Annotated in this window: 44 protein-coding genes (1 of these 44 cut by a window edge); 28 read left to right on the plus strand and 16 right to left on the minus strand. The window is 72.2% G+C overall.

Features of this window, described 5'->3' with window-relative positions; translation table 11 throughout:
- The 9 genes from def to B4E97_RS15275 form a co-directional block, all read left to right on the plus strand.
- Nucleotides 1–535 carry the 3' portion of a peptide deformylase gene (def, locus tag B4E97_RS15235; RefSeq protein WP_286960563.1) on the plus strand. It extends 134 nt beyond the left edge of the window, so only the last 535 of its 669 coding nucleotides appear in the window; its start codon lies beyond the left edge, outside the window; it ends in the stop codon at nt 533–535.
- Nucleotides 532–1731: a glycerate kinase gene (locus B4E97_RS15240; RefSeq protein WP_286960565.1), complete on the plus strand. Its 1200-nt coding sequence runs from the start codon at nt 532–534 to the stop codon at nt 1729–1731. The genes def and B4E97_RS15240 overlap by 4 nt, the downstream gene beginning before the upstream one ends.
- A 138-nt stretch (nt 1732–1869) precedes the next feature.
- Nucleotides 1870–2247, plus strand: a complete 378-nt coding sequence (locus tag B4E97_RS15245; protein WP_019287018.1) for a HesB/IscA family protein — start codon at nt 1870–1872, stop codon at nt 2245–2247.
- Nucleotides 2248–2363: 116 nt separating this feature from the next.
- On the plus strand, nt 2364–3344 hold the full coding sequence (locus tag B4E97_RS15250; protein ID WP_286960566.1) for a carbohydrate kinase family protein: 981 nt from the start codon (nt 2364–2366) through the stop codon (nt 3342–3344).
- A complete protein-coding gene (gene aat, locus B4E97_RS15255; RefSeq protein ID WP_286956608.1) occupies nt 3341–4039 on the plus strand; it encodes a leucyl/phenylalanyl-tRNA--protein transferase in 699 nt (232 codons plus the stop codon). Before B4E97_RS15250 ends, aat begins: the two co-directional genes overlap by 4 nt.
- A gap of 135 nt (nt 4040–4174) precedes the next feature.
- Nucleotides 4175–5098 carry a cytochrome c oxidase subunit II gene (gene coxB / locus B4E97_RS15260; RefSeq protein ID WP_376783725.1) on the plus strand — a complete coding sequence of 308 codons (924 nt, stop codon included), beginning with the start codon at nt 4175–4177 and terminating at the stop codon, nt 5096–5098.
- The gene (gene ctaD / locus B4E97_RS15265; protein ID WP_239263258.1) at nt 5098–6864 is read left to right on the plus strand and encodes a cytochrome c oxidase subunit I; all 1767 of its coding nucleotides are present in this window, start codon (nt 5098–5100) and stop codon (nt 6862–6864) included. The genes coxB and ctaD overlap by 1 nt, the downstream gene beginning before the upstream one ends.
- Nucleotides 6864–7268 (plus strand): cytochrome c oxidase subunit 4, encoded by a 405-nt coding sequence (locus B4E97_RS15270; RefSeq protein WP_239263256.1) that lies wholly within the window; start codon nt 6864–6866, stop codon nt 7266–7268. Before ctaD ends, B4E97_RS15270 begins: the two co-directional genes overlap by 1 nt.
- Nucleotides 7269–7667: 399 nt before the next feature.
- The gene (locus B4E97_RS15275; protein WP_019287024.1) at nt 7668–8711 is read left to right on the plus strand and encodes a L,D-transpeptidase; all 1044 of its coding nucleotides are present in this window, start codon (nt 7668–7670) and stop codon (nt 8709–8711) included.
- Between the two features lie 60 nt (nt 8712–8771).
- Here the strand turns inward: B4E97_RS15275 and B4E97_RS15280 are convergent, their stop codons facing one another.
- The 5 genes from B4E97_RS15280 to B4E97_RS15300 all read right to left on the minus strand — a co-directional run bounded on the left by B4E97_RS15280 (nt 8772) and on the right by B4E97_RS15300 (nt 13689).
- Nucleotides 8772–9125: a metallopeptidase family protein gene (locus tag B4E97_RS15280; RefSeq protein WP_029209973.1), complete on the minus strand. Its 354-nt coding sequence runs from the start codon at nt 9123–9125 to the stop codon at nt 8772–8774.
- 214 nt (nt 9126–9339) lie between these two features.
- The gene (locus tag B4E97_RS15285; RefSeq protein WP_286958036.1) at nt 9340–11049 is read right to left on the minus strand and encodes a cytochrome b; all 1710 of its coding nucleotides are present in this window, start codon (nt 11047–11049) and stop codon (nt 9340–9342) included.
- Nucleotides 11049–12122: a ubiquinol-cytochrome c reductase iron-sulfur subunit gene (locus tag B4E97_RS15290; protein ID WP_029209975.1), complete on the minus strand. Its 1074-nt coding sequence runs from the start codon at nt 12120–12122 to the stop codon at nt 11049–11051. The genes B4E97_RS15285 and B4E97_RS15290 overlap by 1 nt, the downstream gene beginning before the upstream one ends.
- 57 nt (nt 12123–12179) lie before the next feature.
- A complete protein-coding gene (locus B4E97_RS15295) occupies nt 12180–12965 on the minus strand; it encodes a c-type cytochrome (RefSeq protein WP_286958034.1) in 786 nt (261 codons plus the stop codon).
- A gap of 73 nt (nt 12966–13038) precedes the next feature.
- Complete coding sequence (locus B4E97_RS15300; protein WP_286960572.1) at nt 13039–13689, minus strand: cytochrome c oxidase subunit 3; 651 nt, start codon at nt 13687–13689, stop codon at nt 13039–13041.
- 126 nt (nt 13690–13815) lie between these two features.
- On the opposite strand from B4E97_RS15300, the gene B4E97_RS15305 reads away from it, so the two are divergent.
- Together B4E97_RS15305 and trpD are read left to right on the plus strand one after the other, a co-directional pair.
- Nucleotides 13816–14253 carry a hypothetical protein gene (locus B4E97_RS15305; protein ID WP_286958031.1) on the plus strand — a complete coding sequence of 146 codons (438 nt, stop codon included), beginning with the start codon at nt 13816–13818 and terminating at the stop codon, nt 14251–14253.
- Between the two features lie 8 nt (nt 14254–14261).
- On the plus strand, nt 14262–15323 hold the full coding sequence (trpD, locus tag B4E97_RS15310; RefSeq protein WP_286958030.1) for an anthranilate phosphoribosyltransferase: 1062 nt from the start codon (nt 14262–14264) through the stop codon (nt 15321–15323).
- Nucleotides 15324–15387: 64 nt separating this feature from the next.
- Here trpD and B4E97_RS15315 read toward each other — a convergent pair whose 3' ends face one another.
- Nucleotides 15388–15669, minus strand: a complete 282-nt coding sequence (locus tag B4E97_RS15315) for an Lrp/AsnC family transcriptional regulator (RefSeq protein WP_019287032.1) — start codon at nt 15667–15669, stop codon at nt 15388–15390.
- Nucleotides 15666–17486 (minus strand): DEDD exonuclease domain-containing protein, encoded by a 1821-nt coding sequence (locus tag B4E97_RS15320; RefSeq protein WP_286958029.1) that lies wholly within the window; start codon nt 17484–17486, stop codon nt 15666–15668. Before B4E97_RS15320 ends, B4E97_RS15315 begins: the two co-directional genes overlap by 4 nt.
- Before the next feature lie 141 nt (nt 17487–17627).
- Between B4E97_RS15320 and B4E97_RS15325 the strand changes: the two genes are divergently transcribed.
- Both B4E97_RS15325 and B4E97_RS15330 read left to right on the plus strand, forming a co-directional pair.
- A complete protein-coding gene (locus B4E97_RS15325) occupies nt 17628–17861 on the plus strand; it encodes a hypothetical protein (protein ID WP_019287036.1) in 234 nt (77 codons plus the stop codon).
- Nucleotides 17862–17882: 21 nt separating this feature from the next.
- Nucleotides 17883–19274, plus strand: a complete 1392-nt coding sequence (locus B4E97_RS15330; protein ID WP_286960574.1) for a peptidase MA family metallohydrolase — start codon at nt 17883–17885, stop codon at nt 19272–19274.
- Between the two features lie 122 nt (nt 19275–19396).
- Here the strand turns inward: B4E97_RS15330 and B4E97_RS15335 are convergent, their stop codons facing one another.
- The gene (locus tag B4E97_RS15335; RefSeq protein ID WP_286960575.1) at nt 19397–21199 is read right to left on the minus strand and encodes an AMP-dependent synthetase/ligase; all 1803 of its coding nucleotides are present in this window, start codon (nt 21197–21199) and stop codon (nt 19397–19399) included.
- A 206-nt stretch (nt 21200–21405) separates the two neighbouring features.
- Between B4E97_RS15335 and B4E97_RS15340 the strand changes: the two genes are divergently transcribed.
- Genes B4E97_RS15340 through B4E97_RS15360 form a run of 5 tightly spaced genes read left to right on the plus strand, consistent with a single transcriptional unit; the run spans nt 21406 to nt 24905 of the window.
- Nucleotides 21406–21846 (plus strand): SRPBCC family protein, encoded by a 441-nt coding sequence (locus tag B4E97_RS15340; RefSeq protein ID WP_286960578.1) that lies wholly within the window; start codon nt 21406–21408, stop codon nt 21844–21846.
- A gap of 5 nt (nt 21847–21851) precedes the next feature.
- On the plus strand, nt 21852–22292 hold the full coding sequence (locus tag B4E97_RS15345) for a hypothetical protein (RefSeq protein WP_156911078.1): 441 nt from the start codon (nt 21852–21854) through the stop codon (nt 22290–22292).
- Nucleotides 22289–23254 (plus strand): ROK family glucokinase, encoded by a 966-nt coding sequence (locus B4E97_RS15350; protein ID WP_029209984.1) that lies wholly within the window; start codon nt 22289–22291, stop codon nt 23252–23254. Before B4E97_RS15345 ends, B4E97_RS15350 begins: the two co-directional genes overlap by 4 nt.
- Nucleotides 23251–24228: an ROK family glucokinase gene (locus tag B4E97_RS15355; RefSeq protein WP_239266498.1), complete on the plus strand. Its 978-nt coding sequence runs from the start codon at nt 23251–23253 to the stop codon at nt 24226–24228. The genes B4E97_RS15350 and B4E97_RS15355 overlap by 4 nt, the downstream gene beginning before the upstream one ends.
- A complete protein-coding gene (locus B4E97_RS15360; RefSeq protein WP_239266496.1) occupies nt 24225–24905 on the plus strand; it encodes an endonuclease/exonuclease/phosphatase family protein in 681 nt (226 codons plus the stop codon). Before B4E97_RS15355 ends, B4E97_RS15360 begins: the two co-directional genes overlap by 4 nt.
- A 60-nt stretch (nt 24906–24965) precedes the next feature.
- Here B4E97_RS15360 and B4E97_RS15365 read toward each other — a convergent pair whose 3' ends face one another.
- Nucleotides 24966–25640, minus strand: a complete 675-nt coding sequence (locus tag B4E97_RS15365; RefSeq protein WP_286960583.1) for a hypothetical protein — start codon at nt 25638–25640, stop codon at nt 24966–24968.
- 4 nt (nt 25641–25644) lie between these two features.
- Entirely contained in the window at nt 25645–26397 is a 753-nt protein-coding gene (locus B4E97_RS15370; protein ID WP_286960597.1) for an alpha/beta hydrolase, read from the minus strand.
- A 107-nt stretch (nt 26398–26504) separates the two neighbouring features.
- Between B4E97_RS15370 and B4E97_RS15375 the strand changes: the two genes are divergently transcribed.
- Genes B4E97_RS15375 through B4E97_RS15385 form a run of 3 tightly spaced genes read left to right on the plus strand, consistent with a single transcriptional unit; the run spans nt 26505 to nt 29217 of the window.
- Nucleotides 26505–27383: a lysophospholipid acyltransferase family protein gene (locus B4E97_RS15375; protein ID WP_156911079.1), complete on the plus strand. Its 879-nt coding sequence runs from the start codon at nt 26505–26507 to the stop codon at nt 27381–27383.
- A gap of 3 nt (nt 27384–27386) precedes the next feature.
- On the plus strand, nt 27387–28517 hold the full coding sequence (macS, locus tag B4E97_RS15380) for a MacS family sensor histidine kinase (protein WP_029209988.1): 1131 nt from the start codon (nt 27387–27389) through the stop codon (nt 28515–28517).
- A 1-nt stretch (nt 28518) separates the two neighbouring features.
- Nucleotides 28519–29217, plus strand: coding sequence for a response regulator (locus B4E97_RS15385; protein WP_019287049.1), 699 nt, complete (start codon nt 28519–28521; stop codon nt 29215–29217).
- Nucleotides 29218–29275: 58 nt separating this feature from the next.
- Here the strand turns inward: B4E97_RS15385 and B4E97_RS15390 are convergent, their stop codons facing one another.
- A complete protein-coding gene (locus B4E97_RS15390; RefSeq protein ID WP_029209989.1) occupies nt 29276–30133 on the minus strand; it encodes a DUF1028 domain-containing protein in 858 nt (285 codons plus the stop codon).
- A gap of 45 nt (nt 30134–30178) precedes the next feature.
- On the opposite strand from B4E97_RS15390, the gene B4E97_RS15395 reads away from it, so the two are divergent.
- On the plus strand, nt 30179–31582 hold the full coding sequence (locus tag B4E97_RS15395; RefSeq protein WP_084412315.1) for a class II 3-deoxy-7-phosphoheptulonate synthase: 1404 nt from the start codon (nt 30179–30181) through the stop codon (nt 31580–31582).
- Nucleotides 31583–31615: 33 nt separating this feature from the next.
- Nucleotides 31616–32197, plus strand: a complete 582-nt coding sequence (locus tag B4E97_RS15400; RefSeq protein WP_029209991.1) for a molybdopterin-dependent oxidoreductase — start codon at nt 31616–31618, stop codon at nt 32195–32197.
- A gap of 108 nt (nt 32198–32305) precedes the next feature.
- Here B4E97_RS15400 and B4E97_RS15405 read toward each other — a convergent pair whose 3' ends face one another.
- The 3 genes from B4E97_RS15405 to B4E97_RS15415 all read right to left on the minus strand — a co-directional run bounded on the left by B4E97_RS15405 (nt 32306) and on the right by B4E97_RS15415 (nt 36034).
- A complete protein-coding gene (locus B4E97_RS15405) occupies nt 32306–33175 on the minus strand; it encodes a DMT family transporter (protein ID WP_286958025.1) in 870 nt (289 codons plus the stop codon).
- A 63-nt stretch (nt 33176–33238) separates the two neighbouring features.
- Complete coding sequence (gene pknB, locus B4E97_RS15410; RefSeq protein ID WP_029209993.1) at nt 33239–35152, minus strand: Stk1 family PASTA domain-containing Ser/Thr kinase; 1914 nt, start codon at nt 35150–35152, stop codon at nt 33239–33241.
- 33 nt (nt 35153–35185) lie between these two features.
- On the minus strand, nt 35186–36034 hold the full coding sequence (locus B4E97_RS15415; protein WP_029209994.1) for a LysM peptidoglycan-binding domain-containing protein: 849 nt from the start codon (nt 36032–36034) through the stop codon (nt 35186–35188).
- Nucleotides 36035–36198: 164 nt separating this feature from the next.
- Between B4E97_RS15415 and B4E97_RS15420 the strand changes: the two genes are divergently transcribed.
- Nucleotides 36199–36588, plus strand: coding sequence for an Rv2175c family DNA-binding protein (locus B4E97_RS15420; protein WP_019287057.1), 390 nt, complete (start codon nt 36199–36201; stop codon nt 36586–36588).
- 79 nt (nt 36589–36667) lie between these two features.
- On the opposite strand, the gene B4E97_RS15425 is transcribed toward B4E97_RS15420, so the two are convergent.
- Nucleotides 36668–37765, minus strand: a complete 1098-nt coding sequence (locus B4E97_RS15425; protein ID WP_286958023.1) for a polyprenyl synthetase family protein — start codon at nt 37763–37765, stop codon at nt 36668–36670.
- Between the two features lie 113 nt (nt 37766–37878).
- On the opposite strand from B4E97_RS15425, the gene metF reads away from it, so the two are divergent.
- Nucleotides 37879–38790, plus strand: coding sequence for a methylenetetrahydrofolate reductase [NAD(P)H] (gene metF, locus B4E97_RS15430; protein ID WP_019287059.1), 912 nt, complete (start codon nt 37879–37881; stop codon nt 38788–38790).
- A gap of 3 nt (nt 38791–38793) precedes the next feature.
- On the opposite strand, the gene B4E97_RS15435 is transcribed toward metF, so the two are convergent.
- Nucleotides 38794–39387 (minus strand): DUF4126 domain-containing protein, encoded by a 594-nt coding sequence (locus tag B4E97_RS15435; protein ID WP_019287060.1) that lies wholly within the window; start codon nt 39385–39387, stop codon nt 38794–38796.
- 265 nt (nt 39388–39652) lie between these two features.
- On the opposite strand from B4E97_RS15435, the gene B4E97_RS15440 reads away from it, so the two are divergent.
- The 3 genes from B4E97_RS15440 (at nt 39653) to B4E97_RS15450 (ending at nt 44363) form a co-directional block, all read left to right on the plus strand.
- Nucleotides 39653–39931 carry a DUF6504 family protein gene (locus B4E97_RS15440; protein ID WP_019287061.1) on the plus strand — a complete coding sequence of 93 codons (279 nt, stop codon included), beginning with the start codon at nt 39653–39655 and terminating at the stop codon, nt 39929–39931.
- Nucleotides 39932–40084: 153 nt separating this feature from the next.
- Complete coding sequence (locus B4E97_RS15445; RefSeq protein WP_286958022.1) at nt 40085–40525, plus strand: SAV_6107 family HEPN domain-containing protein; 441 nt, start codon at nt 40085–40087, stop codon at nt 40523–40525.
- A complete protein-coding gene (locus B4E97_RS15450; RefSeq protein WP_286960587.1) occupies nt 40515–44363 on the plus strand; it encodes a DNA polymerase III subunit alpha in 3849 nt (1282 codons plus the stop codon). Before B4E97_RS15445 ends, B4E97_RS15450 begins: the two co-directional genes overlap by 11 nt.
- Nucleotides 44364–44591 lie beyond the last annotated feature (228 nt).

Genomic DNA, 44591 nt, shown 5'->3' on the forward strand with positions numbered 1-44591 from the left:
GGGCCTCGCGGCCCCCCAGATCGGTGTGGGGCTGCGGATCTTCACCTACGAGATGGCCAACGACGACGGCGTGCCGCACCGCGGGGTGGTGATCAACCCCGTGGTCACGACCTCCGGCAAGCCGTCCGAGGACCCGGACCCGCACGACGACGCCGAGGGCTGCCTCTCGGTCCCCGGCGAGTCCTTCCCCCTCGTCCGCCCGCTGCGCGCGCACGTCATCGGGCAGGACGTCGAGGGCAACCGGCTGGAGTGGGACGCGACCGGCTGGTTCGCTCGATGCATGCAGCACGAGTACGACCACCTCAACGGCACGTTGTACGTCGACCGGCTCGAGGGGCGCTGGGCCCGCAAGGGCAAGCGGATGCTCAAGGCGAACGGCTGGAACGTCCCCGGGCTGACCTGGATGCCGGGCGTCGACGCGGATCCCTTCGGTCATGACGACGTGGACGCCGACGGCGACGTCGAGATCGTGGAGGGGGCCCGGGGGTCGGACCAGGTCACGGTCCCGGAGGGCGGGGAGACCGAGCGCCGGTGAGGATCCTCGTCGCCCCGACCGCCTACCGCGGCACCCTGACGGCCGCCCTGGCCGCGGACGCGATCGCGCAGGGCTGGCGTCGTGCCGCGCCGCACGACCAGGTCCAGACCCTGCCGCTGTCGGACGGCGGCGAGGGCTTCGTCGACGTGCTCAGCAGCCTGCCCGGGGCCAGGACCTTGGCCACCACCGTGCGGGGCCCGCTGGGTGGGGAGGTGCCGGGCGTCGTGCTGCTGCTCGACGGCCCGAGAGGGACGGTCGCGTATGTCGAGGCCGCCCAGGCCTGCGGCCCCGCCCTCCTGCCGGCCGACAGCCGCGACCCCTGGCGCACCTCGTCCCACGGTGTGGGGCAGCTCGTGCGCGAAGCCATCGCGGCCGGCGCGTCCTCGGTGGTGATCGGTGTCCGGGACCTGCTGTGCAACGACGGTGGCTATGGCCTGTGGTGTGCCCTCGCCCGTCGACCGTCCCCCGACGATGGGCTGCCAGCTGGACCTCAGCACGAGGTCGAGGGTTTGGACTGGCTCGGCGACCTCCGTGGATCTCTGATCGAGGCCAAGGTCGAGCTCGTCGTGGCCACGCCGGACGAGCTGCCCCTGCTCGGGCTCCAGGGCACCTCGGCCCAGCAGGGACCGTCTCGAGGGGCGACCCCTGAGCAGGCCCAGGCCCTCGAGCGGAGGCTCGGAGCTCTCGTCGACGCCGTCGGACGTGTCGTCCCCGGCCCGACCGACCTGCTCACCGGCAGACGCCATCGTGTGGACAAGCTGGCGGGTGCAGGTGCGGGCGGGGGGATCGGCTATGCCGTGCTCGTCCTCGGCGGGACGGTGCAGCCGGTGGGCGAGGTCCTCGCCGCCGCGCTCGACCTCGACGATGCCGTGGCCGCCTGCGACCTGGTGGTGACGGGGGAGGGCCGGCTGGACTGGGCGAGCCTGCGCGGCCGGGTGCCCGCCGTGCTGGGCGAGACGGCGCTGCGCCACGCGCGGCCGGTGGTCGTCATACCCGGTCAGAGCCTGGTCGGGCGCCGGGAGTGCGCGGCGATCGGCGTGACGGGCATCTATCCCGTCGCCGACTCGATCACGGCCGTCCCCCGGGCGATGGCGGATCCCGCGGGCAGCCTCACCGCACGCGCCGAGCGGGTGGCCCGCACCTGGTCGCCCGCCCCGCCGAGCGCATCGGCCCCCGGCACCACGCCGCCCGGCTGACACCCGGCAGTCCTCCGCCGTCGCGCCCCCACATCTCGTCCGCGCGCCATTTCCGGGAACACGGAGCCGTGTGCGAAGGTTGTTGTTCGTATCCCGCCGACCTGTGCGGGGGATCCCGAACCATGGAGGAGACTGCTCATGAGTCTTCAGGACGACACCCAGACGCGCGCTGACTCGGTCGACGCTGCCACGCACGGGGTGCAGCTGACCGACGTCGCCGCCGTCAAGGTCAAGAGCCTGCTCGAGCAGGAGGGCCGCGACGACCTCCGGCTGCGCGTGGGCGTGCAGCCCGGCGGCTGCTCCGGTCTCATCTACCAGCTCTACTTCGACGAGCGCACCCTCGACGGCGACCTCGTCCGTGACTTCGACGGTGTCGGAGTCGTGGTGGACCGGATGAGCGCCCCCTACCTGGACGGCGCGTCGATCGACTTCGCCGACACGATCGAGAAGCAGGGGTTCACCATCGACAACCCCAACGCGGGCAGCAGCTGCGCCTGCGGCGACTCCTTCAGCTGAGCCGCACCCGCAGCACCACGAGCGGCACAGCACCACCAAGCACGTCGAGCGCCCGAGGGGCGGCACCGCGATCTCGCGGGGCCGCCCCTCTCGCGTCGCTCCGGTAGGGTCGGCGCGTGCAGATCCTCGTCACCGGGTCCATCGCGACCGACCACCTCATGACCTTCGAAGGCCGCTTCGCCGACTCCCTGCTCGTGGAGCAGCTGGACAAGATCTCGGTCTCCTTCCTGGCCGACCGCCTCGACATCCGGCGCGGGGGCGTGGGTGCCAACATCTCGTTCGGACTCGCCGCCCTGGGGCAGCGCCCGGTCCTCGTCGACGCGGTGGGCAAGGACTTCGCCGACTACCAGACCTGGCTGGTGGACCACGGGGTCGACTGCGACCACGTCCACCGCTCGCAGGACCAGCACACGGCACGCTTCGTGTGCACGACCGACCGCGATTTGGCCCAGATGGCGACGTTCTACGCCGGCGCGATGAACGAGGGCAACCGCATCGACCTGGCCCAGGTCGTCCGCGAGCTGGGTCAGGTCGACCTGGTGGTCATCGCCCCCAGCGACCCCGCGCGCATGACCCGGCACACGCAGCAGTGCCGCGAGCTCGGCGTCCCCTTCGCCGCGGACCCGTCCCAGCAGCTGGCGTTCATGGACGGCCCGGCCATCCGCGGGCTGATCGACGGTGCCGACTACCTGTTCACCAACGAGTACGAGCTGCACCTCGCCGCGCAGAAGACCGGGTGGACCGTCGACGAGATCACCGACCGGGTACGGGTCCGCGTGACGACGCGCGGCAAGGACGGCGCCGAGATCATTGCCCGTGGCCAGGAGCCCGTGCGGGTGGCGGCGGCGCTGACCGAGACGGTCGTCGACCCCACGGGCGTCGGTGACGCCTTCCGGGCGGGGTTCCTGGCCGGCGTCGCGGCCGGCCTGGGGCACGAGCGGTCGGCCCAGCTGGGCTCCATACTCGCCACGCACGTCCTCGAGACCACCGGCACCCAGGAGTACCACCTCGACCACGAGGGCTTCTACGCCCGGCTGGCGGACGTCTACGGCCAGGATGCCGCGGACGAGCTGGCCGCTGCGGTCACGCTGAGGTGACCCCGCCGGTCGAGCCGCCGCCGAGCCCCTGGCACCTCACGCTGGACGGCGCCGAGCCGGGGGAGGACGTCGTGGGCGTCGGCGCCGACCTGAGCCCCGGGACGCTCCTGGCGGCCTACCGCACCGGCATCTTTCCCATGGGTCTGGGGGAGGGCGGGCGAGGGCCGCTCGGCTGGTGGTCCCCGGACCCGCGCGGCGTCCTCGAGCTGGGTGACCTGCGGGTCAGCCGCTCCCTGCGCCGTTCGTGCCGGCGCCTCGAGGTGCGCGTCGACACCGCGTTCGACGAGGTCGTGGCCGGCTGCGCCGATCCCTCCCGCTCGGGGAGGTGGATCACGCCGGCCGTGGCCCGCGCCTACTCCGAGCTGCACGGGCTCGGCTGGGCGCACAGCGTCGAGGCATGGGACGGGGGCGAGCTCGTCGGCGGGTTGTACGGCATCGCGGTCGGGGGTCTGTTCGCGGGGGAGTCGATGTTCCACCGGACGACCGATGCCTCCAAGGTCGCGCTCGTCGGGCTGGTCGACCTGCTCACGGCTGACCTGGAGGACGTCCGCGCGTCCGGCGGTGACCGCCTGGTCGACGTTCAGTGGAGCACCCCCCACCTCGCCGGGCTGGGGATCACGGAGGTCCCGCGGGCGGCCTACCTGGCTCGCCTGCCCCGGCTCCTGCGGAGCCCGCTGCCGGCCGTATGGCGCTGAGCCGCCCGAGATCCGGGGTCGGAGCAGTGCGGCGCGACTCACATCACGAGTTGCCGAGCAACGGGTCCACGCGGCGTGTGCGGGGAGGCGATCTGGGCCATTCACAGGGTAGGGTTCGAGTTGTCTGTTCCCTGTATGAGTGCTTCACCATGTCGGAAGGTGCGTCTGTTGCGCAGGCACAATGACTCATCGCGAGCAACCAAGCGCTCCCGTCTCCTGACGGGCGGCCTGGGTCTCGTGGTACTGACCACGCTGTTGAGCGGGTGCAGCGAGGCCGCGCAGCGCGGTTTCCTCCCCCGCGGAGCGACGACCTCCACGCAGCGCATCGAGAGCCTCTGGGTCTGGTCGTGGATCGCCGCGCTGGTCGTGGGCTGCATCGTCTGGGGCCTGACCATCTACTGCATGGTCGCGTTCAAGCGCAAGAAGACCGACACGGGCTACCCGGCGCAGCTGCGCTACAACGTCCCCGTGGAGATCTTCTACACCGTCGTGCCGATCCTGATGGTGGGCGTGCTGTTCTTCTACACCGCGCGCGACGAGGCTGCGCTGCTGGACACGACCAAGAAGCCCGACGTGACCGTCAATGTCGTGGGCAAGCAGTGGAGCTGGGACTTCAACTACGTCGAGGCCAACACCTACGTGGCCGGCAAGCAGGCCAAGCTCGACGGCAAGCCCGGCGCCGAGGCGGCGCTCCCGACCCTGGTCCTGCCCGTCGACAAGCGAGTGGAGTTCGTCCTGACCAGCCGCGACGTCATCCACTCGTTCTGGGTCCCGGCCTTCCAGCAGAAGCTCGACATGATCCCCGGACGGGTCAACAAGTTCCAGGTCGTCCCCGACCGGATCGGTGACTACAAGGGCAAGTGCGCCGAGCTCTGCGGCGCCTACCACTCGGAGATGCTGTTCAACGTCAAGGTCGTCTCCCAGGCGGACTACGACAAGCACATCGCCGACCTCAAGGCTTCGGGGCGCACCGGTCAGCTGCCCAACGGTCTCAACCGCGAGAAGCTCGAGCCGGCCGAGCAGGCCAAGATCCCGACGACGCAGGGGAGCAGCAACTGATGGCCACCGCAACCACGACCCGTGAGCCGCAGACGCCCCGACAGATCCGGGACGAGCGACGCAAGAAGTCGATCGGCACGCAGATCGCCAACGTGCTGACGACGACCGATCACAAGGTGATCGGCAACATGTACTTCGTGACCTCCGTCGCGTTCTTCATGATCGGCGGGCTGCTCGCCCTGCTGATCCGCCTCGAGCTGTTCGGCCCCGGGCTGCAGATCGTGGACAACCCCGAGCAGTTCAACCAGCTCTTCACCATGCACGGCACGATCATGCTGCTGCTGTTCGCGACGCCCCTGTTCGCCGGTTTCGCGAACGCGCTGGTCCCGCTGCAGATCGGCGCACCGGACGTCGCCTTCCCGCGGCTCAACGCGCTGGCCTACTGGATGTACCTCTTCGGTGGCCTCGTCGCGGCGTTCGGCTTCCTCACCCCCAACGGCGCGGCGTCCTTCGGCTGGTTCGCCTACGCTCCGCTGTCGGACGCGAGCTACAGCCCCGGCCTGGGCGGTGACCTCTGGGTCTTCGGCCTCGCCCTCGGTGGCTTCGGCACGATCCTGGGTGCCGTCAACTTCATCACGACGATCCTGTGCATGCGTGCGCCGGGCATGACGATGTTCCGCATGTCGGTGTTCACCTGGACCGTCCTGGTGACGTCGCTGCTCGTCATCATGGTCTTCCCGGTCCTGGCCGCGGCTCTCTTCGCGCTCGGCGCGGACCGCAAGTTCGGCTCGTTCATCTTCTCGCCGGACAACGGCGGCCCCGTGCTGTGGCAGCACCTCTTCTGGTTCTTCGGCCACCCCGAGGTCTACATCATCGCCCTGCCGTTCTTCGGCATCATCAGCGAGGTCATCCCGGTCTTCTCCCGCAAGCCGATCTTCGGCTACAAGACCCTGATCTTCGCGACCGTGGCCATCGCCGCCCTGTCGATGTCGGTGTGGGCCCACCACATGTACGTCACCGGCCAGGTCCTGCTGCCCTTCTTCTCGGTCATGACGATGCTCATCGCCGTCCCGACCGGCGTGAAGTTCTTCAACTGGATCGGCACGATGTGGGGTGGCTCGCTCACCTTCGAGACCCCGATGATCTGGGCGATCGGCTTCATCGTCACCTTCTGCTTCGGCGGCCTGACCGGCGTCATCCTCGCGAGCCCGGCCATGGACTTCCACCTGTCCGACTCGTACTTCGTGGTCGCGCACTTCCACTACACGGTGTTCGGCACGGTCGTCTTCGCGATGTTCGCCGGCTTCTACTTCTGGTGGCCCAAGTTCACCGGCAAGATGCTCGACGAGACGCTCGGCAAGGTTCACTTCTGGATGCTCTTCATCGGCTTCCACGGCACCTTCCTCATCCAGCACTGGCTGGGTGTCGAGGGCATGCCGCGCCGCTACGCGGACTACCTGCCCGAGGACGGCTTCACCTTCTTCAACCAGATCTCGACGGTCTTCGCCGTGATCCTGAGCCTGTCGATGCTGCCCTTCCTCTACAACGTCTGGCACACCGCGCGCCACGCGCCCAAGGTCCTGGTCGACGACCCGTGGGGCTACGGCGCCTCGCTGGAGTGGGCCACGTCCTGCCCGCCGCCGCGGCACAACTTCGACAGCATCCCGCGGATCCGCTCCGAGCGTCCCGCGTGGGACCTGCACCACCCGGACTCCGAGGGTGCCCACCCGCAGGCCGACCCGGCCACCATGCAGCGTCTCGGCACGGACTCCGGCCGGCGTGACGGTGCGACCTCCACCGCCGCGCACCGAGAGGACCGCCACTGATGCGCACCGCCGTCAAGCTCTTCACCATCCTGGGCTTCTTCTTCCTGCCGGTGGGCATCATCTACGGCTTCGTGACCAGCTGGTCGGAGCCGGTGGGTGTCGTGGCGCTGCTGCTGCTCGTGCCCGAGATGTGGATGTCGGCCTTCTACATCCACGCCACGGCCAAGCGCCTGCCTGCGGTCGGTCCCGAGGACAACCCGCGTGGGGAGATCGCCGACGCCGAGGGCGACTACGGCTTCTTCGCCCCCAAGTCCTGGTGGCCGATCATGCTGGCCGGCGCGGCTGCCCTCATGTTCATGGGCATCGCCGTCGGTTGGTGGTTCTTCCTGCTGGCCGCGGGCCTCGGGATCATCGGCCTCATCGGCTGGGTGTTCGAGTTCTTCCACGGGGAGCACGCGGTCTGACCACGTGCAACCTGCCGGGCCCCGGGGACGTCATGTCCTCGGGGCCCGTGCGCGCGCTCGATGCGTTTGGTCGAGCCGTCGCGCAGCAGCGGTCTCCCGGTCACGATCTGGCCACCGTGTGACCGTCGGTCACTCTCGGTCACATTTGTTCGACTAGCCTGGGCGGGGATCCAGGACGTTCACTCAGGGGGAGATCCACGCATGTTCCGGACGACGCGCGCCGACGCGACGACAGCTCTCGCGGTCACCACGGCTATGACGGCACTGACGGCCCTGGCGGGCTGCTCCGGGGGCCAGACCGCATCGGGGGGTCCAGCGGCACGGTCTGCGACCCCGAGCGCCTCACAGACCCCTGCGGCGTCCTCCACGACCGCGCGGCCCCGCTCTGCTCCTGCCACGGTGACGGTGACGCCGGCCGACCGGGCGCGCGGCATCGAGCCTGGGGCGCCCGTCAAGGTCGCCGCCTCGGGTGGCACCGTCACCGACGTCGTCGTGACCGACGACAAGGGAGCCAAGGTTCCCGGGACGGTCAAGGACGGGGTGTGGACGCCTGCCAGCCGTCTCGGCCTGGACTCGGCCTATTCCGTACGCTCGGTCGTCACCCTCGCCGACGGGCGGTCGCAGACCGCGACCTCGTCCTTCCGGACGCTCAAGCCCGAGACGACCGCGAAGTACACGCTGCTGCCCTCCGACGACACGGTCGGCGTCGGCATGCCGGCCATTGTGCAGTTCGCCTCGTCGGTCAAGACGCCCCAGCAACGGGCCGAGGTGGAGCGCAGCATGAAGGTCACCACCGAGCCGGCCGTCGAGGGATCCTGGGGATGGCTCGACGACCGGCAGCTGATGTGGCGGCCCAAGGACTACTGGAAGCCGGGGACCAAGGTCACCATGGACGCTCGGCTCGCCGGGCTGCAGACGGGTGAGGGCAAGTATGTCGGGAGGAACGACACCAAGACCTTCACGATCGGCCGCTCGCAGGTGAGCACGGTCGACATGAAGACGCATCATATGACGGTCGTGCGGGACGGGCAGCAGGTCAAGAACATCCCCGTCACCACCGGCAAGCCCGGCTTCATCACCCGGTCGGGGACCAAGGTCATCATGGAGAAGGTCGGCGCGATGACGATGGACTCCGCCACCGTCGGCATCCCCAAGGGCAACCCGGAGTACTACAAGCTCGACACGAAGTGGAACATGCGGATCACGTGGACGGGGGAGTTCCTCCACGCGGCCCCCTGGTCGCAGTGGGCCCAGGGCAGGCGCAACGTCTCGCACGGCTGCACCAACATGGGTCTGGACGACGCGCGCTGGATGTTCGAGAGCTCCATGGTGGGCGACGTCGTGCAGTTCACCGGCTCGGACCGCCCGTTCAAGCCCACCGAGGGCATCGGGGTCTGGCAGTACTCCTGGCCGCAGTGGCAGCAGCAGAGCGCCCTGCGCTGAACCGAGGTGCCGGGTGGGCTCCCGGCATACGGCCTGGACGTCCTCGGCCGACGCCCCCTGTCAGCCCCAGCCCATCGCGTGGAGACGCTCGTCGTCGATGCCGAAGTGATGGGCGATCTCGTGCACGACCGTCACGGTGACCTCGTCCCGCAGATCCTCGAGGTCCTCGCACAGGCGGGAAAGCGGCCCGCGGTAGAGGTAGATCCGGTCCGGCAGCATGCCCCCGAGACCCCAGCCACGCTCCGTCAGCGGCGTGCCCTCGTAGAGGCCCAGCAGGTCGCCGAGGTCCTCCGGGGGCTCGTCCTCGACCAGGAAGACGACGTTGTCGAGCAGGGCCATCAGCTCCTGCGGCACGTCGTCGAGCGCATCCCCGACAGCCGCGTCGAAGGTCGCGTCGTCCACGGTCACGGGCATGGCACCAGCCTCCCACGTCCGCCTGACGGCTGTTGCCTCCCGGCCCGAGCAGGCATGGTCCGTCCGCAGGCGCCCGGCAGCGAGCGGTCTGCCCTGCAGGCTCAGCGGACCCAACGGGCTCAGCGGACCCAGACGACGAGATGGGCGTCCTCCCGGGGGAGGACGCCCATCTACGGATTCGTCGGTGTCGGTACGTGGTACCAGGACTCCGGCGTCAGTGCCGCTCGACCTCGGCGGTGCGCTGACCCTCGATCGCCTCATGGCCGTGCCCGTCGTGGTGCGCGGCGGCGACGTCGCGCGGGGTGACAGGCTGGATGTCGTCCTCGAAGAAGAAGCGCGACAGGCGTGCGCGCCTCTTGTCCGAGGTCGTGCCAGGCCGCGGGATCCCGTGAGCATCGGTGGCGTCCCCGAGCTCGAGGGGGCGGTGCGCCTCGTGCTGGACAAGGTTCCACCGGGTGTACTCGTCGATGTCCTCGTGCTTCTCCGTGAACCTGCCGTCTGCGTCCCGGATGATCCGACCGGTCTCGCGTCCGTGGAGCACCAGGTCGCGGTCGCGGCGCTGCAGCGAGATGCAGACGCGCTTGGTGACCCAGAACGCCAGGACGGGGAGGACGAAGAAGCCGATCCGCAGGAACCACGTGATGTCGTTGATCGACAGGTGCAGGTGGGTGGCGATCAGGTCGTTGCCCGCGGCCGCCCACAGGACGGTGTAGGCCGTGATGGCGGCCAGGCCGATCGCCGTGCGGGTCGGGGCGTTGCGGGGACGCTGCAGCAGGTGGTGCTCGCGGTTGTCGCCGGTGATCCAGCGCTCGAAGAACGGGTAGGCACCGAGCAGGACGTAGACGAGGGGCAGCAGCAGCAGCGAGCCGATGAGCACGCCGTAGGTCAGCGTGTAGCCGCCGACCGTGACCTCGGTCCAGCCGGGCATGAGGCGCAGGGCTCCGTCGGCGAAGCCCATGTACCAGTCAGGCTGCGACCCCGCGGTCACCTGGGTCGGGTCGTAGGGGCCGTAGTTCCAGATCGCGTTGATCGAGAACAGGCTCGAGATGAGGGCGGTGATGCCGAAGACGATGAAGAAGAACCCGCCCGCCTTGGCGGTGTAGACCGGCATCAGCGGGTAGCCCACGACGTTGTCGTTGGTGCGGCCCGGCCCGGGGTACTGCGTGTGCTTGTGGACCATCACCAGGATGAGGTGCGCGGCCAGCAGACCGACGAGGATCGCCGGGAGCAGGAGCACGTGGGCGGCGAAGAGCCGGGGGATGATCGCCTCGCCGGGGAAGGTGCCGCCGAAGAGGAAGTAGACGAAGTAGGAGCCGATGACCGGGATGGTCAGCATGAAGCCCTGCGCGGCGCGCAGACCCGTGCCCGACAGCAGGTCGTCGGGGAGGGAGTAGCCGGCGAAGCCCTCGACCAGCGCGAGCATGGCCATGAGCGCGCCGATGACCCAGTTGATCTCACGCGGCTTGCGGAAGGCGCCGGTGAAGAACACCCGGAACATGTGGACGACCAGCGCGACCACGAAGATCAGGGCCGCCCAGTGGTGGATCTGACGGATGAGCAGACCGCCGCGGACGTCGAACGAGATGTCCAGCGTCGAGCGGTAGGCCTCGGACATGTGGATGCCCTTGAGCGGGACGTAGGACCCGTTGTACTCCACGTGGCCGGCGCTCGGGACGAACCACATGGTCAGGAAGACTCCGGTGATCAGGCAGATGATCATGGAGTACATCGCGACCTCGCCGAGCATGAACGACCAGTGGTCCGGGAAGACCTTGCTCATCATGTAGCGGACGCCCTTGGCGGCGCCGGTGCGGTCGTCGACCCAGCCACCGACACCGGCCAGGCCACCGGGCTTGCGCGCCGTGCGGACCTCGCGGATGTCGTCGGTCCTCAGGTCGTTGGTCGATCGAGTGCTGCTGCTCATCAGCCACGCTCCCAGAAGCTCGGGCCCACTGCCTCGGCGAATCCAGAGTCGGCGACGAGGTAGCCCTCGTCGTCCACCGTGATCTTGAGCTGCGGCAGCGGGCGGTGCGCCGGGCCGAAGATCACCTTGCAGTCCTGCGTGACGTCGAAGGTCGACTGGTGGCAGGGGCAGAGCAGGTGGTGGGTCTGCTGCTCGTAGAGGCCCACCGGGCACCCCACGTGGGTGCAGATCTTGGAGTACGCCACGATGCCCTGGTAGCCCCAGTCACGTTCCTTCTTGACCAAGATGTCGTCGGGGTCGAGACGCATGAGCAGGACCGCGGCCTTGCCCTTCTCGTTGAGCGGGTGCTCGGACTTCTCGATGCCCTCGGGGAGCACGTGGTAGACCGAGCCGATCGTGACCTCGTCCGCCCGGATGGGGAGGTTCTGGGGGTCGCGCATCAGGCGCGGCCGACGGCCCTTGGGCCAGTGCTTCTGGTCCCAGAAGGTCGTGGACAGGTCGTTGCCCGGGACGGGGCCGAGGCCACCGAGCACGGGGAGGACCAGGGGGATGGCGAACAGGCCGAGCGCACCGCCCAGCGTCGCCTTGATCAGCGGACGACGGTTGAGCTGAGCGGCCTCCCCACCCTCGGTGAGGGCCTGCGCGAAGCCCGCCCGCTCCTCGGGGGAGCTGCGGAGCTCGTGACGCTCCTCGACGACCTCGTGGTCGGGCATGAGCGTCTTGGCCCAGTGCACGGCGCCCGCGCCGATGAAGAAGAGGCTGATGGCGAGGGTCAGACCGAGCGCCAGGTGGAGCGCGAGCACGTTGCCCAGGAACGGGATGCCGACGTAGCTGTGCTGCGGGATCACGAAGTACAGCACGATGAAGGCCAGCGTGCCGAGGATCGACAGCAGGAACATCGTCGCGACCTGGCGCTCGGCGCGCCGGGCGGCAGCAGGGTCCCGGTCCGCCAGCCGCTCGACGTGCGGGGGGAGTCCGGGGTTCTGGAAACGGTCGGGGATCCCGCCCTGGCCGACGACGTCGCCCTGGTCGAGACGCACGGCATCCTTGCCAAAGTCGTTGGAGTCAGTCATGCGATGCGATGCCCCATCAGGAACGGAGTGGTTGGACTGGTCGCTGGTGCTCATCGCTCAGGCCGCCTTCTTGCCGAGCCACACCGCGGCGAGGATCATCAGGCCGATGCCGAGGGTCCAGGCGAGCAGCCCCTCGGGGACCGGGCCGAGGTTGCCCAGGGCGGCGCCGCCAGGGTTCTTGTCCTCGTCCATGGCCTTGAGGAAGGTGATGACGTCGCGCTTGGCCTCGGGGCTGAGGTTGGCGTCGTTGAACACCGGCATCGACTGCGGGCCGGTCTGCATCGCCTCGTAGATGTGCTTGCCCTCGACGCCGCGCAGGGTGGGCGCCCACTTGCCGCGCGTCAGGGCACCGCCGGAGCCCACGGCGTTGTGGCACATGGCGCAGTTGACGCGGTAGATCTCGCCGCCCTCGGCCGCGTTGCCGCCGCCCTCGGTGAACTCCTCGGAGGGAATCGCCGGGCCTGCGCCGAGCGAGGCCACGTAGGCGCTCATCTGGCGGATCTGCTCCTCGGAGAACTTCGGCTTGTTGCGGGGCGCCTGGACCGCGGGGGCCGCCATCGGCATACGACCGGTGCCGACCTGGAAGTCGACCGCCGCCGCACCGACGCCCGCGAGGGTGGGTGCGTCCGGGCCACCCTCGGCATTGAGGCCGTGGCAGCTGGCGCAGTTGGCGAGGAAGAGCTTCTTGCCCTCCTCGACGTCCTGGGCGGTGGAGGCGCTGGCCGTGGCCGTGGCGTCCTGCGGCTTGGCGACGGCGTAGGCCGTCCCCACCACGAGGAGCATGGCCAGGAGGAGCACGAACAGTGTGGCGGGGTGCCTGCGCCGGGCGGCCAACGCGTTCACGAAAGGGTCCTGTCGTCGACGGTCAAGGGGCGGATGCTGCTGTGTGTGTCGAGCTGCGTGGAGCTGGTCGTGGTCACTTGAGGATGTAGATCACCGCGAACAGGGCGATCCACACGACGTCGACGAAGTGCCAGTAGTAGGAGGTGACGATCGCCCCGGTGGCCTGCGCGTGGGTGTAGCGCCTGGTGGTGAAGCTGCGGGCGATGATCAGCAGGAAGGCGATCAGACCACCCGTGACGTGGATGGCGTGGAACCCGGTGGTCATGTAGAAGACCGACCCGTAGCCGTTGGAGTTCAAGGTGATGCCCTCGCTGGACAGCTTGGCGTACTCCCAGGCCTGACCCGAGACGAAGACCGCACCGAAGATGTAGGTGAGGACGTACCACTCGCGCATGCCCCAGCGCTTGACGTCCAGCAGCGACCCGGTGCGGGCCGGCTGGCCGGCCTCCGCCTTCCACACGCCGAGCTGGCACCAGACCGAGGAGATGACCAGGATCAGCGTGTTGACCGCCGCGAAGAGCACGTTGTGCTTGGGGGTCTCCGCGGCCCACTGCTCGGGGACGACCCCTCGGATCGTGAAGTACATCGCGAACAGGCCCGCGAAGAACATGAGTTCGCTGGAGAGCCAGACGATCGTGCCCACCGAGGCGAGGTTGGGTCGGGTCGCCGGGCCGAGCGCGGCATGGCTGGGGGAGCTGTGGTGCACAGCGGATGCAGTCGACACGACGCCATCTTGCCCCAAAAACGTGGGACTTGCCCAACGGCAGGCGATCTCCGGAGAGTCGGGAGCGTGAGAACACCCTGAGAACCCTGTCTGGCGGGTCTCGCGGGGGCCGCTAAGATCGGCCGCATGACCGCGAGCCACACTGCTTCGTCCAGCGGCACCGACGCCCCCCGGGGGCTTCGCGTCCTGCTCTACTCCGACGACGTCACGACGCGTGACAAGGTCCGCCTGGCGGTCGGGAAGCGCCCCGCCAAGGACGTCGTGATCGAGGCCTGGCACGAGGTGGCGACCGGCGAGATGGCCCTGCGCGACACCGAGAACGGGCAGTTCGACCTGCTGATCCTGGACGGGGAGGCCGGCAAGGTCGGGGGCATGGGCCTGGCCCGGCAGATGAAGAACGAGATCTACGGCTGCCCGCCCATCCTCGTGCTCACCGGTCGTCCTCAGGACAGCTGGCTGGCCGCCTGGTCCCAGGCCGACCTCGCCGTGCCGCACCCGCTGGACCCGCTGGCCCTGGCCACCGGCGTCTGCGAGCTGGTGCGTCGCGACCGCACCCCCGCGTGACGGAGATCATGCCGGACGCCGCCTCCCTCACCTGGCCCACGGTGCTGAGCAGCCTGGTCGAGGGGCGTCACCTGTCGCTGGGCGAGGCCCGGTGGGCCATGGGACAGATCATGTCGGGCGAGGCCACTCCTGCCCAGACCGCGGGCCTGCTCATGGCGCTGCGGGTCAAGGGCGAGACCGCCGAGGAGCTCCGCGGCCTCGCGGACGAGATGCTCGCGCACGCGCGTCCGCTGTCCGTCCCGGGCCCGTCTCTCGACATCGTCGGGACCGGGGGCGACCGCGCCAACACCGTCAACATCTCGACGATGTCCTCGTTGGTCATCGCGGGGGCCGGTGTGCGCGTCGTCAAGCACGGCAACCGTGCGGCCTCCTCCAAGTCCGGCTCGGCCGACGTCCTGGAGGCGCTGGGGGTCGCGCTGACGCTGCCGTCCGAGCGGGTTGCCGAGGTGGCGGACGAGGCCGGGATCACCTTCTGCTTCGCTCGCTCGTTCCACCCCTCGATGGCGCACGCCGCGGTGGCGCGCAGCGAGCTGGGGATCGGGACGGCATTCAACTTCCTGGGCCCGCTGACCAACCCGGCCCGGCCCACCTATGCGGTGGTCGGCTGCGCCGACGCTCGTATGGCGCCCCTCATGGCCGGCGTCTTCGCGGGGCGCGGGACGGACGCCGCCGTGTTTCGCGGCGACGACGGCTTGGACGAGGTCACGGTGTCGACCACGACCTCGGTGTGGTGGGTCGTGGACGGCGGGATCGTCGAGCGCACGCTCGACCCGCGCGAGCTGGGCTTCGACCTGCACGACCTCTCGACGCTCGTCGGCGACGACGCCGAGCACAACGCTGGTGTTGTGCGCCGCCTCCTGGAGGGCGAGACCGGTCCGGTCCGCGACGCGGTCCTGCTCAACGCCGGCCTGGGGCTGGCGGTCGCTGGTGCGCGGGACGGCGGTGGCGCGGCGGACCACGACGCGTTCGTCGCCCTGGTGGCTGACGGGGTGGAGCGTGCCCGGCGGGCGATCGACGATGGTCATGCCGCTCGGGTGCTGCAGCGCTGGATCACCTCGACCTCAGCCTGAGATCGAACGCCCCTTCTGGGCAACGGGCAGCGCTCAGCCGCTGGACCTGAGGCGTGGGGTGAACTCAGCCGTCGAACCCGAGGCTGAAGGCAGCCTCGAGGTCGTGCCGCGAGTAGGTGCGGAAGGCGATGTGGGTCTGGGTGCCGACGACGCCGTCGACCTTGTTGAGCCGATCGGCGATCACGTCGGCGAAGTCGTCGTGCTGACGCACCCGCACCATGGCGATCAGGTCGACGTCCCCGGTCACGGAGTAGACCTCGGTGACTCCCTCCAGCTCCGCGATGGCCTGGGCCACCTCGGGGATGCGGTCGACGTCGGCGTTGATGAGGACGATGGCTGAGATCACGAGCCCACCATAGTGGGCGACGCGGGAGACCGTCCCCCGGGACGGTCGTGCCCGTGGGACGTCGCGCCCCGGGTCGGCCAGGCGTCGAACCCCGGGTCGGTGGCGGCGGCCACGAGCGGCTCCAGGCGGGCGTGCTCCCGCTGCGCCCCGTGGACGGGGCAGCTCCACGACCCGTCCAGAGCGACGAGTCGCACGCCGTCGCTCTCGAGCCAGCGCAGGAGCAGCTCGGTCTCCTCGGCCGTCGCCGCGCCATGGTGGCCCACAGTCGGCGTGGGGACGTGCTCGGCGGAGGCACGCAGGGCCTCGACGTGCGGCATCGGATCGGCCCCGGGAGGGGTGACGACGGTCCCGGCCAGCCGGCCGTGACGGATGCACACGACCTCCCACCCGCCCCCGGGAGCCCGCCGGGCCGCCACGAGCTCTGGCGTGGTGCGCAACGGAGCCAGGCGTTGCGCCTTGCCGGCTCCGCGCACGAGGGCGAGCAGCCGGTCACGGACGACCCCCGCCTCCTCGAAGCGGTCCTCGCCGGACAGGTCGGCCATGCGGGCGTGGAGCGCGCCCACGACCGCGCGGCAGTCTCCCTCGAGCATGTCGCGGACGCGACCGGCCACCGCGGCATAGTCGTCGACCGACTGGGCGCCGGTGCAGGGGGCGCCGCAACGCCCCATCTCGGCCAGGGCGCACGCCGTGCTGCGGGGGCGCAGGCTCAGCCGCGGGGTGCACTGGCGCAGCGGGACCGCGTCGTGGACCGCGGCGACCGCGGCCTCGGCAGACAGCCGCGAGGAGTACGGGCCGGAGTAGGTCGCGCCGTCGTCGCGCACCTGCCGCACGAGGGACAGCCTGGGGAAGGGCTCGTCGGTCAGCTTGATCCAGACGCCGCGGTCCGGGTGGCGCGATCGTCGGTTGTAGCGGGGCTGGTGCGAGGCGATCAGTCGCAGCTCGCGGACCTGGGCCTCGAGCCGGGTGCCGCAGACGATGGGCGTGACCGACTCCGCGATCGCGACCATCTCCGCCATCCGCGTGCGTCGCTCGGACGCGGTGAAGTAGGACCGGACCCGGGACCGGATGTCCTGCGACGTGCCGACGTAGAGGGGCCGGCCCTGGGCGTCCTTGAAGACATAGACCCCCGGTCGTGACGGCAGCCCCTCGGCGAGGTGGCGCTTGCGCCGCTGGGCGGGGGACACGCGCGACGTGAAGGTCAACAGCTCGTCGAGGGTGTGGACGCCCTGGTTGCCGACGCGACCGACGAGCTCGTGCAGCACGTCGACGGTGGCCTTGGCGTCGTGCAGCGCCCGGTGGTCGGGGGTGGTGCGGGAGGAGAACAGGGCGGCGAGCGTGGCGAGCTTGTGGTTGGGCGCCTCGTCGCGGGGCACCAGCTGGCGGGCCAGGTGCACGGTGTCGAGCACGCGGAAGGCCGGCCAGTCCAGGCCGGACCGCTCCGCCGCGGCCCGCAGGAAGCCGACGTCGAAGCGGGCGTTGTGCGCGACGAGCACGCTGCCGCGGGCGAACTCCAGGAAGGACGGCAGGACCTGCGCGATCGCGGGCGCCTCGGCGACCATGGCGTCGGTGATGCCGGTGAGGACCGAGATGAACGCGGGGATGTGCGCGTGGGGGTTGACCAGGGTCTGGAACTCGCCCAGCTCCAGCCCGCCGCGGACCTTGACCGCGCCGATCTCGGTGATGGCGGAGGTGGCCGGGCTGCCACCGGTCGTCTCGAGGTCGACGACGACGAAGGTCGTCTCCGCGAGAGTGGGGCCCAGCTCGTCGAAGGTACCCTGGACGGGGGGTCCGGCGAGGAGGGTGGAGGTCGAGCTCATGGCGACGACCCTAGGGGCGACCACCGACAAGCCCCCTCGGTGGGGCCGTCGACACGCTGGCCCCCAGGGGGTCTGTCAGTGGTGGCACCTAGCGTTCTGGACATCGGGACCCTCCGGTCCCACCGACACGAGGAGTCACTCATGCTGCTGGAGTGCCGCACCTGCCCCGTTCGTGGCGACGCCTGCCGCGACTGCATGGTCAGCGCCCTCGTCGAGGGACCAGCGGTGCCGCTGGACCCGCGCGAGCACGCCGTGGTGGCGCAGTTCGTCGGCGCTGGGCTCGTGAGCCGTGACCAGGCTCGAGGGCTCTACGCGCGGCGCGAGCCGGTGTCCACCGTCCGCTCGGTCCCGCTGTCGGGCGCCCGCGCGGGCTGAGCCGCGGACTAGGGTGACGCCGTGACGAGCCACGGACCGACGTCCCGCTGGTGGCCCGTCGTGCTCGGTTTCGTCGTGGCCGTCTGCATCGTGATGGCCGCCGGCCTGACCTGGGTCCTCCTGGCGCCGGCTGGGACGCCTGAGCGGGTGCCGCGTCCGACCTCGGCAGGGTCGCGGTCGGCAACAGGATCGGAGCCCGCGGCGGGATCCGTGACGGCGGCGGGATCCGTGACGGCGACGGGATCCGAGACGGCGACGGGATCCGAGACGGCAACGGGATCCGAGACGGCGAGGTCTGAGCCGCTGGCCGGGGTGCAGCAGGTGCTGGACCGTCGGGCCGCCGCGGCCCGAGCCCGCGACGAGTCGGCCTGGCTGGCCGACCTGGATCCCTCGGCCGCCGGCCTGAGGCAGCGGCAGCAGGCCCTGCTGAGCGCGTTGCGGTCCCTGCAGGTCCGTGAGCTCACGCTCCGCGCAGAGCGATTCCTGCCGGGCCCCGCCGTGCGCCCGGACGGCTCCGGCGGTGACCAGGCTGCCCGGGTCGACGTGGTCGGTGCCTGGCGCCTGCCGGGCGTCGATGCCCGGCCCGCCCCGTTCACCCTGGAGCTGACGGTCCGCCGTCACGGCGGCGGGTGGGTGGTGGTGGACGACGCGGGCCCGGGCACGGTGCGGCAGGCCTTCGACCTGTCCGGCCTGCAGGTGCGCCGCAACCCGGCGGGCGTGGTGGCGGGCAACGCCCCCGCGGAGCGGCTCGACGAGGTGGCAGTCGACCTGGCGCCGGCCCGCGAGCACGTGGAGCATGCCTGGGGCGCCCTGTCCCACCTCCCCGCCGTCCTGCTGCCCGCGACGAGCTCGGAGTTCGCGGCCCTCACCGGGCGGGTGGGCAAAGACACGTCGGGGGTCGCCGCGGTGACCTACGGGATGCTCGAGACCGGCAGCGTCGCCCGTGGCGACAAGATCGTGGTCAATCCTCTCGCCTGGGCGTCGTCGACGCGTCAGGGACGACGGATCGTCCTCACTCACGAGCTGACCCACCTGGCGGTGCGGGCCACGACCACCCACCCCGTGCCGGAGTGGCTGAGCGAGGGCTACGCGGTGCACACGTCCTACGCGGGACTGCAGGTGGATCCCCGCAGGGCGGCGCCCGAGCTGATGGCGGCCGTGGCCCGCGGGACCCTGCCGACGCGCCTGCCGGAGGACGAGAGGTTCAGCGACGTGGCATCGGGTACGGCCTACGACGAGGCCTGGTTGCTGGTCGACTGGTTGGCCCGCGCCCGAGGAGAGGACGCGCTGCGCCGGCTGTATCGCGAGATGGGGACCGGGAGCACGCCGAGCGACGCCCTGGGGCGGATCGGGCTCACCGAGTCGACCCTGCTCGCCGGGTGGCAGGAGGATCTGCGACGCCTCGCGCGCTGAGCCGCGTGCGGGTCCGGGCGAGGGTGGTGGGGAGCGAGCCTTGTGCCGGGGCGTGCGCTGGGGATCCTGGATGCATGGGCGTGCGTTGGCGAGCGTGGCTGTCGCCGATCGTGCGCCTGGGCTCACTCGTCGGAGACGGGCCCGCCATACATCGCATCGATCGTCGGAGCGAAGTCGCGCAGGACGAGGTGGCGCTTCACCTTGAGCGACGGGGTGAGATAGCCGTTCGCCTCCGTGAAGTCCTGGTCGAGCACGGCGAACTCCCGGATCGACTCGGCCCGCGAGACAGCCTCGTTGGCGTGCGCGACGGCGGCCTCGATCTCTTTGCGCACCCGCGGGTGCGCCGGGGCGTCGGCGAAGTCCACCTCCCCGAGGCCGTGGCGCGCGGCCCACCCCGGCCACATCTCCTCGTCGAGCGTGACCAGCGCCCCGACGAAGGGGCGCTTCTCGCCGACCACCACGCACTGCGACACGACGGGGTTGGACCGCAGCCGGTCCTCCAGGACGCCGGGCACGACGTTCTTGCCGCCGGCGGTCACGATGATCTCCTTCTTGCGGCCGGTGATCCGGACGTGACCGGTGTCGTCGACCGAGCCGAGGTCGCCGGTACGGAACCACCCGTCGACGAAGGCCTCGGCCGTGGCCTCGGGGTTGCCGTGGTACCCGCGGAAGACGTTGACGCCGCGGGTGAGCAGCTCGCCGTCCTCGGCGACGCGGCACTCCACGCCGGGCATGGGGCGACCGACCGTGCCGATCTTGAGGCCAGGCACGTCGTTGACGCTCATCGGCGCCGTCGTCTCGGTGAGGCCGTAGCCCTCGAGCACCGTGACGCCGATGCCGCGGAAGAAGTGGGCCAGCCGCGGTCCGAGCGGCGCGCCGCCCGACACGACGTACCGGACCCGGCCGCCCATGGCGTCCCGCAGCTTGCCGTAGACGAGGCGGTCGTACAGCGCGTGCTGGAGGCGCAGGGCGACGGGGACGCGGCCCTGGTCGGTGGCGCGGCTGTGGGCGATGGCGACGCGGGCGGCCGCGTGGAAGATCTTGTGGGTGCCGCCCGCCTCGGCCTTGCTCTCGGCACCGACGTAGACCTTCTCGAGGACGCGGGGCACGACGAGCAGGAAGGTCGGACGGAAGGACGCCAGGTCCGCCATGAGGTTCTTGATCGACGCGGTGTGGCCCATCCGGAGGCCGTAGTCCACCACGAGCACCTGGATGAGGCGACCGAAGACGTGCGCGAGGGGCAGGAACATGATGGTCGAGGCGTCGTCGGTGACGACCTCCGGGAGGTAGTGCCGGGTGTTGTCGGACAGGGCCATGAAGTTGGAGTGCGTGAGCTCGGCGCCCTTGGGGCGGCCCGTCGTGCCGGACGTGTAGATGATCGTGGCCAGGTCCGACGGCCCGGCCAGGTTCGCACGCTCCTCGACGACCTCGTCCGCGACCTCGTGGCCGGCGGCGACCAGCTCGTCGAGCCCGCCGTCGTCGATCGTCCACACGTGGCGAAGCCCCGGCAGCCGGTCACGCACGGAGGCGACCGACGCCGCGTGCTCCGGCTTCTCGACGACGACCGCCGAGGCGCCGGAGTCCTCGAGGATCCACGCGATCTGCTCGGCGGAGCTGGTCTCGTAGACCGGGACCCCCACCGCGCCGGCGGTCCAGAGCGCAAAGTCGGTCAGCGTCCACTCGTAGCGCGTGCTGGACAGGATCCCGACCCGCTCGCCCGGCTCGACGCCCGCGGCCACGAAGCCCTTGGCGAGCGCCCAGACCTCGTCGCGCCACTGGGCGGACGTGACGTCCTGCCAGGCATCGCCGACCCGGCGCCCGAACACCACGCGGTCGGGGTGACGGGCCGCGTTGCGCGTCACGAGGCCGGCGAGGTTTCCCTCGGTGGGCGCGGGGACGATGATGGGCGTGCTGGTGGCGTCCACGTGCTGCTCCTTGGCTCGGGTCGGACCGGATGCAGGCTACAGGCGGCCGGACCTACCGGAGAGTAGTCACCGGGCCGGTCTCGTGGCGCGGGATGTGGCCGGACCCACACGTGCGGCCCTGCGCCCCCAAGGACGCTCCAGCGGGGAGCGACCCCGCGCCCGGCGGTCGATCGTCATCCCGCCTCGGCCCTGGCTAGGGTGGGCGCATGGCCCAGCGCACCGAGTCCAGCACCGTCATCGCCGCCTCTCCGGCAGCCGTCCTCGACGTCGTCGCCGACGTCGAGTCCTATCCCGCGTGGACGCCCGAGATCCGGTCGGTGCAGATCCTGTCCGAGGACGACGGCTGGGCCGAGCAGGTGCGGTTCGCGCTGGAGGCTGGGCCGGTCAAGGACACCTACACCCTCGCCTACGACTGGGACGTCGACGAGGAGGGCGCCGGGACGGTCTCGTGGCACCTCGTCGAGGGCGGGGTGCTCAAGGCGATGGACGGGTCCTACGTCCTCGAGCCCGTGGACGGTGGCACCAGGGTGACCTACGCCCTCGGCGTGGACGTCAAGGTGCCGATGCTGGGCGCCATGAAGCGGGCCGCCGAGAAGCGCATCGTCGAGGGCGCGCTGCAGGGTCTCGCCGCCCGCGTCCGCGGCTGATGGGGGTGACCGACGAGGTCGCCGGTTCCGTCGACGAGGAGTCGCGGCGGCTCAAGGCGCTGCTGCAGGACACCCTGGATCTCGGTCGCGCGCCGACCAGGCCGGAGCCAGAGTGGACCGACCATGCGGACCAGGATCACGCGGACGACGACCCGGGGGACGACGAGCGAGAAGGCGAAGGGGACCGGTCGCACGACGGCGACCCCGATGACGACCCGGCGGACGAGGGCGAGCACCCGCACCGGACCACCTCGCCCCAGCACGCGGCGGACACCTGCCCCGTATGCCGGGCCAGCCGCCTCGCCCACACCCTGGCGCCGGAGCTGATCGACGAGGTGGGGCGCGGGATGGAGGCGCTGGGGCGATCGCTCCGGGGGGTCGCGGCGGCGGCCAGACGGCATACTGACGAGCATCTGCAGGCACGGACGGACGAGGAGCGAGCATGACCACGATCGGTCTGGACGTCGGCGGCACCAAGATCGCCGGCGCCCTGGTGGACGAGGACGGCAAGGTCCTCGCTCGAGCCCGCCGCGAGACGGGGATCCCGAGCGCCGAGTCCGTCGCGAGCGCGTCGGCGGACCTCGTCCGCGAGCTGGCCCAGCACCAGGACGTCAAGGGTGTGGGCATGGCGGTGGCCGGGTTCGTGGACAAGTCCGGGGCGCACGTCGTCTACGGCACCAACCTGGGCATGCAGGACGAGCCGATGAAGCAGCGCATGGAGTCGCTCATCGACTACCCGGTCATCCTGGACAACGACGCCAACGCGGCGGCGTGGGGGGAGTTCCAGTTCGGCGCGGGGCGGGACAGCGACGACATGCTGCTGGTCACCGTCGGCACGGGCATCGGCGGCGGCATCGTGGTCGACCAGCGGCTGCTGCGGGGGGCCTACGGCTTCGCGGCGGAGATCGGCCACATGCGGGTGGTGGTCGACGGACCGCAGTGCGGGTGCGGCAACCGCGGCTGCTGGGAGATGTACGCCAGCGGCAGCGCCCTGCTCCGCTCGGCGAAGGAGCTCGTGTCCTCGGGCACCCCCCACGCGGCCCGCCTGCGCGAGGCGTGCGGAGGACGGCCCAAGGACCTCAAGGGCCAGGCGATCACCGAGCTCGCCAAGAAGGGCGACCTGGCCTGCATCGAGCTGCTCGAGGACCTGGGCCACTGGCTGGGCGAGGGCTGCGCGAGCATGACGGCGATCCTCGACCCCGACATGATCGTGATCGGTGGCGGCGTCGTCGAGGCGGGCGACCTCCTGCTCGACCCGGCCCGTCATGCCTACGGCCGTCAGCTGACCGCGCGGGGTCACCGCCCGGTGGCCAGGTTCGTCCCCGCGGCCCTGGGCAACGACGCCGGCATGATCGGTGCCGCCGCGATCGCCGCCGAGGTCTACGACGGTGCGGGGGCGGACGCGTGAGCGATCTCGCCATCGGGATCGACATCGGCGGGACCAAGGTCGCCGGGGGCGTGCTCGACGAGCAGGGCGCCATCGTGGCCCGAGCGCGCCGCGACACCCCGCACCGCAGCAAGAGCCCGGACGTCGTCGAGGACACCATCGTCGGGGTCATCGAGGACCTGCTGGGCCAGACGGCCCGCGAGGACGTGGTGGCGGTGGGGGTCGGCGCGGCGGGCTGGGTCTCGGCCGACCGGGCCACCATCCTGTTCGCGCCCCACCTGTCCTGGCGCAACGAGCCCCTCCAGGAGCGGCTGTCGACCCGGGTGCCCGTCCCGGTCTACGTCGACAACGACGCCAACGCCGCCGGGTGGGCCGAGCACCGGTTCGGCGCCGGGCGCGGCGAGACCCACCTCATGATGATCACGCTCGGCACCGGCATCGGTGGGGCGCTCGTGATGGACGGCCAGGTCCAGCGCGGTCGCTACGGCGTGGCGGGGGAGTACGGCCACATGATGGTCGTGCCCGGCGGCCACCGGTGCGAGTGCGGCAACCGCGGCTGCTGGGAGCAGTACGCCTCCGGCAACGCCCTGGTCCGCGAGGCGCGCAGCCTCCTGCTCGCCAACTCCCCGGTGGCCCACGACCTGCTCGAGCGGCTCGGGGGCGAGGACCAGAGCCTCACCGGACCGGTCATCACCGAAGCCGCGCAGGACGGTGACCAGACCTGCGTCGAGCTCATCGCCGACATCGGCCGCTGGCTCGGGACGGGACTGGCCAACCTCGCGGCGGCGTTCGACCCCGGCAGCTTCGTCATCGGCGGCGGGGTCAGCGCGGCCGGAGACCTGCTGCTCGGTCCCGCCCGCGAGACCTTCGCCCGCGAGCTGACCGGACGCGGCTACCGCCCGATGGCGCAGATCCTGCAGGCCAGCCTCGGCAACGAGGCCGGACTCATCGGTGCGGCCGACCTCGCCCGCACCGAGGTGCTCAGCACGTCATGACCGTGCGCGTCGCGAGCTACAACACGCGCGACTTCCTCGACGACCGACGGGCCGCGGCTCGCGTCGTGCGTGCGCTGGCGCCGGACGTCCTGCTGCTGCAGGAGGCACCCCGCCGCTTCTGGCCCGGTCCCCTGGTGCGGGACTTCGCGCGCGAGACGGGCCTGCGCTGGCCGGGTGGGCACCGCGGCTCGGGAGGCACCACCGTGATGCTCTCGGACCGGCTCACCCTGGTGGACTGCGTGCACCGTGGTCTCCCGGTGCCCCTGGGGCAGCGGACCCGCGGGTATGCCGTGCTGCGCGCCCGGCTCCCCGAGGGGTCGCTGCTGACGGCGGCGAGCGTGCACCTGGGGCTGTTCGAGGGGCAGCGGCTGCGGCATACGCACCAGATCCTCCGGGACCTGCCGGTCGAGGGGCCGCTGGTGGTCGCGGGGGATCTCAACGAGGGCCCGGGCGGGCCCAGCTGGCAGACCTTCGCCGGCCTGCTCGACGTGCTGTCGGTGGAGGAGCCGACCTATCCGTCCTGGGCGCCGGTCGAGATGCTCGACGTGGTCTGGGGCAGGGGTGTGCGGCGCGTGGACGGCACGCCACCGCCGGAGCTGGACCGACGAGGCAGGGACGTGCGCCGCGCCTCGGACCACCTGCCGGTGTGGGTCGACGTGGACGTGCTGGGGTCCTGACGCGGACCAGAGGCGATCTGGCCGATCGGCCGACCGCGGAGCACCAGCGTCGGGTGAGGGTCACACCCGGGCGCCGTCGTCGTCCTCGTCGTGCGTGCTGGGCAGCCGGAGCACCAGCCCGACGAAGGCCGCGACGGTGGCGAGACCGGCGAGCCACAGGTAGATGCGGGGGCTGGTGTGGCCCGTCAGGACCATCGTGAGCAGGACGATCGGCCCGGCCACCAGGCCGACCAGGATCGCCCACCAGACCGGGTCCGCGCGCCACGACGGCATCGGGGTGGGCGGTGGCGGCACGTAGTCGTCGTCCGGGTCGTCCGGGTCGACGGGAGGGGTCCACGACCGGTGGTCCGTCCCCATCGAGAGGCCGGAGCCGGGGTCGCGGTAGACGAGGCGGGGGTCGAGGGCGCGGCGCTGCTGCGGCGACGCTGGGGGAGCGGTTGGGGGAGCGGGCGGGGAGCCGGGCGGGGAGCCGGGCGGCGAGCCGGGCGAGGGGTCGGCCGCCGGTGGGGACGCGCGACGCCCGGGCGGGGGATTGATCGCCGAGGGGTGCGTCGGACGTCCGGGCGCGCTCTCGTGCTGCGGCGTCTCCCGACCCGTCCGGTCCGGCCGCCCCGCAGGATCGGGTCCACCCTCCCCGCCCGGCTCGGACCCGTCCTGCGCGCGCTGCTCGTCGTCCCAGCGCGCCACGATCTCCTCGAAGCGAGCGTCGATGTCGTCCGGCTCGTGGGTGCCCATGCCCTCAGCCTCGCCGCACGCGCTCGACGAACTCCACCGAGCGGTCGTGGATCACGTGCGCGTCGTGGTCGAGGGTGGCGACGTGGTAGCTGTCGGCCAGGCGCACGTGGGTGACGTCGGCGCTCGAGATGCGGCTCAGCAGCAGCTCGGAGCTGGACGCCGGGACGACGTGGTCCTCGTCCGACTGCATCAGCAGGACCGGCTGGGTGATCTCCGGCAGGTCCCGGACCGTCAGCGCCCACAGCTGCAGCATGGACGACAGCGCGTGCAGCGGCGTGCGGTCGTAGGCCAGCTCGGTCACGCCGGCGAGGCGGATGTCGCTGGCGATCCCGGCGATCGAGGGGGCCAGCCGGCGCAGGACGGGCAGGGCCCGCATGCGGGGGTCGTCGCTGCGATAGGCGGGGTTGACGAGCATCAGGCCGGCGATGCTCGGGCCGTGCTCCTCGGCCAGGCGCGTGACGAGCGCGCCGCCCAGGCTCAGGCCGGCGACGAAGACGGTGTCGCACTCGTCGAGCAGCCGCAGCAGCTCGCGCTCGAGCACGGCGATCCAGTCCTGCCACTGGGTGCGGTTGAGCGACTGCCAGGTCGTCCCGTGCCCCGGGAGGCGGGGGAGTCGCACGGCATACCCCTGGTCGGCGAGGTGCTGGGCCCAGGGCCGCAGGGACTGCGGGCTGCCGGTGAAGCCGTGGCTGACCAGGACGCCGACCCCGCCCCCCTTGGGCCGGCCGGGGCTGCTGAACGCCTCGGCACCTGGCATGACCTGCACGTCGACCTCCTGGTGGCTGAGCCGTCCGACACGGCCGTCCCAGGGTAACCGGGGCTGGGTTAGAGTGCTGATCACGCGCACAGATCGAGGTGGCCACGGTGCTGTACTGGTTCGTCAAGTCGCTGGCCCTCGGCCCGCTGCTGAAGCTGCTCTTCCGACCCTGGGTCGAGGGGTCCGAGCACGTCCCCACCCGTGGCGGAGCGATCCTGGCGAGCAACCACCTGTCCTTCTCGGACTCGTTCTTCCTGCCGCTGGTCCTGAGCCGGCGCATCACCTTCCCGGCCAAGATGGAGTACTTCACCGGCCGGGGGATCAAGGGCCGGCTGACGGCGGCGTTCTTCCGCGGGGTCGGCCAGATCCCCATCGACCGCTCGGGAGGCTCGGCCAGCGCCGCCGCCCTGAAGTCCGGTCTCGAGGTCCTGGACCGCGGCGAGCTCTTCGGCATCTATCCCGAGGGGACGCGCTCTCCTGACGGACGGCTCTACCGGGGCAAGACCGGGGTGGCCCGGCTGGCCCTCGAGGCGGGCGTGCCCGTCATACCCGTGGCCATGATCGGCACGGACAAGGCCCAGCCCACCGGCAAGATCATCCCCAAGGTCATGCGGATCGGGGTGCGCTTCGGCGAGCCGATCGACTTCTCGCGGTATGCCGGGATGGAGGGCGACCGCCACGTCCTGCGCGCCATGACGGACGAGATCATGTACGCCCTGATGGAGCTGTCCGGCCAGGAGTACGTCGACGAGTACGCCGCGACCCGCAAGCAGCGGATGGTGGACTCCGCCCGGGCCAAGGCCGAGGAGGCCAAGGTCAGGGCGCGCGAGCTGCAGGACCAGACGCGGGTCAAGGCCGACGAGGCGTTGACCCGGGCCAAGGAGCTCGGCGACCCGGCGGCCCTCAAGGAGCTGGGGGACCAGACCCTGGCGCGGGCCGAGGAGGCCATCGCCAAGGCCAAGGACCGACGCACTCACAAGGACTGAGACGTGGCGGCGCTGCGCTCGACGATGGCCGGGCTGGAGCGGGGGATCTGGCGCGGCATCGACGTCTTCCGCCTCCTGGCGCTGTGCTACGCCGCCAGCATGGTGTGGATGGAGCAGGACGTCATGACCCGCCCGTGGTTGGCGTGGGCGGTGCTGCTCGCCCTGGCCGCGTGGTCCTGCTGGCTGGCGACGCGTCAGGACCGCAGCGCGCCCGCCCTGGTGGTCGACGTGGCCCTGGCCTGCGGCGCGATCCTCGCCACGCTCGCCGTGCACCCACCCGCCGAGATCGCGGGAGGGGCGACGACCATCCCGTCGATGTATGCCGCCGCGCCCGTCGCCGCCTCGGCCGTCCGCTGGGGCCTGCGGGGCGCGCTGGGCTCGTCCGGGCTCGTGACGGTGGCCAACCTCGTGGAGGTCGGCCGACCGACGGGAGCCACGATCTACAACACCCTGCTGCTGGTCGTCGTGGCCGCCTGCCTCGGCATCTGCATGGAGCTGGCCCGCCGCAGCCAGGCCGCGATCGACGAGGGGCTGCGCCTGCAGGCCGAGGCCGCCGAGCGGGAGCGCATCGCCCGCGTCGTCCACGACGGTGTCCTGCAGACGCTCGCCCTCATCCACCGGCGCGGTGCCCAGGCCGGTGGCGAGGCCGCCGCCCTCGGGGCGCTCGCGGCCGAGTCGGAGCGTGACCTGCGCTCGCTCGTGACGGCGGCCCGCCCACGCGAGCGCCCCGACACGGCGACGAGCATCGACGTGCGGGCCGCCCTGCTGGCCCTGGCCGGGCCGGGGGTCGAGGTCGTGGCGCCGGCCGAAGCCGTGCCGGTCCCGTCGCAGCGTGGCCACGAGCTGGTCGCCGCCGTCGCCGCCTGCCTCGACAACGTCGCGCGTCACGCCGGGCCCGGCGCCCGCGCCTGGGTCCTGCTCGACGACCTCGGCCCGGCCATCGAGGTCACGGTGCGGGACGACGGCTGCGGCATACCGCCCGGTCGGCTGGACCAGGCGGAGCGCGACGGCCGGCTCGGCGTCGCGTCGTCGGTGCGAGGGCGGCTGCGCGACCTCGGGGGAGAGACGACCATCCGATCGACCGTGGGGCGGGGCACGACCGTGCGGCTGTGCCTGCCCGCCCAGGAGGAGTGACATGGCTCAGCAGACGGACACCCGTGAGGACGGCCGCCGGACCTCGGTGCTCGTGGCCGACGACCACCCGATGTGGCTGGACGCGGTGGTGCGCGATCTCGACGACGCGGGCTACGAGGTCGTGGGCACGGCCAACGACGGGGCCGCCGCCGTGCGTCGCACCCTGGCGACACGACCCGACGTCCTCGTCCTCGACCTCAACATGCCGGGGCTGAGCGGGCAGGAGGTCTGTGCCCGGCTCGCTGAGGCCGGCATCGCGACCCGCGTGCTCATCCTCACCGCCAGCGGTGAGCAGCAGGACGTCCTCGACGCCATCAAGGCCGGGGCCACGGGCTACCTGCTGAAGTCCACCGGCCGCACGGAGTTCCTCGCCGCGGTCCAGGCGACGGCGCAGGGCAGGGCCAGCTTCACACCCGGGCTCGCCGGCCTGGTGCTGGGGGAGTACCGCCGCCTCGCCACCCGCTCCGAGCGAGACCCCGAGCCGGGATCGGCGCCGGTGCCCGAGCTGACCGCGCGAGAGGTCGAGGTGCTGCGCCTGGTCGCGACGGGCATGTCCTACAAGGACATCGCGGCCGAGCTGACGATCAGCCACCGCACGGTGCAGAACCACGTCCAGAACACCCTGACCAAGCTGCAGCTGCACAACCGGGTGCAGCTGGTGCGCTACGCCATCGACCAGGGGCTCGACGGCCCGGCCTGACTCGCCTCAGGAGGTCGAGCCTGAAGATCAGGTCAGAAGGCCGGGTCAGAAGATCAGGTCAGAAGGTCGGGAAGCGCTCGCTCGTCTGCTCCGGGGGCAGGGTCTGCTCGCGCAGCACCTGGAGCACGCGGGCGTCGATGCCCTCGGGCGTCAGGCGCATCTCGAGGTTCTCCATGGCGCCCCACGCGTCCAGCGCGGTGGGGACGTCGCCGGCGTAGCCGAGACGCTCCAGCCGCTCGCGCACGTCCTCGAGCAGCGGTCCCTCGAGGGGCAGGACCTTGGTGGGTCGGCCGAAGTGCAGCTCGTTGAGCGCCACGAGGCGGTGCAGCTCCTGGACGGGCTGCGGGTGGTCGTCGACCCGCAGGTCGGCCAGGACGCCGCAGGCGTCGTAGCCCGCGCCGGGGTAGGTCGCGTAGACGCCGGCGCTCTGGCGGCCCCGACGGTCCCCGCCGGCGCGGTCGCCCGCGAGGAGGGTCTCGACCAGCCGGTCGACGAAGGGCAGGTGCGCACCCTCGAGCCAGGTGCGCTCCATCGAGGTGATGACCTCCTCGCCCGTGAGGATGTTGCCCTGGATCGCGTAGCCGCCGTCCGCGTCGCGCCCGGCGACGCCGCCGCACCAGGGGACGCAGTCCGCGCCGGTGAAGGTGACCTGGCTGGCCGAGCCCACGATGCCGACCTGGCGGGTGGACGTCTGGGAATCCTCCCCGGTGATGGCCGTCAGGGCCTCGTCGGCGGTGCGCCCCTCCTCGAGCCGGTCCAGCGCCGCCACGCGGTAGCCGGCGTTGGCCAGCGCCTGGCTGGCGACGGCGCCGACACCCGGGCGCACCATCGCCACCGGTCCGCTGGCGGCGAGGAACCTGCTCGCGACGGCGACGCCGTAGGCATCTCCGACGTTGGCCACGATCGAGAACGTCATGCGTCGACCCTAACGGCTGGGGGAGTCAGCGGCGCGGCGCCCGTGATGCGGACGCGTCCGGGCGGGGACGTCGCGGGCCCTAGGCTGGGGCGCGTGAGTACCGAACCCGCTCCCGAGCTCCTGACTGCCCTCGACGCGTGGCGCGACCTGCCCGCCGCCCAGCAGCCGTCGTGGCCCGAGGGGTCCGGCCTGGACGCGGCGGTCGACACGCTCCGCTCGATGCCGCCGCTGGTGTTCGCCGGCGAGTGCGACCAGCTGACCGACCGGCTGGCGTCGGCCGCCCGTGGCGAGGCCTTCGTGCTCCAGGGCGGCGACTGCGCCGAGACCTTCGCCTACGCCACGGCGGACAACATCCGGGACCGGGTCAAGACCCTCCTGCAGATGGCCGCGGTCCTCACCTACGGCGCCAGCGTGCCGGTCGTCAAGATCGGCCGTATGGCGGGGCAGTACACCAAGCCCCGGTCCTCGGACTCCGAGACGCGGGGTGACGTCACGCTCCCGGCCTACCGCGGTGACATGGTCAACGACTTCGAGTTCACGCCGGACTCGCGGCGGCCCGACCCGCAGCGCATGGTCCGGGGCTACCACGCCAGCGCTGCGACGCTGAACCTCGTGCGGGCCTTCACCACCGGCGGGTTCGCCGACCTGCGTCACGTCCACGCGTGGAACCGCGGGTTCTCCGCCAACGCCGAGTACGCCCGCTACGAGTCCATGGCGCGCGACATCGACAAGGCGATGCGGTTCATGCTGGCCTGCGGCGCCGACTTCGACGCCATGCGGTCCGTGGAGTTCTTCGCCAGCCACGAGGCCCTGCTGCTGGAGTACGAACGCGCCCTCACGCGCATCGACCACCGCACGGGCGTGGCCTACGACACCAGCGGCCACATGGTGTGGATCGGCGAGCGCACCCGCCAGCTCGACGGCGCCCACCTGGACTTCGTCTCGCACATCCGCAACCCGATCGGGGTCAAGCTCGGGCCGACGACGACCGGCGACGACGTCATGGCGATCGTCGACAAGGTCGACGCCGAGCGCCGTCCCGGCCGCCTGACCTTCATCACGCGGATGGGCGCCGGCACGATCCGCGAGGCGCTCCCCCCGATCGTCGAGCGGGTTAAGCAGGAGGGCGTCCAGGTCACCTGGGTGACCGACCCCATGCACGGCAACACCCACACGAGCGCGAGCGGCTACAAGACGCGTGACTTCGACGACGTGGTCGACGAGGTGCGGGGCTTCTTCGAGGTCCACGCCGACCTCGGCACCATCCCCGGCGGCATGCACGTCGAGCTCACGGGCAACGACGTCACCGAGTGCACCGGCGGCTCGATCCGCATCGAGGACGCCGACCTGTCCTCGCGCTACGAGACCGTGTGCGACCCCCGGCTCAACCACCAGCAGAGCCTGGAGCTGGCCTTTCTCGTCGCCGAGATGCTCGCCCAGCGGTCCTGAGCCCCACCTGGGTGATGTGAGAGAGTTCGTCCCATGCCTCGGACCGAGCCGCGCACCGTGCCCCCCGGGCAACGGCTCGTCGCCGAGCTCCCGGTGCAGCACTACGGGCGCGTCCCGGCGCTCTCGCCCGAGACATGGACGTTGTCCGTCGTCGGCGAGACGGCCGGGCCCGAGCGGGTCCTGACCTGGGACGACCTGCAGCAGCTGCCGCGCGACGCGATCGTGGCCGACCAGCACTGCGTGTCCAAGCTGACCAGCCAGGACGTCGTCTGGGAGGGCGTGCTGGTGCGCCACGTCGTCGACCTCGCACCCCCGGCCGATGGGGTCGGGCACGTCCTCGTCTCGGCGACCTACGGCTACAGCGCCAGCCTGCCGCTCGACGACCTCGTGTCGCCGCGCTCGCTCCTCGCCACGCACCGCAACGGTGAGCCCCTGTCCGCCGAGCGCGGGGGGCCGGTGCGCCTGGTCGTGCCGCACCTCTACGGCTACAAGGGCCCCAAGTGGATCGGCGAGATCGCCTACCTGCGCGAGCCGGGCCGCGGCTTCTGGGAGCAGCGCGGCTATCACCTGGTGGGCGACGTATGGCGCCAGGAGCGGTACGCCTACCAAGAATGAGTGTGACCGCGTGACCGCCAGACCGTGTCGCCCCATGACCGAGCAGCTGCACGACCGAGCAGCTGAAGGACCGAGTCGCTGCCTGACCGGGCGGCTGTGCGGGTCGCGTCACGGCTCGTGGTGCAGTGCCTCCAGCGGCGGGTCGTCCGCCGAGCGACCACGGCGACCCGCGAGCTCGACGACATACATCGCGGCCAGGACCAGCCCGCCGCCGAGGACCATGCGCGAGGTGGCCGACTCGCCGCCGAGCGTGACCGCGAAGCCCGCGGCGAACACGGGCTCGAGCGTCATGACGATCGCGGCGCGGCTGGCGCTCAGGTGCGCCTGGGCCCAGGTCTGCGCCCACAGCGCGCCGGCGCCGGCGACGACCGCCATGTAGACCACGGCCCACCACGCGGCGGGGGTCGGGGGCAGGCGCACGCCGTCGACGGCCGCCGTGACGGTGCACCCCACGGCGAGGGCGATCATCTGGACGGTCGCCAGTGCCGTGGCGAGCTCGGCGGTGGAGTACCTCGCCACCCCGAGGATGTGGATGGCGTAGACCGCGGCGCACGCCAGCGTCAGGGCCTCGCCGAGACCGACCGCAGACGCCACGTCACCGAGGGACAGGACGGCGAGACCGGCGACGGAGAGCACGACGGCGACCCAGGTGGGTCGTCCGACCCGCTCGCGCAGCAGGATCGCTCCGAGGACGGGGGTGAGGACGACGTACAGACCGGTGATGAAGCCGGACCGCGACGCGGCGGTGTGGGCGAGCCCCACGGTCTGCAGGACCTGCGCCAGGGCGTAGACGAGGCCGAGCAGCCCGCCGGCCATCCAGGCGCGTCGGTCCAGGGCCCGCAGGCTGCGGCCGAAGAGCAGGAGCAGGCAGACGGCGGCGATGGTGAACCGGACGGCCAGGAAGTCCACGGCGTCCATGGAGTCGAGCAGGTCGTGGATGAGGTAGAACGTCGAGCCCCAGACGGCGGTGACCGCCACGAGGGCGAGCGTGGCGAGGCCCGAGCGCGGTGCGACCGAGGGCCGCGGGGGAGCCACGGCCACTCAGACCACGACGACCGTGACGGTGCTTCCCTTGGGCGCGCGACCGCCGGAGGGGCGCTGCTGGGACACCAGCCCGAACACCTCGCCCAGCGGGGCGGACACCCGGACCTGGAAGCCGGCGGCCTTGAGCGCGGCGACCGCGTCGTCCTTGCTCCGTCCCCGCACCGACGGCACGGCCACCAGCTCCGGGCCCTTGGACAGCGTCACCGTGACGGTGTCGCCCTTGAAGAGCGTGCCGCTCGCGGGGCTGTGCTGCGTCACGGACCCCTCGGGCACCGTGGTGGAGTAGACGCGGTCGGGCGCCTCGGCATAGGTCAGGCCCGCCGCCGTGAGGGCGGTGCGCGCCTCGGCGGAGGTGCGTCCGGCGAGGGCGGGGACGGGGATGGGCTGACGACCCTTGCTGACGACGAGGGCGACCTTGGTGAGCGGCTTCAGCGAGGCGCCGGCCGCGGGGTCCGTGGAGACGACCTGGCCGGCCGGCACCTGCTCGTCGTGGGCCTCGGTGACCGCGCCGACGGACAGGCGGGTGTCCTTGAGGGCCTGCCGCGCCGCGTCCACCGGGGTGCCCCGGACCTGCGGCACCTGGTAGCGCTCGGGCCCGCGGCTCACGACGAGGGTGACGTCGTCGGTGCGGTGCAGGGCCGTGCCCTCGCCCGGCGACGCCTGGATGACCGACCCGCGCGGGACCCGCTCGTCGTAGGTCTCCTCGATGGCGGCGTCCAGGTGGGCGGCCGCGAGCCTCGACTGGGCGTCGGCGAGGGCGAGGCCCTGCAGGGCAGGCACGGTGGTGGAGGCACCGGGGCCCTGGGTGAGGTACCACGCGCCACCGCCCCCCAGCAGGACCAGGAACGCCAGCAGGGGGAGGAGCAGGCGCAGCCGGCGCCGGCGGGGGGCTGCTGACGGAGAGGCGGCGCCGCGCGTGGCGCCGACGGGGTCGCGGTGCTGCACCGGGGTGGGGATCGGTCGGGCGGACCCGGTTGCGCCGGAGCGCGGTATGGCGACCGTCGGGGTCGCCCTGGCCGCGGAGGCCTCCGGCTCGCGGGGCCGGGCGTCGAGGTCGTCGGGGGAGAGCTCCGCCCGCACCTCGCGCAGCCGCTCGGCCAGGGCGGCGCCGTCAGCGGGACGCTCCCCGGCGTCGCGGTGCGTGGCCCAGGCGACCACCTCGTCGAGCGCGGCGGGCACGCTGGGGACGACGTCGCTCGGGGCCGTGATGCTGCCGTGCACGTGCTGGTAGGCGACGTGGATCGGGGACTCGCCCTCGTAGGCCTTCTGACCGGTCAAGAGCTCGTAGAGGATCAGGCCGGTCGCGTAGACGTCGCTGCGCGCGTCGGCGATGCCCCGCTCGACCTGCTCGGGGGACAGGTAGGACACCGTGCCGAGGATCGTGCTGCTGGCGGCGGTGACGGTCTGAGCGGTGACGGCACGGGCCAGGCCGAAGTCGGCCACCTTGACGCGGCCGTCGTCACGGATGATGACGTTCTCGGGCTTGACGTCGCGGTGGATGATCCCGGCCCGGTGGGCCACGCCGAGCGCCTCGGCCAGGGGCACGACCAGGTCGAGGGCGGCACGAACCGTGAGGGGAGCCTCGGCGTGGACGACCTCGCGCAGGGTGCGACCCGGCACCAGCTCCATGACGAGGAACATGTCGTCATGGTCGATGCCCTGGTCGAACACCGCCACGATGCGCGGGTCGTTGAGGCGGGCCGCGGACCTCGCCTCGCGCTGGAACCTCGAGGTGAACGACTCGTCGTCGGTCAGCCCACGCCGCAGGATCTTGACGGCGACCTCACGGTCGAGGCGCTCGTCCAGGCCCTCCCACACGGACGCCATACCGCCGTCGGCGATGTGCCGGACCAGGCGATAACGCCCGTCCAGCACACGCCCGGGCGCGGTCACGTCGGTGGGTCGAGGCACCGTTCGATCCTAGGCGGGGGAGCCTCCCCGACCTCACATCCGGGACCGGTGTGCCTTGACGGAGGCGACGTAGCGGTGGGTCTCGCGGTACATCCCGCGCTTCTTGACCGAGGGGAGCCCCTGGTAGTAGGCGCCGATGGCCGCGTCCTCGCTGCCGGCGGTCGCCTGGAGCTGCTTGAGGATGACGACCCCGGCCGTGACGTTGTCGCGGGCGTCGCCGAGGTCGAGTCGGCGGCCTGCGAGCGACGAGGCCCAGCGGGCGTTGGCGGGCATCACCTGCATGGTGCCCCTCGCGCCGACGTGGGACGTGACGTCCTGGCGCCACCCGGACTCCTGGAGCCCGACGGCGAGCGCGAGCCGCCGGTCGACGCCGTGCTCGTCGGCCACCTGCTCGATGAGGGCGCGGACCTGGGCCTTCTGCGTCCCGGCAGCGGCAGGTGGGGACGTGCGGGCGGTGGCCCTGGCGACGGGTGCCTTGCTCGTGGGGGCCTTGGACGGGGGTGCCGTGCGCGTGGGGGCCGTGGTCGCGGGAGCCTGGCGACGTCCGGCCTGGGCGTCGGTGCCGGCCGCGGGGATCACGAGCCGCTGGCCGGGGTGGATGCGACGTCCCCCGCCCTGCAGGCCGTTGGCCGCGACGACGGCCTGCACGGTCGTGCCGGCGCGCCGGGCGATGGTGTAGGTCGAGTCTCCGCGGCGCACGGTGTAGTCCCCCTGGACGGCGGACAGCACCGACAGCGCAGACAGCGCCGACGCTGCGGACGCTGCGGACGTGGCGGACGCTGCGGAGGACGTGGACGGGTGCGACGTGGTGGACGGGGAGGTGGCGGTGGGGGTGATCGCGACGGCGATCGAGACGGCGGCGATTCCGGCGACGAGGGGCATCGTGGGTCCTTGTGGTCGGTGTCGGGGAGCGTGGTCCGTCCGGTGGGAGGTCAGGGCCCGAGCGCGTCGGGCGACCTTGAACGATCCAGCCCGTCCAGTGAAGCACGCTCACCCGGATGGCGCATCCGTGCGCGTCGACCGGCGCGCATGGCAGGCTAGGGGCCGTGAGCCGCTCCTCAGCCCCTGACCAGGTCCTCCTCGCCCGTCTCGACGAGCTCGTGCCCGAGTGGATCACCGTGCCCGACGTCGCCGAGGCGTGCGCCGTCCCCCTGGCGACCGTCCGGTCGTGGCTCGCGGAGGGTGAGATCGCGTCCGTGCGCCGCGGCGAGCGCAAGGTCGTGAGCATCCCCGCGACCTTCGTCCAGGACGGGGCGCCGCTGCACCTGCTGCGCGGGACCCTGTCGGTCCTGCACGACTCCGGCCTCAGCGACGCCGAGGCGATCGCCTGGCTGCACGAGCCGGACGACACGCTGCGCACCGGCACCCCGGTCGGCGACCTGCGTGCGGGGCACCGCACCGAGATCCGCCGCCGTGCGCAGGAGCTGGCCTTCTGAGGGTGACCCCGCGAGGCGGTGGCGCCTCCCGGCATACGGCCGGGGTCTCGTCAGCCGTCGGCCCGGCGGCTGACGCCGCTCAGGTGGTGCGGCTCGTGGCGTAGGTCGCGAGGTCGACGAGGACCTGACGGCCGTCGTCGAGGAGCGCCCGCGTGTCGTGCAGCCGCTCCAGACCCTGGGCCACGAGGCGCTCGATGTCGCGCTCGACCGCGTCGACGGCTCCGGACGCGACGATCGTCTCGCGCATCCAGTCCACCGTCTCGTCGTCCACGTCGGGGTCGCCGAGGTGGCGGCTGAAGCGCGCGGCGCGCTCGTCGTCGAGGGTGGACAGGGTGTGCGCCACCAGGACGGTGTGCTTGCCCTCGCGCAGGTCGTCGCCGGCGGGCTTGCCCGTCGCCTCGGGGTCGCCGAACACCCCGAGCAGGTCGTCGCGCAGCTGGAAGGCCTGGCCGACGGCCAGCCCGAACTCGCCGAGCTTCTTGAGGTCGCCCTGCTTGGCACCCGCCGCCGCGGCCCCGATGACGAGGGGGTGCTCGATGGAGTACTTCGCGCTCTTGTAGGTGATGACGCGGTGCGCCAGCCGCAGGCGCTGCTCGGTCGTGAGGTCGTCCCAGCCGCGCGCGGCCTCGAGCACGTCGAGGAACTGCCCGCCCATGAGCTGGGTCCGCATCTCGTCGAACACCGGCCGCGCGCCGTGCAGCTCGTGCCGGCTCAGCCCGGAGCCGGCGAACATCGAGTCGGTCCAGGTCAGGCAGAGGTTGCCGGCGAGGATGGCCCCCGCGACGCCGAACCGCTCCGACAGCCCCTCCCACTGCTGCTCCGCGTGGTGCGCGGCGAGGCGGCGGTGCGCGGCGGGCAGGCCGCGTCGGGTGTCGCTGTCGTCCATGACGTCGTCGTGGATGAGCGCCGCGGCCTGGAAGAGCTCCATCGCGGCGGCGGCCCGCACGATGGCTTCGTTGTCGTCGCCCCCGGCGGCGCGGTAGCCCCAGTAGCAGAAGGCGGCGCGCAGCCGCTTGCCCCCGCGCAGCAGGTCGGCGATCGCGTCGACGAGCAGGCGGGTGTCGCGCCCCACGGGCGCGAGCTGGGACGTGCGCAGGGCGATCTCCTCGTCGATCTCGGCCTGGACCCGGTGACGCAGCTGCGCCAGGTCGACGATCTCGGTCCCTGCGGTGGTCATCCCGGCATCCTCCGTCGGTGCGGCCCTGCGGCACTGTGAGTACGGCGACACGGGAGTGCCCACATGTCGGTGCAGACCGAGCCTACGCGGTCGGGTCACCTAGAGTCGCGGCCATGGCATCGGGCACGTCCTTCCTCGCTCCCCGCGACCTCTCCGGCATCTCCATCCCGGACATGCTGCGGTCCGAGGGGACGAGCTTCAGCTTCGAGTTCTTCCCGCCCAAGAACGACGAGTCGGAGCAGGTGCTGTGGGAGGCGATCCGCCACCTGGAGAAGAAGCGCCCGTCGTTCGTGTCGGTGACCTACGGCGCCGGCGGGTCCACGCGCGACCGCACGGTCCGCGTCACCCGGCGCATCGCCGAGGAGACGACCCTGCTGCCCATGGCCCACCTGACCTGCGTCGCCTCCTCGCGGGCCGAGCTGCGCAGCGTGGTCGGGGCGTATGCCGACGCCGGGATCCGCAACGTCATGGTGCTGCGCGGCGACCCCGCCGGCGGCCTCGGCAGCCCCTGGGTGGCCCACCCCGAGGGGCTCGACCACGCCGACCAGCTCGTGTCCCTGGTGCGCGCCCTGGGCGGCTTCACGGTGGGGGTGGCGGCGTTCCCCGACAAGCACCCCGAGTCGGCCTCGCTGGAGCAGGACGCCGACGTGCTGGTCGCCAAGCAGCGGGCCGGGGCGGACTTCGCGGTGACGCAGATGGTCTTCGACGTCGACAACTACCTGCGCCTGCGGGACATGGTGGCGGCGCGTGGCGGGACCCTGCCGATCATCCCGGGGCTGATGCCGATCACCTCGGCCAAGCAGATCACGCGCATGGCCGAGCTGTCCGGGGCCGCCCTGCCCGTCGCCGTGACGTCGCGGCTGGAGGCGGTGGGGGACGACGCCGACGCCGTGCGCGAGGTGGGGGTCGAGATCGCGACCGAGCACGCGTCCCGCCTCATGGCCGAGGGCGCGCCGGGGCTGCACTTCTACACGATGAACCGCTCGACCGCGACGCTCGAGGTCTTCGCCAACCTGGGGCACTGACCCTCAGCCGGTGCGGGTGCCCCAGTCGTCATACCTGCGCTTGAGCCGGACGATGCGCCGCAGCAGCCAGACCACGGCGACGATGCCGGCGAGCAGCAGGATCCCGGCCACCGTGGCGGCCGCCCAGGGATGCTCGGTGGCGAGGGTCATCACGCCGATCACGGCGACGTCCTCCGCGGACGAGATGGCGACGTTGCTGACCGGCTCCGGCGAGGCGTTGACCCCCGCGCGGATCCCGGCCTTGACCCCGTGGCTGGCCAGGGCGCTGAAGCCACCGGTCGCGGCGGCGAAGGCCTGCTCCAGCCCGGACCCCTCGTGGCCGGCCAGGAGATAGCCCAGGGTCGCGCCGACGGCCGGCCGGACGACGGTGTGGACGCTGTCCCACATCGAGTCGAGGTAGGGGATCTTGTCGGCGAACATCTCCAGCAGGAACAGCACCGCGGCGGCGATCAGCACGTCCGTGCGGGTCAGCACGTGCGGGACCAGGTCGATCGAGAAGAACCGCCCGGCCAGGCCCATGACGAGCACCACGGCGTAGGCGTTGATGCCGCTCGCCCAGCCGCTCGTGAAGACCATCGGTAGCAGCTCGGTCCCCATGGGTCCTCCTCAGTGATCGTGTGCTCGTGCTCGTGCTCGTGCTCGTGCTCGGGTCTCGCCGGGCCGGCGGCCTGGCTCGAGCCAAGGGCGTCCGACGACGACGCCTCACGGTATCCGGTCGGGGCCCCTCGGTCAGGGATCGACTGACCTGCGCCGATGCGCAAGCGGGTGACGTGGGGGTGGGGTCTGTCGGTGGTCGGGCCTAGAGTTCTCTCCATCGAACACATGTTCGGTTCACGGGTCGGTTGTTCGAAGGAGGACGGCGATGAGGCGGTGCGAGGACGTCATCGAGGTCAGGCACGAGGGCCGACCGTTGCAGTTCATCTGGCGAGGGCGCCTCTACGACGTGCGCGCGGTCGTCGACCACTGGCGCGAGCGCCGCCCGTGGTGGCGCGAGGTGCCCGACACGCGGTCCATCACCCCCGCCGACCTCGAGGAGGAGGTCTGGCGGGTCGAGGCGGCCCCCGGCCGCTCCGGCTCCCTCGGCGTCTACGACCTGGCGGTGCGCGGCTCGCGCTGGCAGCTCGTCCGGCTCTCCGACTAGGACTCCCCTCCGGCTCTTTCTCCGGCCTTCCTCCCGGCCCTTTCTCTCCCCTCTCTCCCCTCTCTCCCCTCTCTCCCCTCTATCTCCCTCTATCTCCCTCTCGTTCTTCTTCCGGCTCTCCCGACCGGACCGTATGACGAAAGCAGGTGCACCATGACCGCCACGATCGCCACCATCACGCGTCCGCCGCTGACCACGGCGACGCTCGACCTGCTCGACCGCGCCTACGCCGCCCTCGCCGAGGCGACCTGCGCGGGCACGACCGCCGACCGCTACGTCGCGGCGCACCTGTCGGGGCTGCGCGCCGGGGCGGCGCTGCTCGCCACCCGGGGACCGGTCTCGGGCCGGGGACGGCCCCGCAGCGTCTGGGAGCTGCTGCCGGCCGCCGCGCCGGAGCTGGGGGAGTGGGCCGCGTTCTACGCCGCCTCGGCGACCCGCCGCTCCGTGGCCGAGCGGGGTGGACCCGTCTCGGCGCGCGAGGCGGACGACCTGGTGCGGGCCTCCGAGACCTTCCTCGCCCTGGTCGAGTCCGCCCTCGGGGCCCCGCCGCACGCACCGCTGCCGTCCCTGCAGGTGGCCACCGGTGGCCGATGACTTCGTCCACCTGCACGTGGCGTCGGGCTGCTCCCTGCGCTACGGCACCACCCCACCGGCCGACCTGGTCGATCTCGCCGTGGGGCACGGCCAGGCTGCGCTGGCGCTGACCGACCGCGACGGCCTCTACGGCGCGGTGAAGTTCGCCCAGTCCTGCCTGGCCCGGGGCATCGACCCGATCCTGGGGGCGGACCTCGCGCTGGGCGAGGTCGCCGGGCAGCGGGCCAGGCCGGCCGGACGCACCCCCGTGCGCGGTGGTGCGGTCGTCGACCCACGGCTGCCCCGGGTCACCGTGCTCGCCCGGGGACGCTCCCGGGTCGAGCAGGGCCACGGCTGGGCGCGGCTGTGCCGGCTGGTGTCGGCGACCCACCTCGCGGGCGAGCGGGGAGAGCCGGTGACGAGCCGGGCGCTCGTGGCCGAGCACGCCGACGCCCTCACGGTGCTGGTCGGCCCCGACTCCGACGTGGGCCGGGCGGTCCTGCGCGGCCGGCCCGACCAGGCCCGGCACCTGCTGGAGCAGTGGCGGCACGCGCTGCCCGGGGACGCCCTCGTCGTCGAGGTCGTCCTGCACGAGGGGCCGCCGGGATCCGTCGGCAGCCGCCGCCAGGCCGCCGCGCTGCTCGCGCTGGCCGACGACGTCGGGGTCCCCGCCGTGCTGACCGCCGCCGTGCGCCACGGCCGCGCCGAGGACGCGGTCACGGCCGACGTGCTCGACGCGGCCCGCCGGCTCGTCGCCCTCGACACCCGGCACCTCGACCGGGTGACCACGCTGGGTCACCTCGCCTCGACCCCGGACATGCTCGCCCTCGCCCGCCAGGCGTGCGGCGGGGATCGCGCCCGCGCCGACGAGCTCGTGCGCACCACGCTGCGGGTCGCCGACGACTGCCGGCTCGACCCGCGCGGCGACCTCGGGATCGGATCGGTCCAGCTGCCCGAGCCCGGCATCCTCGGCATACGGCCCGGGCAGTCCCCCCAGGCGGTCCTGGCCGAGCGCTGCCGAGGCGCGCTGCTGACCCGCTATCCCGACGCGAGCGACAGCGGGCGGCGGGCGATCGAGGCGAGGCTCGACGACGAGCTGGGGGTCGTCGCCGGCCTCGGCTACCCGACCTACTTCCTCACCGTCGCGACCGTGTGCGACCTGATCCGCGACATGGACGGCCGGGTCGCGGCGCGCGGGTCCGGCGCCGGCAGCCTGGTCAACTACCTGCTCGGGATCAGCGGCGTCGACCCGATCCGCCACGACCTGCTGATGGAGCGCTTCTGCTCGCCGCTGCGCGCCCAGCTGCCCGACATCGACATCGACGTGGAGTCCGACCGGCGCACCGCGATCTACGAGCGCATCCTGGACCGCTTCGGCGGCGACCGGGTGACCTGCGTGTCGATGATGGACACCTACCGCGTGCGCCACGCCGTCCGGGACGTCGGGGGAGCGCTCGGCATGCCGCCCAACGAGGTCGACGCGATCGCCAAGGCCTTTCCCCACATCCGGGCCCGGGACGCCCGGTCGGCCATCGCCGACCTGCCCGAGCTGCGGGCGAGCGGCCTGGACGCGCCGCGGCTGCAGACCTTCTTCGACCTCGTGGAGCGGGTCGACGGGCTGCCCCGCCACATCGCGCTGCACCCGTGCGGGGTGGTGCTGTCCAACTCGGGGCTGCTCGACCGCACGCCGGTCGAGGCCAGCTGGCTGGGCTTCCCGATGAGCCACTTCGACAAGGACGACGTCGAGGCGATGGGGCTGCTCAAGCTCGACGTCCTCGGCATCCGCATGCAGTCCTCCATGGCCCACGCGGTGGCCGAGGTCGAGCGGGTCGACGGCGTCCGGATCCAGCTCGACGACCAGCGTCAGGTGCCGCTGGACGACGAGGCGACCTTCCGCCTGATCCGCAGCACCCACACCCTCGGCTGCTTCCAGATCGAGTCGCCCGGGCAGCGCGAGCTCATCGGCAAGTTCGGGCCCGAGAGCTTCGACGACATCATCATCGACATCTCGCTGTTCCGCCCCGGCCCGGTCAAGTCCGACATGATCACCCCCTTCCTGCGAGCCAGGCAGGGCTGGTCCGAGCCCGACCACCTGCACGAGACCCTCGTGCCCGCGCTGCGCGAGACGGCCGGGGTGGTGGTCTTCCACGAGCAGGTGCTGCGCATCGTCGCCGAGACGGCCGGGGTGACCCTCGCCGAGGCGGACGAGGTCCGTCGCGCCATGGGATCACCTGAGGGTCAGGTCGAGGTCGAGGCCTGGTGGCGCCCGGCGGCCGCGGCGCGCGGCTACGCCCCGGAGGACGTCGACCGGATCTGGGCCGTCCTCAAGGCCTTCGCGTCGTTCGGCTTCTGCAAGGCCCACGCAGCGGCCTTCGCCCTGCCGACCTACCAGTCCGCGTGGCTCAAGACCCACCACCCGGCGGCCTTCCTCGCCGGCGTGCTCACCCACGACCCGGGGATGTATCCCAAGCGGCTCATCCTCGACGACGCCCGCAACCTCGGCATCGCGGTCCTCGGCCTGGACGTCAACGCCTCCGACGACACCTATCGCGTCGAGAAGGTCGCGCCGTGGGACGAGCCGCCGCCGCAGATCCTCGACCAGCAGTCCCGGTCCCGGCCCGCGCACCCCGACCTGCCCGACGGGCGGGCCTACGGCATCCGGCTCTCCCTCTCGGACGTCAAGGGCATCAGCGAGGCCGAGGTGCAGCGCCTCGTCGCCGGCCGGCCCTACGTCACCCTGGCCGACGTGTGGAACCGCGCCCAGCCCTCGCGCCCGGTCCTCGAGCGGCTGGTGATGGCCGGGGCGCTCGACTCCCTCTACGGACTGTCGGGCCATCGCGCGGTCGCCGGGCTCGGACGTCGCGGCAAGGTCACCCGCCGCGACCTGCTCCTGCACGTGGCCGAGCTCGAGCGCTACAGCCGCGCCACCGCGCGCAGGGCACCACGTGGCCGCCGCGGGAGCGCACCCGCCGCCGTCGACCGACCCGCCGCGTCATCGGCCGGTGGCCGGCAGGCCTCCGACCGGCATGACCTCGACCGGCAGCGCGCGGACCTGAGGCCCGCCGCGCCGGACGTGCGCGCCGCCGCCGCGCGTCAGTCCCGGCAGCACGCCCCCGTGGCGCCCGCCGGGGAGCAGCCCGTCCAGCTGGCCCTCGACCTCGGGGACGAGCCCACGCTCACCGCGGGCAGCGGGCTGCCCGAGATGACCCAGACCGAGCGGGTGCGCGCCGAGCTCGACGTGCTGGGCCTCGACGCGACCGCGCACGTCCTCGAGCCCTACGCCCCGATGCTGCAGGCCCTCGGCGTGGTGCGGTCGGCGGACCTCCTGGGCTGCCGCAGCCGCGCCGTCGTGCACGTCGCCGGGGTCAAGGTCGCCACCCAGACCCCGCCGGTCCGCTCGGGACGGCGCGTCGTCTTCCTCACCCTCGACGACACGACCGGACCGGTCGACGCGACCTTCTTCGAGGACGTCCAGGGTCCCTACGCCTCCACCGTCTTCCACTCCTGGATGCTGCTCGTCCGCGGCGAGGTGCGCCGCACCGGCCCCCGGGGGATCTCCCTGCGCGCGACCGGCGCGTGGGAGCTCGGAGCGCTGTGGGACGCGTGGCTGCGCGACGGGCCGCGCGGCGTGCACGACCTGCTGGCCCAGGTCGACGCCGAGGCCCGCGAGCTGGCGGCCGAGGCCGAGCGGGCGACCGGCACCGAGGGACAGCGCACGCGTCGGGTCCTGCGCCACGCCTCGGGGTTCGAGCAGTCGCCCTATGCCGACATCAAGCCCGCGGGGGGCGACCAGGGCGAGGCCCACCGCACGCCGCCGCGCAAGCTGTGGCACTCCAGCCCGGGCAGCTCGGGGCACTAGGGTGGACGAGACGGCGCGTCCGCGCGCACCCCGCCCCGAAGGAGCCCAGCGATGCCCGACCACGCGGACCGACCCGCGGCCCGCCGCTCCCGCGGCACCGGTGTCGAGACCAACCTGCGCACCGCCGCCGTGTGGGAGGCCGTCCAGTCCGTCGCCGACGACCTGTCCGCCCAGCTCGACCGGCCGCTGCGGGTCCTCGACCTCGGTGGCGGCACCGGCGGGGGCGCC

Origin of the sequence: Arsenicicoccus sp. UBA7492, assembly GCF_002479615.1 — a bacterium.
Taxonomy (GTDB): Bacteria; Actinomycetota; Actinomycetes; order Actinomycetales; family Dermatophilaceae; genus Arsenicicoccus; species Arsenicicoccus bolidensis.

What these genes read in the sequence shown, in the direction of transcription:
- B4E97_RS15425 (WP_286958023.1), bottom strand. Translation starts at nt 37,765, where the DNA reads ATGACCACCGCAGGGACCGAGATCGTCGACCTGGCGCAGCTGCGTCAC.
- B4E97_RS15390 (WP_029209989.1), bottom strand. Translation starts at nt 30,133, where the DNA reads ATGACGTTCTCGATCGTGGCCAACGTCGGAGATGCCTACGGCGTCGCC.
- B4E97_RS15290 (WP_029209975.1), bottom strand. Translation starts at nt 12,122, where the DNA reads ATGACTGACTCCAACGACTTTGGCAAGGATGCCGTGCGTCTCGACCAG.
- B4E97_RS15285 (WP_286958036.1), bottom strand. Translation starts at nt 11,049, where the DNA reads ATGAGCAGCAGCACTCGATCGACCAACGACCTGAGGACCGACGACATC.
- B4E97_RS15360 (WP_239266496.1), top strand. Translation starts at nt 24,225, where the DNA reads ATGACCGTGCGCGTCGCGAGCTACAACACGCGCGACTTCCTCGACGAC.
- B4E97_RS15365 (WP_286960583.1), bottom strand. Translation starts at nt 25,640, where the DNA reads ATGGGCACCCACGAGCCGGACGACATCGACGCTCGCTTCGAGGAGATC.
- B4E97_RS15340 (WP_286960578.1), top strand. Translation starts at nt 21,406, where the DNA reads ATGGCCCAGCGCACCGAGTCCAGCACCGTCATCGCCGCCTCTCCGGCA.
- B4E97_RS15435 (WP_019287060.1), bottom strand. Translation starts at nt 39,387, where the DNA reads ATGGGGACCGAGCTGCTACCGATGGTCTTCACGAGCGGCTGGGCGAGC.
- ctaD (WP_239263258.1), top strand. Translation starts at nt 5,098, where the DNA reads ATGGCCACCGCAACCACGACCCGTGAGCCGCAGACGCCCCGACAGATC.
- B4E97_RS15325 (WP_019287036.1), top strand. Translation starts at nt 17,628, where the DNA reads ATGCTGCTGGAGTGCCGCACCTGCCCCGTTCGTGGCGACGCCTGCCGC.
- B4E97_RS15270 (WP_239263256.1), top strand. Translation starts at nt 6,864, where the DNA reads ATGCGCACCGCCGTCAAGCTCTTCACCATCCTGGGCTTCTTCTTCCTG.
- metF (WP_019287059.1), top strand. Translation starts at nt 37,879, where the DNA reads ATGGCATCGGGCACGTCCTTCCTCGCTCCCCGCGACCTCTCCGGCATC.
- B4E97_RS15370 (WP_286960597.1), bottom strand. Translation starts at nt 26,397, where the DNA reads ATGCCAGGTGCCGAGGCGTTCAGCAGCCCCGGCCGGCCCAAGGGGGGC.
- B4E97_RS15305 (WP_286958031.1), top strand. Translation starts at nt 13,816, where the DNA reads ATGACCGCGAGCCACACTGCTTCGTCCAGCGGCACCGACGCCCCCCGG.
- B4E97_RS15445 (WP_286958022.1), top strand. Translation starts at nt 40,085, where the DNA reads ATGACCGCCACGATCGCCACCATCACGCGTCCGCCGCTGACCACGGCG.
- B4E97_RS15400 (WP_029209991.1), top strand. Translation starts at nt 31,616, where the DNA reads ATGCCTCGGACCGAGCCGCGCACCGTGCCCCCCGGGCAACGGCTCGTC.
- B4E97_RS15395 (WP_084412315.1), top strand. Translation starts at nt 30,179, where the DNA reads ATGCGGACGCGTCCGGGCGGGGACGTCGCGGGCCCTAGGCTGGGGCGC.
- B4E97_RS15440 (WP_019287061.1), top strand. Translation starts at nt 39,653, where the DNA reads ATGAGGCGGTGCGAGGACGTCATCGAGGTCAGGCACGAGGGCCGACCG.
- B4E97_RS15385 (WP_019287049.1), top strand. Translation starts at nt 28,519, where the DNA reads ATGGCTCAGCAGACGGACACCCGTGAGGACGGCCGCCGGACCTCGGTG.
- B4E97_RS15320 (WP_286958029.1), bottom strand. Translation starts at nt 17,486, where the DNA reads ATGAGCTCGACCTCCACCCTCCTCGCCGGACCCCCCGTCCAGGGTACC.
- B4E97_RS15350 (WP_029209984.1), top strand. Translation starts at nt 22,289, where the DNA reads ATGACCACGATCGGTCTGGACGTCGGCGGCACCAAGATCGCCGGCGCC.
- B4E97_RS15245 (WP_019287018.1), top strand. Translation starts at nt 1,870, where the DNA reads ATGAGTCTTCAGGACGACACCCAGACGCGCGCTGACTCGGTCGACGCT.
- coxB (WP_376783725.1), top strand. Translation starts at nt 4,175, where the DNA reads ATGAGTGCTTCACCATGTCGGAAGGTGCGTCTGTTGCGCAGGCACAAT.
- B4E97_RS15280 (WP_029209973.1), bottom strand. Translation starts at nt 9,125, where the DNA reads ATGCCCGTGACCGTGGACGACGCGACCTTCGACGCGGCTGTCGGGGAT.
- B4E97_RS15415 (WP_029209994.1), bottom strand. Translation starts at nt 36,034, where the DNA reads ATGCCCCTCGTCGCCGGAATCGCCGCCGTCTCGATCGCCGTCGCGATC.
- trpD (WP_286958030.1), top strand. Translation starts at nt 14,262, where the DNA reads ATGCCGGACGCCGCCTCCCTCACCTGGCCCACGGTGCTGAGCAGCCTG.